This window comes from Paenibacillus terricola, from assembly GCF_014779765.1.
Taxonomy (GTDB): Bacteria; Bacillota; Bacilli; order Paenibacillales; family Paenibacillaceae; genus Paenibacillus_T; species Paenibacillus_T terricola.
In genome coordinates this window covers 346030-403419 of sequence record NZ_JACXZA010000006.1, presented here as the reverse complement: position 1 = coordinate 403419, position 57390 = coordinate 346030, and the positions used below count along the sequence as shown (strand labels likewise).

Sequence of the window (57390 nt, the reverse complement as noted above, 5' to 3'; positions counted from 1 at the left end):
TCATTGCTATCTCCTGAATCCCCGCACGTTAGAAGGCAGCTGGCATCCGATTCATCTTCATCCGCTCCTATCCGGACATAAGCTTGGCTGCTCGATTATGGATCTCGAGCTTAATCTCGGAGCTGATCATGAACCTGATACAGAGGAATGGTTTACTTGGTTCGGCAGCATGACCTCAGAGGTGTCGGGCATTTTCCACGTTTGGGGGGAAGGGGCATTGAACCAGCTCCCGTTGGCGCAGTGTCTCGTCCATCCTGATGACCCGCTATCTGAAGAAGCTTCGAGACTTCCGGCTATCGTATGCAGTGGTTTTACACATGTAGAGGCTCGGCGTGAGTCAGCGCTTGCAGGGCTTGAAGCTTACACGGCTCGCATGGTGCCGCTGCTAGTTCCTGAGCCGCTCTCGCGTCAGCAGGAAAACATCCATATCGGAGCAGGGCTCACCTTCGCCGAAGCCGTTAGACGCGGGCTGAGTGCTTATTTATCTCAAGAGTTGGGCAAACGAACTATTCAACAAGAACTGATTCTCACGCCCATGGAATGTGCCCGAATTGAAGATATCCAATGCCGGTTTTATAAAGAGGCTTTAAGTATCCTAGAGGGCGAACCCGTAATCGCATCCGGCGAATCGTTGCTCGGTTTTCCGGTCGTATGGGTTAACTCGGGTGATTCTTGGTATGGCGGCGTTAACCTTAATCGAACGCTTGCGCTTCGCCAATCGCTGCACAAAGCTTTGATGAAAACGGAGGCTGCCCCCGTTTCTTCTGTGTTATGGAATGAACACCAGCAGAGACCCGAGAGCATTACGATCTCCGCTGCTAGTCTTATCGATAATGCACTATGGGTTCGATCTGCTGTTCAGACTTTGAATGAGCATCGTATAGACCTGGAGGTCTTCGATCTAAGGTGTGAGTCAATCTGGAGAGACGGGTCGATTAAGGTGGTTGGCATTATGCTATGTGAGGAGGTTTCCTCATGCATACAGTAGCGGTTATTGGAGAAGGGCCGCTCGCGGATACGGTGTGCAAACATTTAACTTGGACCGACACCGTGCGAAGACCGGATTTCAGTGATATTCCGCCCTCTGCTGGATTGGCATTGGTGTTGGGAGGGAGCGCCTCCATTCATCTTGAAGCAGGAGAGATACTGCAGCCGCTTAGCATTCCTTGGATATGCTGTTATGTGTCTAGAGGAGAAGGAGTGGTGGGACCGCTAACCCGTCCCGGGAAACCCGGTTGTTCCCAATGTGCGGAAATCAGGCGTTCCAGAGCGGGACGCGACGGCGGGGAGATAGAGGATGAGCTAATGAATCTGGTCTTTCCCGATCTTACTCCGCCGCCTCTCGAAGAGCTGTCCCCTTCGGGATTACGACATTTGGCCTGCATTCTCTCTGAAGAAGTGGCGAGGGCACTACGAGGTGAAGAAGCGCATTCCGAGGGCGGCATTTATATCGTTAACCTTGATACGATGAGCACCACAATCCATCGCGTCTTGCCAGAGTCCAATTGTCCGGTGTGCAGCCAATTGCCGGAAGATTCGATGGAGTCAGCCCAAATTATACTAAGATCGAGCATGAAGTTGAGTCGGAATCAATATCGCAGCCGTTCGATGAGTGATCTGCAGAAGGTACTGGCTAAGGATTATTGGGATAACCGAACCGGACTATTAAACGGCAAGCAGTTTGACCTTCTATCTGCTTTTGCTAGCAGCGCTGTAAACCTTCCTACAAGCATGTTTAACGAGGTGACAGGCGGTCATTCCCACTGTTATGCAGATAGCGAGTTAGCTGCCATCTTGGAAGGATTAGAACGATATTGCGGCTTCGCTCCCCGGGGCAAACGAACGGTTGTATACGACAGCTATTCCAACCTGAAAGACACAGCGATGGATCCGTCACAGGTGGGGTTTCATGTACAGGAGCAGTTCGAGCAGCCGGAATTTCCCTTCGCCCCTTATGATCCTTCCGCTGCAATGTCATGGGTCTGGGGATATTCGTTTCTACAGGAACGTCCGATTCTAGTCCCTGAGCGGCTGGGCTATTACAGTTTCGGCTTTGAAGGGGGCTTTGTTTATGAGACCTCCAACGGTTGCGCGATTGGGGGTAGTCTGGAGGAAGCGATCTTGTACGGCTTATTAGAGGTCGTTGAACGAGATTCGTTCTTGATGACTTGGTACGCTAGACTGCCTGTACCTCGGCTCGATTATCGTTCCTCGGGAGACAAGGAACTCATGCTGATGATCGAGCGTTTAAGAGCAGTATCTGGATACGACGTGCAGCTATATAACACGACGATGGAGAACGGGATTCCAAGCATCTGGGCAGCAGCGAAGGGAGGAGCGGATCAGCGATTGAACCTTGTCTGCGCTGCGGGGGCTCATCTGGATCCGATTCGTGCTGCTAAGGGTGCTATACATGAGTTGGCTGTCACGATTACAAGGATGGAGGGACGTTGGCACGAGCGGCAGGAAGAGGCAGAGGCTATGTTTCATGACGCTTCCCTCGTTCAGAGCATGGAGGATCATGCCCTGCTATACAGCTTGCCGCAATCGGAGGAGCGGCTTGGATTTCTACTGGATGAACAGCGGCCGACGCGGACGTTCCAGGAAGAGTTCAGTTCAGTCTGGATGAATGATGATTTAACAGATGATCTGCTTCAAGTTCTACAGACGTTTCGCAGCTTGAAACTGGATGTCATCGTCATCGATCAGTCATCGAGCGAGACGCTCCGCAACGGCCTTCACTGCGTCAAAGTGCTGATACCGGGAATGCTGCCGATGACGTTCGGACACCAGTTTACCCGATTAGTCGGCCTCGACAGAGTATTAGAGGTACCGATGAAACTGGGATATACGGATCATCGGCTGTCGCCTGAGGAGCTTAACCCTTATCCGCATCCGTTTCCATAGAATAAGGATAGTCATTCGAGGGAGGGTACTCCATCAGTTACAATAGGTGACTGGGGATACCCTCCTTGTTTGTTTATCGCTAGTTATCCTGCTTAGAAAGTCGGTTCTTATAGTCTGTTGGCGTCATTCCTGTGCACTGCTTAAATATGCGACTAAAATAGAACGGATCCGGATAGCCGACGACCTCGCCTACCTCTTTCACGGAAAACTCGTTGTGCAGGGAAAGCAAATGCTTGGCATCGTTGATTCGCAGCGACATGATATATTTGGAGGGCGGCTCGCCGGTATATTTCAGAAAAATTTTGCTTAAATGCGATGCATTGATGTTGAATTGCCGAGCGATATCCTCAAGAAGAAGCTCTTGCGTGTAATTGGCCTTAATGAAGGCGGCCACTGCTTTCACGATCTCCTCCGGCGAGTATTGACGACTGGTTAGCAGCTTTGGGGATTTTAAAGCCGAGCGCTCGTTTTCGATCGTTAATTTCAGCTTCGCCAGCATATCCTCGAGCTCTTGCTTTTTAACCGGCTTGAGCAAATAATCGCTGACATTCAATTTGAGCGCCTGCTGCGCGTATTCAAATTCGCTGTAGCCGCTTATAATGATCTTTTTGACAATCGGATAATCTCGGTCTACCGTCTTGATTAAGTCGATGCCGTCCATCATGGGCATATGGATATCCGTAATAATGACATCGGGCACTTGCGTGTCTTTCATAAATTGAAGAACGCGCTCGCCGTCGATTGCGGCCAGAATGACCTGAAAGGAAGCGTCGGTCCGCTGGATTTGATGGACTAGCGTTCGAAGCAGCAAGGGCTCGTCTTCGGCTACGATGATGGAGATCGGTTTCATCGTTTCTCCCCCTATCTTTATCTCTTCATATGCAATGGACCGCCGATCGAGACGACGGCGCCTCGTTCAGGCAAGTTCCGAATATCGAAATACATAAGGTTTCGATAGTGCAGCTTCAAGCGGATGAATACGTTAAGCAATCCCATCCCATGCAATTGGAGGGCTGGAAGCACATTGTTCTGTTCAATCTCGTTAATTTGCTCATAGATGCGGGATATTTCCTTCTCATCGAAGCCCGGCCCGTTATCCGTTACGTCGATAATCCACCGATTATCGACGATTCTGCCGCTGACCGTGATCGCCCAAGGAGGACTTGTTCTCGTGCCGTATTTCAATGCATTTTCAACCAACGGCTGAATCATGATTTTCGGGATTTGAATGCGATTGATCGACGATTCCAAGTCAATGGCGCATGACAGCATATCTCCATAACGGAGCTTCATGCAAGTGATGTACATGTCGGTATATTGGATTTCCGTCTGCATATCGACCAGAGCCGATTCATCGGCGCCGATATACCTCATCATGTCGGACAAGTTATCGCACATGACAATGATCTCTTCGTTCATTTGTTCATAAGCCATGGCGCTAATCGTCGCAAGCGAATTGTACAGGAAATGCGGATTCATCTGCGATTGGAGCGCGGTCATTCGAGCTTGAAGCTCCTGCGATTGAGCAAGGAGCAACTGATCGAAGGACTCTTTGAGCCTGGCATTCATCTTCACGAAAGAAGCATTCAGCCGATCCCATTCGTTTAGGCCGCTGTTAAGCTCTATAACGGAACCGGATACAAGCGATTCGAGGCTCATTGCCTTAATTGTTTGATTCAGCTTGCTTAATGGACTTGTCATTCTCTTGGATGCGAAGTACGACATAATGATGAGTAGAGCTAAGATGAGAAGCGTAACCAAGACCGCCAATCGCGTAAATTTATTAAGCGGAGAGAGCAGAGACTGGTTCGAGATCATGACCGCGATATTCCAGTTCGTCAGGTCCGAATGCTTGATTGTAAGCAATACTTTATCCTTCGTCTCCGGGTTGGTAATATAGGTGCGCTGATCGGACGAGAAGAGATTGGCCGGATTGCGCATGATGCTATTGACGATTTGACGGTCCGACAGGGATGAATCGTAAGGGTATATGATTTCGCCGGCATCGGAATAAATGATGACCTGCTCGAGGGACGGATCATTCTGCGCAAGCTGGATAAAGCTGCTGAAAACCTTGTTATAGCTCTGCTTCACTTCCACGATGCCTTTGGGTTCATCGTATTTGTCCGAGAAGTAGCGGTACAAGGATAGCGATACATTATTTTTTAAATTAACGGAGCTGTAGCCTGATTGGGACAAGGCAAGCACTTTCTTCTTCTTGTTCTTTTCTACCGCCGCATACCAGGGTTGGCTCTTGACATCGACCTTCTTCTGGCTGTTATCGAAGCCGACTCCGATCGAGGTGCCGGAAAATAAGTGCAAATAGACCTGTTGAACGGGGTAGGAGGGACCGACCAAGGCAACCAGAATATCATAAATGTCCGTAATCGGTTTATTCATTCGATCGCCTGAATTCAATGGCGGCGCATTCAACATCTCGCTGCCGCTCGACGTATCGAAGGCCGAGATGCGGTCTGAAATGAGATTGGAGTATAAAATGCTGACAGAAACGGAATCCAGCTTCTGCACCTCCAGATCAAGCTGCGTCTGCAGCGATGACGAGAGCTCCGAGATGGAGTCGAACGCTTTTGTTTTCAATAGATTGGAAGACCATAAGTGGAAAAGCGAGAACAGTAAGGAAATGCCGATCACAATAATCGACGAGTAGGTAAGGAATAAGGTCATATGAATGGAGCGAGGCTTCCTTATCATATCGCAGCGGTCTCCCATAATCTTGAGTAGTTGTGTTTTACATTGTGCATGCAAGATGAAATCGTTGTCAACCCTCGGAAATATTGTGCAAAGAAACGCACAAACCTCTGCATGGAGAAGATGTAAGCGCATTTATATAATGATAGTGCAGCATGATGAATGCGTTTTCAATAATAACGATAGAAAAGGGGAGTTTCTATGAAGAAAGCACTTAGCATGTTTCTGGTTCTTGGTCTTGTAGGCGGAATGCTCAGCGCATGCGGCAATTCCGACAGCGGCGGCTCTGCATCCCAAGACACGAACTCCGAGACGAAGGAGCCCGCTGCACCAAGCGCGGAGAAGAAGAAGAATGTAACCTTGTCCTACCTGGCAAGCCAGGATTGGATTAAAGACCCGGAGATGAAGCTTGCGGAGAAGTTCGAAGAACAGACGGGCATTCATATTGATTATCAGATCGTTCCGTCGGATCAATATTCCAACGTGCTGAAGGCGAAGATGGCTGCCGGCGAAGCGCCTGATATTTTCGGCGGACAAAGCGGCAAATTCGATCTGGGCTCGCTATATGACGTCGAGAACAACGCAGTCGACCTGACGAACGAAGAATGGGTGAAAAGAGAAGATCCGCTCTTCATAGAGCAATCGACTTGGAAATCCAAGGTCTATGCGATGACGATCTGGGATCCTAGCGCCAGCTGGATCATCGTCTACAACAAGCCGATATTCGAGAAGCTTGGCTTAAGCGTTCCGAAGAGCTATGACGAGTTCCTCAAGGACTGCGAAGCGATTAAGGCTTCCGGCGTCACGCCGATCTATGAGCCGGTCTCGGATGGATGGCATCATGTGTTATGGTTCCCTGAACTCGGCGTCAGGTACGAGGAACAGGATCCGGGGCTTGCGAACAAGCTGATCAACAACGAGGAGAAATTTGAAAATGCGGCCGTTCTAGAGCAATCGCTCACGCAATTCAATGAACTTGTGCAAAAGGGCTATCTCGGCGACAACGCCTTCTCCAATACGTATGCGGATACAGAGAAGAACATGGCAAGCGGCAAATATGCAATGACCGTCTATAACATCGGCCTGCCTGCTCAAATAGAGAAAGCCGTCTCGGGCAGCAAAGCCTCGGACTACGGATTTTTCCCGATTCCGCTTAACGATAACCAAGACCTTAACGTTAACCCTGCCGCTCCGAGCAAGTTTATTTCAAGCAGCTCGAAGCATATCGAGGAAGCCAAGCAGTATTTCGCATTCTTGGCGCAGCAGGACAATCTCCAGTACTTGCTCGATAACGAGCCGAAATTCACGACGCTGAACTTCTCGGGTGTGAATGCCAAGTTCACCGAAGAACAGAAGACGTTCTTCGATGCCTACGGCAAAAAGTCGGGTACGGTATATCAAACGGCCATCAATTATTTGAATCCGCAATGGATGGATATCGGCAAGGACATGGCGGCTATGATGGGCAAACAAATGTCGGCCAAGGATGTGCTGAAGAACATCGACAAGAGGCGGGCGCAGCAAGCCAAAACGGCAAACGATCCGAACTGGAAATAAGATACGCCGCATAGGAGATGATGCAGGGCTCGATGATGAACGTTGATATCGGGCCCTGTTCGATCGAATGCTTGATGGGACGGGGAGTGGATCATGACTAGACGCATATATCCGTTTTATTTTATCGCTATCGCGTTGTTCTTCTACATTGTATTTGCGGTTGTTCCCAGCTTGATGGGGATTTACCTGTCCTTCACGGACTGGAACAGCTATTCGAGAGCGATTCATTATGTCGGGCTGGACAACTATCGTACGATTTTCTCGTCGGATGAAAACTTCATGCATGGCATTCGCAATACAGTCGTTTTTACAATTGCAACGATCGTTCTCAAAACCATCGTTGGTCTGCTCATAGCGGTCCTCGTGAATAAAGGGATCAAGCTGAAAAACGTTCATCGCGTCGTCATCTTTTTGCCTTCCGTCGTCCCGATGCTGGTGGTGGGTATTATATTCAAGTCCATCTTCAATCCGGAGACCGGTTTAGTGAACGGCGTGCTGCGCGCAGTTGGATTAAATCAGTGGACGCAGCACTGGTTGACGGACATAAATTGGGCTTTCAAGTCCATTATTGCGGTCGATGTATGGAAAGGCGCAGGGTACATTATGGTCATTCTGTTGGCTGGCATTCAGTCGATCTCGCACTCCTACTACGAAGCTGCGGATATCGATGGAGCGGGTCCTTGGCTGAAGTTCAAATATATTACCTTGCCGCTGCTTATGCCGGCTCTTACGGTTACGACCGTGCTGAATCTACTGTATGGCCTGAAAATATTCGATACGGTGTACGTTCTGACCAATGGCGGCCCGGGGTATGCCACGGAGGTCGTATACACGCAGGTATTCAATCAGTTTACTCTCGGAAGCTACGGCATCGGCACAGCATTGATTACCGTGCTGTTTGTCATTATGACCATACTGGGCTACTTCGCCATTAAGCTGATGTCAAGAGAGGAACAGAACGGATGATAACCAAACAATGGATAAGAGGCCCCATTCAGAATATCGTGATCGGCTTGGTAAGTCTTATTGCGATCATCCCGATCTTGCTCATAGTCGTCAATGCGCTGAAGGCGGCGCCCGAAGCCAGTTCCATGAGCTTCAGCCTTCCTCGCGAACTGCATTTCTCGAATTTCGCGACGGTTATCGAGAAGGGCAAGCTGGGCCGTTCCTTTGCGAACAGCTTGCTGTATTCGACCGTATCGTCTCTGCTCTGCATACTCTTCTCGTCGATGGCGGCCTATGTGCTTGGACGAAACAAGACGAAGTTCTATCGCTTTCTGTACTTGTTTATGATCATGGGAATCGCCTTGCCGCTCAACTATTTTACATTGATCGATGTGATGAAGTGGACGCATCTGATGAACACCCAAGCGGGCATCATCGTTCTGTACATGGTCACGCAAATTCCATTCAGCGTGTTCATCCTGTACGGGTTTATCGGAGGCGTGCCGAAGGAGCTGGACGAAGCGGGCGTCATCGATGGATGCGGTTCGCTTAGGTTGTTTTTCTCTGTTATTTTTCCGATGCTTCAGCCGGCCGCGGTGACGGTCTTCATCTTATCTTTCCTCAATACGTGGAACGAGTTTCTAATGCCGTTGTATTATTTGAACAGTGCTCAGAAGTGGCCGATGACGCTGGCTGTTTATAACTTTTTCGGGCAGTTTCAGCAGTCGTGGAATTTGGTGAGCGCAGATATTATTTTGACGATTTTGCCCGTTATTATCATCTACCTGCTCGGTCAGCGCTTCATTATTGCCGGCATGACGAGCGGATCCGTGAAAGGGTAAGAGAAGGAGGAAGCTATGCCAATCTTAAAGCATGATGCGGTGCCGGACGGACTTGTGCTGGAGACGACGGAGGGCAGGCTGCAGCTAACGGTTTGCGCAAGCCGCATCGTACGTATTCGTTATACGGTGGAGACTTCGTTCAGCGAGCAGGAAAGCCTGATGATCGTGCCGCGGGAGGCGAACACCTCCCCTTATGTCATTCAAGACGAGAATGACTATGTGAAATTAAGTACAACCGAGCTTTCTATCCATATCGATAAAAGAACATGCGCTTTGGCCTATTACGATGCCGGAGGAAAACTGCTGACGAGAGAGCCGAACCGAGGCGGTAAAACGCTTGTGCCCGTCGACGTCGTCAAATCGGTCTTCGACGAAGACGCCCTGCTCGAAACAGGACAAGGAGCGGATGGGCTGAGGGTCCGGGCGGGCAATATCAAGAAGGTCGTCGACCGGCAAGCCTACCGTACGAAGCTGGCGTTCGAATGGCAGGATGACGAGGCGTTATACGGGCTCGGATCGCATGAAGAAGGCATGTTCAACCTGCGGGGGCAGCATCAATATCTCTATCAGCAAAATATGAAGGCGGTTGTCCCCGTCCTTGTCTCGACTCTCGGGTATGGGATTCTGGTCGACAGCTATTCTCTTATGACCTTTCATGACGACGCGTTCGGCTCTTATCTATCGACCGACGTGGACGATGAGATGGACTACTATTTCATTTACGGTCCGGAATTGGATGGGGTCGTGCAAGGCGTCAGGTTCTTGACCGGCAAGGCGCCGATGCTGCCGAAGTGGGCATTCGGTTATGTACAATCCAAAGAGCGTTACACCTCTTCGCAGGAGCTGATCGATACCGTTCGCGAATTTCGGTCGCGACAGCTGCCGATCGATTGCATCGTTCTGGACTGGAAATCTTGGACAGGCGAGCTATGGGGACAGAAGACGCTTGATCCGGAGCGGTTTCCCGATCCGAAGAAGATGATGGAGGAGCTTCACCAATTGGATGCGCGCTTGATGGTATCCATCTGGCCGATCATGAATCCGAACAGCGACAATCATAGAGAGATGGCTGAACACGGAGGATTGCTAGGCAATCGAGCCAATTACGATGCGTTCTCGGAGAAAGCGAGAAGCCTTTACTGGAAACAAGCATACGAGGGTTTGTTCGCTCATGGCATCGATGCATGGTGGTGCGATTGCACGGAGCCGTTCGAGGCCGATTGGAAGGGAGCCGTGAAGCCCGAGCCGGAGGAGAGGCTGCGGATCAATACGGAGGAAGCGAAGCTCTATCTGGATCCAGCTTACATCAATGCCTATTCGCTGCTTCACTCTCGCGGCATTTACGAAGGTCAGCGTGCTGCGAGCGACAGCAAACGGGTAGTCAATTTGACCCGATCCGCTTATGCGGGACAGCATCGTTACGGCACGATCACTTGGTCGGGGGATATTGCCGCCAATTGGGAGACGCTGCGCAAACAAATTCCGGACGGATTGAATTTCTGTGCAACGGGCTCTCCTTATTGGACGTTGGATATAGGCGCCTTCTTCGTTCAGAACAAGCCCGACCTGTGGTTCTGGAACGGAGATTACGATGCTGGCGTCGAGGATTTGGGCTATCGCGAATTATACGTGCGATGGTTCCAATATGGTGCATTTCTGCCGATGTTCCGGTCTCATGGCACGGACACTCCCCGCGAAATATGGCGGTTCGGCGAGCCGGGCGAGCCTTTTTACGAGACGCTTGTCTTTTTCCTCCGGCTTCGCTATCGGCTTCTTCCGTATATTTACTCCTTGGCGGCTCGCGTCTTCCGGGAGGACTATACGCTAATGCGTGCGCTGCCGTTCGATTTCCGTCATGACAGCGGAACCTTCGATATCGACGATCAGTTCATGTTCGGTTCGGCTCTGATGGTCTGCCCGATTACGAAGCCTATGTACTATGATATCGGGTCGACGCCGATCGAAGGGGCGGATAAGACGAGAAACGTATATTTGCCAGCAGGCTCCACGTGGTACGACTATTGGGAGCATAGCGTTCATCAGGGCGGCCAGACCATTGCAGCGAATGCTCCTCTTGAGCGAATTCCTCTCTATGTTCGTTCCGGATCCATCCTGCCGATGGGCGACGACTTACAGCATGTTGAGGATCATTCCCACGAGTACTTGTACATCCGAGTGTATGCGGGTCAGAACGGCTCGTTCGACTACTATGAGGATGAGAACGACAATTACAGCTATGAGACGGGCAGCTGCGCAATTATGTCCATGCACTGGGACGAGGAACGAAGAGTGTTGGCGATCGGCGATAGGCAAGGCTCCTATCCCGGCATGATCAATCAACGCAAGCTGATCATTATGCTGTTCGATTCCCAGGTCTCGCAGCCGCCTCAGTCTCCGACGATTAAAGATGTGCATTATACGGGAAGCTTCATCGAAGTGTCGTTCTAGTGCGATTGATCAGAATAACGAATAGAGGATAGAGCTGAGATTGTGATATAGTAGGGGAAAAGTCGCGATGCGAGGAAAAGGTGAAGCACTCTGAAAGCGAATCGGATGGAAGCCTTCAGCGATGGTGTGTTGGCGATCATCATTACGATCATGGTGTTAGAATTTAAAGTGCCGGAAGGCCATGACTGGAACGCATTGATCGAACTGGGCCCCAAAATACTTAGCTACATTTTCAGTTTTGTTTATGTTGGCATCTACTGGAACAATCATCATCATCTCCTGCATATGGTTCGAACGATGAACGGGGGGTTGATGTGGCTTAACCTGCTGCTTCTTTTCTGGTTGTCCCTTATACCGTTCACGACAGCTTGGATGGGAGACAGCCATTTTGCTGCCACTCCAACAGCGCTGTACGGTATTATTCTACTGCTAGCGGCATCTGCGTATTGGCTGCTTCAGCGCGGGATTTTTAAGCAGCATGCCCACGATCCTAATTTCGTTCGATTGATCGGGAAAGACTGGAAGGGGAAACTATCTCCATTGCTTTACTTGACCGCAGTCTTGACTGCATATGCGAGTACATGGATATCCGGCTTCTTCTTTGTACTTGTTGCCGTGGTCTGGTTCGTGCCAGACAAGCGAATCGAGCACGCTCTGCACAATAAAGCAAGCTGAATAACAAGTGGTTTTAAAGGATGAGGCGAAGCCTTCATCCTTTTTTTTTGTATGGATTATACATTTTTTAATAAGGACTATTGACTGGACACCATTTGGTGTCTTATAATCAATTAGACACCAAATGGTGTCCGATAAGAAAGCAATTATTTCACTAATATGACAATCCGAAACTTGGAGGAGGAACAAACGAATGCGTACGATTAACGTTACTGGAAACACCGTAAGATCAGGGGCACAGTCACGCATACAAACGATTACCTATTGGACCGTCACTTTACTGCTCGCAGTATCGATTACGATGAGCGGCATTGGTCAACTGATGCGATATGGGGGCAATGTCGAGTTAGTAACGGATATCGGTTTCCCGTTATACATCACGAACATTCTCGGGACTTGGAAATTGCTTGGCGTCCTAGCGATCATTGCACCTGGCTTTCCGCGGCTCAAGGAATGGGCTCACGCTGGTATCTTCTTTCTAATGACTGGCGCGGCTTTCTCCCATGCACTCGCTGACGATTATGGTGATTACGGGTTCAATATGATCCTGCCGTTGTTCTATGCCGTTCTGAATATTGCCTCGTGGGCGCTGCGCCCGAACAATCGTAAACTTTAAACTAAGAGGAGAGATAAACAATGTCCTATATCGTTGATTTCAAGAATGTGTCCACAGTCGGTTTGGAAACTTCGCCAGTAACAGAAGCGCTTGCCGGTCTGCGCGCTAATGAAGCCCGTTATTTTATGAACAAATACAAACATGAATTTACGGTTGTACCGGCGAGCGAGAGCCAAGAGACGCTGGAGTACGTGAACCGGGTGTTGAAAGAAGAACGTAATATTGAGTTTGCGGCCAAACCTTTGGAAACGTCACTTTTTCAAGTAGAGAATATTAGATGGGCCTTCATCTTCTATGAGGATGGGCTTGGAATCAACGTCTTGTACACGGTCGATGATTCGAAGAAGCGTGCGGTCGGCTTTAAGCTTTCCGAGGGAATGGAAGTTCCAGCGGAGTTGGGGAAATTCAAATTTGCTAGACAGAAGTCTAAGCTTGCCGGAACGATTCGGGGTTCGTTCTTCGTCATTAAAGGAGAATATGAGGTAGGTTAAAAATACGGCCTCTCTGGAAGTAGGGCTGCTAATTATATATGGAATAATCGACGGGGCACTTTACTTTAAGTGCCTCGTTTTGATTAGGGTGCTTAACGTTTTTAACTGTTACAATATATAATAATTGGAAAAAGGATTATTCTTTGGCCTGTGCGATAAAATTCAGTGCAACGGTATCCATTGACCAAGGAAGAAAGAGTACAAACCGAAGAAAGATTGTCGGAACTCACCAGTAATAATGTGACAATTGATGATGAATTTATAAGTTCCATTTCCGATGGGGTTCTATGTAAACCGATTGAGGTAGACCTTAGAGATAAGGATGATGATGGGGTAGAGGAGATATGGATTACAAGCCATATTGAATCAGTAGGGGCAAGAACTCCTATACAGATCTATACGAATGCGGTATTTGAATTTGAGTTAATAGACAATGGGATTCAATTGTAAGATGTTACGTTTCAGAATACAAATAACTAGGCAAATAAGAGAAACTATTGGAATCAACGTTCCAAACGATAGGGAGAAGCTCATGCGAAGCGATTGCAAATTAATCTTGGTTGAAGGGCTGTGCGGTACGGGGAAATCGACGTTGGCTGAACGATTGCAGCGCCACCTCGTAGAGCAAGGCATACTGTCTCAATTTTATGATGAAGGTGCCAAGGAGCATCCCGCGAGCTTGAATTGGCATGCTTTCTATCGTGAAGAGGAGTATGACGATCTGCTCCATCGATATCCGAATATAGCGGAAGTAATCCGTTCGCGAGCTATTCATGATGGCGGCCATTTTTTGATTCCTTACCGTGATTTGGAGGGGAACAGCGAGTTGAATGCGCTCTACGCAGAGTTAAGGTCTCGTGAGCTTTGTTGGACTCAATCGCCTAGCGCCTCCATGGAGGAGTTCACCTTTTCAATTCAACGGCAATGGGCACGTTTCGCTGAGCTTGCCAGCACCTCGGAGACGGTGTATGTGTTTGAAGCGGTGTTCTTGCAGCATCAGATTCATGATCTGCTCAGACATTATGAAGCGACGGATGGCGAGATCGAGCAGCATATTCAAGGAATTGTCGAACAGATTGCTGCAATGAATCCGATGTTAATCTATTTGACTCAGCCAAGCGTGCGAGAGCAGCAGGTTTGGATTTCCTCAATCCGTTCCAAGCCCAGTTTTGCAACGGAGGATAATATTCGTTTTATGGAAAACCGCAAGCGGATCGAATTGGACTTGCTTGATCGGTTGCCTTGTCCAACGTATGTAATTGACAATGCGAATCGAGACTGGGAACAGGTTTTTCGTGCAATGGTAGGGGTAATTGAAACGCTTGAGCAGAAGAAGACCGATCGGGTTGCAAAGGTGCGAGAGTTTCTGGAGAAAGTCCTTCATACAACTGGGGACTCGGTGACAAATCAAGATAGGATGGCTTATCTATCTAGCGTTTCAAACTATGCTTCTAAGCTTGCTATGACAAGGGGACAAAATCCAGAAATCGCTGCGATCGCAGCATTAATGCACAATTATTATTGGATTAAAACCGGAATGACTAGTTTCCCAGGTCCCAATAGCGCAGATGCTGCCCGTCCAGTATTAAGACAAACCCAACTATTCAGTAACGAAGAGTTGTCTGTCATTCTTCGAGCTATCTTTTATCAAGATGACAGGCATCTTGTTCATGGGCCTTATGAGGAAATTATCAAGGATGCTATCGTATTGCAGAGGCACAGTCAGAAACCGGGCAATGCGGAAACGGAGAGCTGCATCGTCCACAAGGGAACGGAACACCAGAATGATGAAGATCGACGTCTTAAACTGGCTGATTATGCAGAGAAGCTTGCAGGGCAGCATATTGTGGGTGTTCCTGAGGACGAGCGTTACCGAGCGATCTGCAAGTATTGGCCGGACTCGGATGATATCCATAAAGTATTAGAGGGCAAATGGTGTGCGGCATTCGTGTACTACTGCTGTATGCAGGTTGGCATTGAACTGCCCATTCGGTATCCGAACAGGGAATACCGATTAGCTGGCGTTGGCGCTTGGCTTGATTGGGCTCGATTACCCGAAACAGGCTTCTTCTACCTTGATGGGCAGGCTGGATTCACACCGGAACGTGGTGATCTTGTCATTTACGATAAGCTGCTATCTGATGATTCTCACGATCATATCGGTGTCGTATTAGCCTGTGTTGATGATAAGCTTCTGGTGGCAGAAGGTAACAAAGATAATTTCAATTACTCTAGTCTTCTATACAGGGATAGAGCTCATTGTATTCTCGGATATATCCGCATAGCAGACAGCTATCGTTATCAATTCAGCGGGGAGTATCAACCGATTCCGGGAATTGTGGTTTGAAATTGCACCTGCGGCGGGCGAAAGCGCCGCCGCCAGTACCGACAGGTGAAAGGAAAAGCCGCATCTCGGATTGAACGAGATGGGTAAAAGCCGGACTTCCACATAGGATGTTCGGCTTTTTACCCTTGCACCAATCACCGCTCATAAAATACTGCGTCGAACGGAAACTCCAGCTCTTTCATTCGATATTCCTTAGGCGTCATGTTCATGTACGTTCGGAATACTTTGCCGAAATAGCTGGGACTGTCGAAGCCGCACTGCTGCCCGATCTCGTGCACGGACAATTAGTTGTTCGAAGCAAGCTAAGGGCGGCTTCTACCCTTCGATTCCGCAGGTAGGCGAGGGGAGAGGTATGCTCTGACTTCTGGAACAATCGGCAAAAATAATGCTTGTTAACCCCACATTGGTCCGCGATCATATCTAATGTTAGCGGCTCAGCATAATGCTCAATCATGAATCGTTTAGCCTTCGCTGAGCAGATTGCCTTGGTATAGGAAACGCTAAGCTGGTAAATCCGAACAATTGTTCTTCATTATATTGGTATATTCTAGTATAATAGGAAGGACAATTGAATCTTGGGTGGGCATGGTTTCCCTTCGAAAGGAGGTGAGGCCATGAAAGTAGAAGCAGCGTTGACGATTATGTTCTTATTTGGATCGTTTATCCTTGCACTACTCACATACATCTCGAATAACTACAAGAAGAAATAAGAACCCACCCCAAGGTTGAGCGCCGAAGGTGGGTTCTTACTCGTCTAGTGACACTAGAAGGGAATAATCCCATCCAAGCCAATTGTTAAGCCGAGTGTTAGCCGCACTCGGCTTCTTTACATGTATGATAACATAATTGGAAATAGAAGTGAACTATCTAATAACCTAAGAGGATGCTTGTTCATATTTGCTCCATGGTTGTACAACAACAAAATAGATATCGTGATGATCGGTAATATGCCATTTGGAACGACCAATAAGCTCATAAATGAGGTTAGCGAGATGAAATTTTCATTCGAGGTTGGGGTTAATGAGAGACATATCGTTGATTTTAGTTTCAACCAATTTTGGGGCAATTTGAGTATTCGTGCTGATGGGGAGCAAGTGATTAGTGACTTTAGGATGTTTTCGTTAAGTTTGACCAAATCATATGAATTTACAGTAGGTAAAGATGAGATACATCATGTTAAGATTGATAAGATACGGAAACTCGTTTTTGCCGGTTTAAGAAAAACAAAATATAAAGTGTTTATTGATGGGGTTTTAACAAGTGAATTTGAAGGAAGATAGTAAAAATCCCACCCAAAGAAGTTGTTGATTTTCTGATAACCAATCAGGGAGTATGATCCCTTGCCGTACAGCATATTCATGCATCAAGTCTTCAGCCCGCGGTCCGTTACCAGAAACCACAATTTGATCTATAACATGCAAGTCCATAAATTAAAGTCAGGGGGGATCTTCAATGGAACTTCAAGAAATCAATCAACAATTAGAAGAAACCAGAGTCGAACTGCTCGGAATTCTTGATGGATTAAGTGGGGATCAAATAAACAAACGGAAAGACTTTGAAAGTTGGAGTATCAGTCAGGTATGTCAGCACCTCTCTATAACAGAAGAGTTATATGTCATAGCCATAAGGAGGGGATTAAAGGGCACAGAAGATTCATTTGCAGCTAATAAACCAGTGAAGGTTCTACTCGATAGAAGCAGGAAGTTAGAAGCTCCTGAAATTGCAAAACCAACTAATGAGTTAGTAGAATATCAAGCGCTTATAGATAAACTAAACGATTCGAGACAGAAGTTACATGAACTTCTAAATACAATAGTCGACCCTTCAGTGCTGAGTAGAAGACATTATACACACCCCGTCTTTAAAGAGATGTTATTAATTGAATGGCTTGAATCCCTCTACTTACATGAGCAAAGACATATTAAGCAAATCATAGAGATTATAGATGAACTTAAGCAGGACTGAAAAAAGCTGTTGGAGCTATAGGCACACCGTAGACAGTGGCTACTACGATGCAGCGCATAAGCCGTAACACGCATCAACAAAGGGAGCCCGAAGGCTCCCTTTCCCGTTTAATAAGCGCCGCGAATATGTTCGTGGATCTGCTCGTCATAAAACTTCCGCAGCCGATCTTGTTCTTCCGCGCTGAACGGCTTCGCGTCTAGCACGCCGAGGTTGTCCTCGACCTGGCGAACGTTCTTGAAGCCTGGGATTACGCAGGTGATTTCCTTGAAATCCAGCAGCCAGCGGAGAGCGGCGCGCGTCATATTGCCGCGGCCTTCCGCGATCCAGCCAAGCTGGGAAGCAAGCTCAACGCCTTTGGCGAATGGAAGTCCCGCGAATGTCTCGCCCACGTTAAATGCAGCACCATCGCGGTTGAAGTTCCGGTGATCTTCCGATTCGAATGTCGAATCTGTCGTAAACTTGCCCGTCAACAGGCCGCTTGCGAGCGGCAGTCGAACGAGCAGCCCGACATTGCGCTCCGCCGCACGTGGAAGGAGTTCCGCGATTGGCTTCTGCCGGAAGATGTTGAAAATGATCTGCAATGCGTCCACACCGGACTGCTCCAGACAGAACAATCCTTCCTCGACTGTTTCTACACTGACGCCGTAGGCGCGGATTTTGCCTTCCTGCTTCAGCTTGTCCAGCACCTCGAAGACAGCGCCCTGCTTCAAAATCTCAAAAGGCGCGCAGTGTACCTGATACATATCAATCGTATCGCGCTCCAGCCGTTTCAAGCTGTCTTCGCACCACTGACGGACGCGCTGCTCCGAATAGGTTTCCGGGGCGAAGATATCCCCTTGGCGGCAAAACTTCGTCGCGATGTGAATTTGGTCTTCCTTGCCTTTGGTGGCGCGGGCAAGCAGCCGCTCGCTTCGGCCATCGCCATAAACGTCGGCTGTATCGAAAAAGTTAACGCCTTCATCCATCGCTTTGTCCAACGCTCGAAGCGATTCGGCTTCATTCGTCTGTCCCCATGAGCCCCCGATCGCCCATGTGCCAAAGCTGACTTCACTGACCTGCAGGCCCGTTCTGCCGAGCGGACGTTTGTTCATATGCGTTTCCTCCTATTGAGCAATCATTCTCCAACCCTTACATTGTAGCAAACGTAGGTTAGGGAGCGCCATGCATGAATTGGTAACGCTTAATCTGGAACAAATCAAGCAGATTGAGCGTTGGTATATTTATGAAGGGGGAGTATGTGGATGAAGATTATTATTTCATTGTTAATCACTTTATTGCTGCTTACGGGATGTAATCAATCGACAGTCGTTAATTCTGAGAATTCAATAACGGAGTCTACCCATAATCCGACAGCACAGGAAATGATCGCTCAAGATCCGAATGCAGACATTTTTCAATACAAAGGTGTTATTTACAACAATGCAAGCAACATTGGATGGGTACAACAAGAAGAATTAACAGCTGGAGAGAAGGTTGGAATGATTACACAACAATATAAAGATGGTCCGAAATTTGAAGACGAAATGGCGACGAAACTTCCTGTAGGAGTAGAAATTTTTGAGCCGATTAAGAAAAGCGGGCCAGTATTAATCGTAAAACTAAATGGCAAAGAAGTTAGATACTTGGGTTTAATCGAGGGTTGAGTCTTTGCCGTGGAGTTCGTTAACGGAGAAGTACACAAAAGCCGGTAACCTTAAACAGGTGACCGGCGTATCTCTATTACCGTTTTGGCATTTTGCTCTCATCCATGTACAGCAGGTTCCAGCGGTAACCATCCAAGTCGGCAAAGCCTGCGCCGTACATCCAGCCGTCCGTTTCGCTCGGCTTGCCGAAGATGCTTCCTCCGGCTAACTCTACTTTGCGAATAAAGGCGTCTACTTCTTCTCTGCTGTCGGCGCCAATGGAGAAAATGACTTCTGTGCTGCGGGAAGTATCTGCGATCTTGGAACCTGTGAATTTCTCGAATGCCGCATCCGGGAACAGCAGAATCGTTGTTTGACCTATCGTAAGCTTGGCTCTTTCGCTGCCAACGTTCGCCGCTTGGAATCCAATCGCATTGAAGAAGGAAGTCGACTTCTCAACATCTGTGACTGGCAGGTTAATCCAGATATCCTGTGCCATGGCTTTAGCCTCCTGGAACATATTTTCAACTACTCCTACTATACGATACTTCTCACAGCAGAAGCGAATCTTATAGACATTCCTAAGGAATAAGCTTCTCGCCCTTCTCCAGCATCTCCACGAACTGCACGATCTTCTTCTTGCGCGTTTCTTCTTTCTTCACATTATGAATGCGGAATAGGATCGCAAATTTGTTCTGTTTATTCAGCGTCTCGTAAAATGCTTTCGCCTTCGCATTCTGCTCCAATGCGGCCGCTAGATCCTCAGGCATCGTGGCATTGCTTTGCGACGCATAAGCTTTATCCCACAGCCCGTTCTGCTTGGCCTTCTCGATTGCCTCGAGGCCAGGCGGCTTCATTCTGCCATCCGCGATAAGCAGCTCGACCTTGTCCACGTTTACCTTCGACCAGATGCTCTTCGGCCCGCGCGGCGTAAATCGCTGAAGATACGATCCTTCATCCAGTGATTCTTTCTGGCTATCAATCCAGCCGTAGCATAATGCAACATCAAGTGCTTCAGCATAGGACGCAGAGGAAATACCCGAATTTTTCTTCGCAATCTGCATCCGAACACCCGGCGACTTATCGTGGTTTTCCGCAAGCCACTCTTCAAACACCTGTTGGTTCTCGAACAATACGATTGGCAATTCGCTCGCCTTTGCTTTCATCTTATTATCCCTCCTTATTATTTAACGAACCCCACTTCGTTTCTCATTCCGATAAGCCATCGGTGTCGCACCATACTGCTCGGCGAAGATGCGGTAGAAGAAGCCGAGGCTGCTATAGCCGACCGACTCCGCAATATCCTCGATCGCACGATTGGTATTAGCGAGCAATCCCGCTGCTTGGATAAGACGCTGCGTCTTGACCAGCTCGATGAACGTTTTGCCGGTCCGTTTCTTCAGCAGATTCCCGAGATAGTTGGCGTTAAAATTGAACGCCCGAGACAACGAAGTCAGCGTGCAATCCCGATAGTTACGCTCAATATAGTCCAGCACTTGAATGAGATCTGCCCGAGCCTCCGCATGGTCTCCAGCACTATTAGTACGTACCGTATACACACGCATCAACTCGGTGAAGATCAACATGATGTAGTTGTAGATCATTTCCTTCGAATAAGCTCGATCCCCGAATGCTTCGCACATGAGGCTCCTCATGAACCAATGCAGTTCTCCATGGTCCCCGCATTCAAACACAATATAGCGGTTATGATTCGTATTCTCGGTAATCGCATTGGCGAGAAAATCCGAGACGATCCCCTGTGAGCTGAATCGGCTCAAGAACGAAGAGGTGAACGTCTCTTTCTTCATAATGATGTTGATTAAGATATCGTTATCGCCCATGGCCACTATGCCATGTACCACATCCGAATCGAGCAGGCACACTTGACCTTCCCGCAGCACGACCTCCTCGCCATTAATCGTCTGCCTGCATGTTCCCGAGTAGATATAATTCAGCTCGATAAAATCATGATAGTGGAGCGGCATCGGCGCGAAACGATTATGTTTGCGGATATGGATCGGCCCGTCTGTGAAGAAGGGCGAGTCCGGCATGCGGAAGGGACCTTCCTCATGTCGGCGCGGGGCGGATGCAATATCGTTGACATTGTGTTTCAGCATAAGCTGCTTCGCTTCGGTCTCATTCATCGCTCTCAGATAGCGATCGAGCTCGCTGTGATTCATCGTAATGCTCCTCTGCACATCATCTGTAAATCGGAGAATGATACCCGTAAATACAGAATTGTTACGTCTTGTAGAAAGCGTCACAATAAGGATATCGCAATTCCGGCAGCTCATGCAAATGAAGAATGGCCAATAGAGGAAACACAGAGAGGATGAGCAGATGATGAAGCTTTGGATGAATCGATTGCTTACGACAGAACAGCGGGTGAAGGAGCTGCTTGCAGCGATGACGCTCGATGACAAGCTCGCCTTAATGAATGGCGGGACGCCAGACGAGAAGCTGGGTATCCCAACATTAAAGCTGAACGATGGACCAGGCGGCGTTACAGGTCCGCACGAGCAGGTTGGCACGCAGCTTCCGGCGCCAATCGCACTGGGTGCTTCATTCAATAGAGAAGCTGCCCACCTATATGGGGAGGTCATTGGCAAGGACGCACAGGAGAGGGGAACCTCGCTGCTGCTCGGGCCAACCGTCAATATGGCCCGAACGCCGCTGAACGGTCGGACCTTCGAAGGTTATGGCGAAGATCCGCTGCTGTCGGCAGCGACGGGAACGGCGGTCATACAAGGGATCCAGGAGCAAGGCGTGATGGCATGTGTGAAGCATTACGCAGCGAATAATCAGGAGATCGACCGACTCTCTCAGAACAGCATCATCGATGAACGGACGCTGAGAGAAATTTACCTGCCAGCTTTCGAGGCCGCTGTAAGAGAGGGCGATGTCGCCTCCATCATGTCGTCCTACAATCGAATTAATGGGACATACGGCTCCGAGAATGCTTCTTTGCTGCGTCAGGTGCTGAAAGACAATTGGCAGTTCGACGGCTTCGTCGTCTCGGACTTTCTAGCGACACAAAGCACAGTTCCGTCTATCTGCGCCGGTCTCGACTATGAACTGACGATTCCGCACAAACGGTTCTACGGCGAGCCGCTGAAGCAAGCTGTCGAAGATGGCCAAGTGCCGATGGTGATGATTGATGACAGTGCCGGGCGGATTCTTCGCCAAATGCTCAGCTTCGGTCTCTTCGACCGGGAGCAGCATGAGGCATTAGCATCAGTATCTACTCCAGCATCAACTGGTCGAGACCAACTCGACACCGTCTACACCAAGCATGATGAAGAATCGCTGCATCTTGCAGAGGAAACCATCGTCTTGTTGCAAAATAACAACAATATTCTGCCTCTATCACCAGTAGGCGGTTCAATCGCCGTCATCGGACAAGCTGCCGAGAACCTCATTGCATCCGGCGGCGGCAGCGCCCATGTCCCGAACGCTAGCGGCGTCACGCCGCTGGCGGCTATTGAGCACCGCGTCAGCGGTCTGAACGCGCAAGTGAACTATGCGCCAGGAACGGCGCCAATCCCTGTCGGGCCTTCCTTCATCTATCCATCGCCGAATGCAGGGCTAACGATCCCGCCCGAAGCGTTCCCAACTGGGCTGCTCATGTCGTCCTATGCATCATCGGACTTGAGTGGGGATCCTGTCCATACGCAATCGATGCCAAACCTCCGCTTGAACTGGCAGTTCGACGGTGTACCGCATACCGCATCAGCGAAGTGGACGGGTACACTTACGCCTACAGAAAGCGAGGAATACACATTCTATCTTCCGGCCTCTGGCGGAACGCGTCTCTACCTGGACGGCGAGCTGATTATCGACAACTGGGCGTTTCAGTCCCTCTATTCAATCGGAAGGAAGAGGCTGGAATCCGGTATAAGCGTTCCCATCGAAGTGCATTATAAGGCTGTTAATGGGGAAGCCGCATCTCTGCCGTCTATCGAGTTGGAATGGTATGCAGGAACCGATGCTCAACTAATAGAAGAGGCGGTTCAGACCGCAAGTGCTGCCGACACCGCTATTGTATTCGTGAACGACTATATGACGGAGAACTTTGACAAGCCGGATATGTCCCTGCCAGGGGTACAAAATCAGCTCATTGCCGCTGTTGCAGCAGTGAATCCGAATACGATCGTCGTGCTCAACACCGGCGGACCTGTTACGATGCCTTGGCTGGATCAAGTCGCGGCAGTAGTCCAAGCTTGGTACCCCGGCCAGCGGGGCGGGGAAGCCATTGCTAAGGTATTGTTCGGCGATACGAATCCGTCTGGCCGTTTGCCAATGACTTTCCCGAAGTCGCTAGAGCAAGGACCACTTAGCAGCAAGGGGCAATACCCGGGCATCGGGCTCGATACGGTCTATTCCGAGAAGCTGCAAGTCGGCTATCGCTGGTTCACAGCTAATGAGGAACAGCCACTGTTCCCATTCGGACACGGTTTAAGCTATACCGCATTCCGTTATGATGCTGTCGAGACCGAACAAGTGACAAACGATGAACTCCCTTGCTTCAAGGTTTCATTCAACATAACCAATGTCGGCGAACGCGATGGCCAAGCGGTTCCACAGCTGTACATCAGTTACCCGAGTGCGGCCAGCGAGCCTCCGCTTCAATTGAAGAACTATGCAAAGCTTGAAATCCCAGCTGGCAGCACCATAAGAGCGGTTATGCTGCTCACGCCGCGGTCATTCAGCATATGGAATACGGTTCGCAGCAGATGGGAGGTGCCAGAAGGAGCGTTCACCGTTGCTATAGGCGAATCGTCAACTCGAATCGTCTTAGAAGCGTCAGTGGTACCATCCCGAGAACTTACTGCAGCGGTCGAGCAATGCGAGAGCATACTGCACGGCTTAGCGAACACGTCAGCACTTCGCGTATAGCATGCGTCTATCCAGATCAAAGATCATCTCCTGCAGATGGTCTTTGATTTTTCATATTCACCTTGATCCAAAAAAAACAGACATCCTACCCAAAAAAAGTGCGCCGTGATAAACCTCATGTATTCGTTTACAATGGATGAAACAACCCTATTACGGGCTTAAACGGCCATAGGAGCTTAAGTTGGATGCGTCCATTTTCCTTACTATCGCTTCTCAAGCAGGCTCGTCCCCGCAGGCTTCGTACAAGAATCCTGCTCGCTGTTGTGCTGTTGTCTGTCCCGCCGCTTCTTATTCTCGGCGCGATTTCGGTCAATATTTCGAAGGATACGATCGTTCACAACCATCTGGACAACAACGAGCATAACTTGAAGACGGCCAGCGAGGTTGCCGACCTGTTATTCCGCAATGTCATTAATATGCATCGGTTAATATTAGCGAACGATCAACTCCGCGAGGAACTCAAGGCAAGCGCACTGCCTGGCGGGCATGTACTGGATCTACGGACGGCGAATCGTCTGCAGAATTTGGTCGTGCGCAATCTGATCGATACGCGCCATATCGACTCGATTTGTTTGTTCGATCGCGGCTATCACTCGGTCTGCTACGGCAGCATAGATGCCAATGCCGGCATCTATGAGGATGAGCCCAGCCGATCGATGATCGGGCAGACGGACTGGTACAAGCGCGCCGCATCTGCGAACGGCCGAGAGGTCTTTTTCAGCTATAATGTGCTTCAATCTGGTTCATCTCGTAACCCGAGCGGCTCCTTCTCCAGCGTGAAGCTGCTTCGCGATCCGACGAATTTCCGTCCGATCGGGTTGTTGGTCATCAATCTCAAGAGCACGATATTCAAGCAGGCGATGAACGATGAAGAGGACAGCGGGTTTATTGTGCTGGATACGACAAGCAATGTGACGCGCAGCGTCTATGCGCAGAACACATCGATCTCAAGTCTGATCAATTGGGATGATAACGAAGCGGCAGTGCTTAACAATCTTCATGAGCACGGCTATCTCACGGTCGGTTATCGTAATTCCACGACGGATTGGACGTTCCTTCATATCGTCAAGGCGAAGGTGCTGCTGCAGGACTCCAACCGGATTACGACGGTTACGATGCTTATTGCCGCTTTTATCGCTTTGGTTGCAATCGTGTTGTCGCTGTTTGTATCAGGCAGTATTACAAGGCCGCTTCTTCAATTGAAGAAAATGATGGTCGACTGGTCCAAAGGCTCCGGCACCTCTACGCAGGGGACTTCGTTCGAGGAAGACGAGGTTGGCGCGATTGGCGAGACTTTCCGCAAAATCTCGTCCGAGAATAAGCTGCTGAACGAGCGGCTGATTCACTCGCAGCTGAAGGAGCGGGAGGCGGAGCTTCGAACGCTGCAGGCGCAGATTAAGCCGCATTTTCTATACAACACATTGGATTCGATCTATTGGATGGCTATTTTGCAAAATAACGCCGATATCGCGAAGATGACCGTCGCTTTATCCGAAAGCTTCAAAATCAGCCTGAACAAAGGCAAGGAAACGATTCCTGTGTTCCGAGAGCTGGAGCATATCGAGCATTATATGACGATCCAGAACCTGCGCTATAAGTCTCGGTTCCGCTATATCGTCGATGTCGATCAGGAGCTGATGAGCCTTGAAATCTTGAAGCTCATTCTTCAGCCGCTGGTAGAGAACGCGATCTACCACGGCTTGGAGCCGAAGCTTGGCGAAGGCACGATCCGACTAACGGGCAGAATGGAAGACGGCACCGCGATCTTCACCGTTGAAGATGACGGTGTCGGCATGGCGGATACAAGCGTAACGGAGAAGGGATACGGCCTAACGAATGTGAAGGACCGTATCATGCTTTATTACGGACATCGAAGCTCGCTTCTCGTAAGTAGTAGGCTGGGCAGAGGGACAACGGTCGAGATACGTTTCCGGCCGAATGAAATCAGAGAGGTTTGAGTGCCATGCTAAAGGCCGTTATATTCGACGATGAATATATAGTGACGCAAGGTCTTCAAATGATGGTGGATTGGTCCAAGTACGGCATCCAGCTTGTTGGCACCGCCGCGGATGGCCTGACGGCCAGACAGATGGTGCGCGAACTGCAGCCGGATATCGTCATGACGGACATTCGAATGCCTGGTTTGACCGGGCTGGAACTGATTGAACAGATCATGAAGGAGAAGCCGGATACCGCATGCATCGTATTCAGCGGCTTCAATGAATTCGAATATATCCGCACGGCGCTGAAGCTGGGCGTGATCGATTATTTGGACAAGCCGATTACGCTTGAGAAAATCGACGAAGCGCTCCAGCGGACGATCGCGCGGATCGGCCATCAGCAGGAGCATGTCCAGATGCGGACTCAGCTGGAAGCGAATAAGGATGCGCTGCTCGAGAAGGCGACGCTTGATTTGCTGCTGCTTGGGGCGGATGCCGTCCCCGCATGGCGGGCTGCTTTCGGGGAGGCCGATGCGGACCGATTGGCCGGTGTGACGGTACTTGCAGCGACGGGCCGCGGCGAACGGCTGGATGAGCATCCATCGTACCGGATCATCTCCTTTCCTTACGGCAAAGAATGGATCACGTTCGCTGTGCATTTCGAGCTGCCGGCCGATGAACTGTGGGAGTATCTGACGCTCTTCTCCTTGCAGACACATCTGACAATTGGTTCGGGGCAGACCTATACCAGTGCCGCGGAAGCGGGGCTTAGCTACAAGGAAGCGATTCGTGCGCTGCGTTATGCGGTTTTCCTCGAGGAGAAAGGCTGGACAAGGTTCGTGCCTGTCGAAGAGCATCTGCCTAGCGGGCTGACCGACAAGGAAGAAGAGATTGTTTTCTGTATGCGGACAGGGAACAAGGAGGGGCTGCTGCGGCAGCTGGATCAGTACAAGCATGAGATGGAGGTTCAGCGGCTTAGCCCCGAACAGGTCGAGCAGGAAGTGCTGAAGCTGGCTTACATCGGCTATCAGGTGGCGAAGGAATCCGGCTGGGACGCGAAGCAGCAGGCGAACGTCTCGTATCGCGAGCTTGGCGAGATGTCGTCGCGGGATCGGATGTTTGAATGGCTGCAGGAGCAGATGGAGATGCTGCACAATTTTATGCGGGAAGAGAAGCATGCCACGAGCCACAATGCGGTGGAGAAGGCGCTCGCCTTCATCGATCAGAACTATTCGCTGTCCTGCACGCTGCAGGAGGTGGCGGAGCATGTGGGCATGAACGCCACTTATCTAAGCCTTCTTTTCAAAGAAAGAGTCGGCATCTCCTATATCAAATACGTGACCAAGCTGCGCATGGAACAAGCGAAGATGCTGCTGCTTAAGGGCATGTTGGTCAATGATGTGAGCAAGAAGGTCGGGTATTTTAACTATCGGCATTTTACCGAGCAATTCAAGAAATATACGGGCGTCACACCAAGTCAATACCGTGAAGGTCATGGCATGACGAAGCTTCATGATACCCAAGATCCATCAAGCAGCGAACAATAGGAGGTGATCCGCCATGCTGAGACGCGCTGCGGCATTATGCCTGACGATGGCTTGCTGTCTGCTACTCGCATCCTGCGGCGGCGGCAGCTCTTATATGTCGGACGAGCAGAATATGATTTCGAATCCGGAGCGTACGATTCATTATGTGTCATCGGATCTAGAGGAGCAGCAGCCGAGAATTATCAGTGTGCAGGCGCGCGCCTACGAGAAGCAGCATCCAACGGTGAAGTATGAGTTCGAGAACGTGAATACATCGGATCTTGTGCAAAAGATACAGCTGCTAGCCGCCAGCAACGATCTCCCGGAAATCTTCTCCTACGAATCGGGCAGACCGCTCGAACAGCTGGCCGATAATGATCTCATTCTCGACATTGAGAAGCTGTTCAACGAGATCGGGCTTCAGAATGAACTGAATCCGGCTGCCGTTAAACTGCTCAAGTCGATGGTGCGGGGCAAAGGGCTGTACGCGCTGCCGCTCGAGATTAATATTGAAGGCTTCTGGTACAACAAGGACCTGTTCGCTCGGTACGGATTATCGGAGCCCGAGACATGGGACGATCTCATGCATGCCGCTGAAGTGTTCCAGAGCAATGGCATTCAGCCGTTCGCGCTGTCAGGCGCGCAGAAATGGCCGATTACCCGTCTCATTAACGGTTATGTCATCCGCAAATACGGCTACGATGTCATGCAGAAGGTCGATCGCAAGGAGATCAAAGTGACCGATCAAGGCTTTGTTGAAGCGGCTGCGATTGTACAGCGGATGGCGCTGCAAGGCTACTTCGGGAAGAACGTGAACCGGATCGAGATGGATGAAGCGTCGGCGTTGTTCCTGAAAGGGAAAGCAGCCATGTTCTACACGGGCAGCTGGAGTGTTCGGGATTTCAATAATCCGGACAAGAACCACATCGGCACCGATGCGATTGGATTGTTTAACATACCGCTTGTTCCTGAAGGGAAAGGAACTCGAGACGATTGGCTTATGAATGCGGGTTTGACGACTTCCCTATCGGCTGCTGCATACGACGATACGATGAAGGAATGGCTACAGGCGGTATTCACCGGCTATGGGGACAAAGCAATGGCGGAGAACGGTGTCATCACCGGCTTTAATGTGCAGCACATGCCATCCGATATTCCGATGCTGACGCAGATGGCGCAGCAGACGATCGACCATGTCCGCAACGGCGCGTTATGGTTTGAAGCGTTGTTCGATGCGGAGACGCAGACGGTCGCTTGGAACAATGCGCAGCTGCTCATCTCCAGCAGCGATTATACACCGCAGATGTATATGCAAGATTTGCAGGCTGCGCTGGATAAACAGCAGTAACAGATAGTGAGAACGCGCAGAAGTTTATGGAAGGACATCGTGTTAGCCGCGCAAATCCCGTCTTAATATATGAGGCGGGATTTTTTTACTAACTGAAGAGAGGTTGTAACATATACCAAATACCAAGGGGAAGATTCCTATGGAAAAACCGGAACTATGGTAACGCGGCTTGACATCGCAATCCCTGTTTCAGATCAGCAGCAAGCCGTCGACTGGTACGTAAAGTATCTCGATTGTGAGATTGTATGGTGGTTGGGACCGGTACTGCTAAGGCTTCCGAATAAACAAGAGATTCTAATTGTCTCAGATAACGACCCAGATAAGGACAGCATTTGGTATGCGGGCGAGCCTGGCTTTCGTAAAAATCCTTCTATGAAAATGACGCAGGGAAGACATTCATGTTCTTCGATCCACAGATCGATTTATTTCAGCCGCAAGCCGCCGTCCGCTTCGAGAACCGTTCCGGTTACAAAGGTATTGTCGACCAGATAGGCGATGGCCTTGGCAATATCATCGGGTGCCCTACCCGACCGACCACATTTCCTCCTATATATACCGTTTTATGTCCAATGCTGTAAATTGCCATGAGGGTGCTACTGTGACTGCGATTAGCCTGCTACTTTCTTCGCACGAAGCCACATTTCGCCGTAGAATGTACCGTATTCAGCTGCTTTGACGAAGGTGGAGTTACCAGGTCCAACGTATTTATAGTCTGAGATTTCTTGGAGCAGGCCACCGAACACTTTCCCTGTTATTTCGTCAGCAAGGCAGTCTTGGTCAGCGCTTGTACCAGGCACCACGATGTAGTCCCCAGCGAGGAAGTCGAGGACGAGCGCGCCTTCCGCGTCATAGGCACCCATCACGCCAAAGCCGCGCCACGCCTTGCCGTCGAGGACGTAATTGATTTGATATTCTTGCCCGTCAGCGAGCGCGAGAAGTTCGGCGAGCTTGCCGTTTTCAGTGATTTCAGCTTTTTTCGCTGCAGTTTTTGCAGCATTGCCTGCCCAGCTAAATGCGAATAGAGAGCCGCTAGATCAGCTTAAAATTACTGGCGCCCTTTTGTGAGAATCCGGAACGTAACGCCGAATTTGTCCGTTACATTGCCGTAAGCGGGGCTGAAGAAACTTGCTTGCAGCGGCTCGTTTACTTGACCGCCTTCTTTTAGTGCCTCGAAATATTGTACAGCTTTGTCTTTATCGGGGGTTTGAACAACTAGGGTTATTTGTGTTCCCTTATGGTAGTTGCTACCGGTAACAAGGTCGGAAATTTGAAGCTCTGCATCTCCGATTTTCAAGACAGCATAAGAAATCAAATCTTCTTTCTCTGGCGGCAACGGGGATTCCGGATTTTTCGGCACATCTCCAAGTCTCAGCTTATAAACAACCTTTGCATCCAGTGCTTTCTCATATAAAGCAATGGCCTCATTAGCGCTTCCGTTCATTTCAAGAAAAGGGATCAAATTCGTACTCATAATAATCGCTCCTTAGTTTAAAAGTTTTTTTGGGAACACTTGGTCTCCATACATATTGACCGTTTCCCCTTGTCACTAACTATGTCGTAAGTGCGCACGGAAACGTGACCAAATCGATGAAAATTTTTTAGGGATGAGAACTCAAGATAAAAATTGTTGAACATTCCCGTCACATTTACTTAGTTTCGTACGACATATAAGTAAAAAATAGAGGAAGGAATGTAGCGCATGAACAATCAAAACTGGCTTGCGGAACAATTTGAGACGCATCGGAATCACTTGCAAGCGGTGGCTTACCGGATGCTCGGATCTCTGGGTGAAGCGGATGATGCTGTACAAGAGTCGTGGATACGTCTTAGCCGCACAGATACAAGTGGAGTCGAAAATATGGATGGATGAATGACAACGATTATCTCGAGGGAGGGAATGAATGTTGCCCATTCATTTTTTCTATAAACTAAAACTGGCACTGGATGACAAACCGAAAAGACACGAAAAAAATGCTTGATCACGAAGTTTTGCAAAATGAGGGTTTAGCAGAAAGCGGAGGAGGAAAATCCATGTACATTCCTAAAGCTTTTGAGGTTGATGATAAAACAAAAATTGTGAATTTTATCAAGGATAATAGTTTTGGGATTCTATTTTCTCATCATAAGAACAATCCTTTTGCAACACATTTACCTTTTTTAATTGATGAGAAAAAATACGATAAAGGTGTTCTGATTAGCCATATGGCGAGAGCTAATCCTCATTGGAGGGATCTAGACAATAAAGAAGTCCTTGTTGTTTTTTCTGGTCCGCATGCTTATATTTCTCCATCATGGTATGAGGAACCCCGAATTGCACCTACGTGGAACTATGTAGCTGTTCATGCGTACGGGGAATTTAAGGTAATTGATGACAGAGATGAAGTCGAAAAAATAATAAGCAATACCGTTAACTTTTTTGAATCGCCGCTGCCAAATCCTTGGTTAGTCAGCTTTGATGATAAGTTTATTGATGGATTGATGAACGGATTGGTTGCTTTTGAGATTAAATTGAACAGGCTAGAAGGTAAATGGAAGTTGAGTCAGAATCATTCGATACAAAGACAGCAGAATCTTGTTAAAGGTTTAGCTTCTAGTGATAAATATCATTCTTTGGAAATAGCGAAATTAATAGAAGAGAATATATTAAAGGTTGAGGAAAAGCCGAATTAGATCATTGTGGGTTCGCATTATCTTAGAAACGACCCACGATACCAGGAGAGATTTTCGGCGTATTGCTCGAAGTTATAACTTAAGGACAGGCGCATCTTGAGAGAAAGACCTCGTGTCTCGCTAAGTTCTTTCTTTGTTAATAGGGCGTAGATCCAGTGTAGAAGCTTGTTTATACAGGCTGCAATGGCTACTCGGTACGGTTTTCCTTCTTCACGCTTTTTATTCCGGGAATTCCTCAACCTGCATTAAACCGCAAGATACAGGATATGCCTCAGTTGCTTAGAGCCACGCTTTGTGATCCGGTTAGTAGTCGCTGTAAACTTCCAGATGAAAATACACCTGGATCAACACCCGCAAAAGCGACTAACTTCTTGGCGTGATTAAACCGTCCGTGGTCTCCTTGTCGGTCTTAACGGAATTCCCAGCGTCCAAAACTGCACATAAAGCTGGATTAACGAAACTTACGGACACAGAATCGCATACCTCCGCCCTAAACGTTCCGAGAACTGAGCCAGCGAAAAGGCCAAAGCTATTGTAGCTGCAGCCGCGAATAGGAACAATATCTCCCGCGGGTACGATTGCTCTATCCCGGCTACCCGTACTAAACTCCTTAAAGAAAAAGAGTTCAACCAGTAAAAACTGGCTGAACTCATAATACGACGGATACGATAGTTCAAAACCCAAACACCAACAGAAAGGGGAATTTTTCCGCCATGGATCAACTTACCCTCCCAATGGTCCTTTCGGAAGACATTGCGAATAGAAAGCCACTAGATCAGCTTAAAATTACTGGCGCCCTTTTGTGAGAATCCGGAACGTAACGCCGAATTTGTCCGTTACATTGCCGTAAGCGGGGCTGAAGAAACTTGCTTGCAGCGGCTCGTTTACTTGACCGCCTTCTTTTAGTGCCTCGAAATATTGTACAGCTTTGTCTTTATCGGGGGTTTGAACAACTAGGGTTATTTGTGTTCCCTTATGGTAGTTGCTACCGGTAACAAGGTCGGAAATTTGAAGCTCTGCATCTCCGATTTTCAAGATAGCATAAGAAATCAAATCTTCTTTCTCTGGCGGCAACGGGGATTCCGGATTTTTCGGCACATCTCCAAGTCTCAGCTTATAAACAACCTTTGCATCCAGTGCTTTCTCATATAAAGCAATGGCCTCATTAGCGCTTCCGTTCATTTCAAGAAAAGGGATCAAATTCGTACTCATAATAATCGCTCCTTAGTTTAAAAGTTTTTTTGGGAACACTTGGTCTCCATACATATTGACCGTTTTCCCTTGTCACTAACTATGTCGTAAGTGCGCACGGAAACGTGACCAAATCGATGAAAATTTTTTAGGGATGAGAACTCAAGATAAAAATTGTTGAACATTCCCGTCACATTTACTTAGTTTCGTACGACATATAAGTAAAAAATAAAGGAAGGAATGTAGCGCATGAACAATCAAAACTGGCTTGCGGAACAATTTGAGACGCATCGGAATCACTTGCAAGCGGTGGCTTACCGGATGCTCGGATCTCTGGGTGAAGCGGATGATGCTGTACAAGAGTCATGGATACGTCTTAGCCGCACAGATACAAGTGGAGTCGAAAATATAGGCGGATGGATGACAACGATTACCTCGAGGGTTTGTCTTGATATGCTTCGATCCCGCAAAACGCGGCGCGAAGACCTGACGATCGAGAGTGTACCTGAGCCGGCGAATAGCAGCCAAGACAGGAGCGATCCTGAGCACGAAGCGCTGTTGGCTGATTCTGTCGGTATTGCAATGCTTGTAGTGCTTGGGAATTTAAATCCAGCTGAACGAATTGCATTTGTGCTGCATGATGTATTCGCTTTGTCTTTTTCGGAGATAGCACCAATTATAGAGCGTAACGAGGCCGCAACAAGACAGCTTGCGAGCCGCGCACGTCGCCGGGTTCAAGGTGCCGAGTCGACTTCGGAAAAAGCGGATCTCAAACCTAAACGAGAGCTTGTTGAGGCGTTCCTTGCTGCATCACGCAACGGGGATTTTGAACAACTTCTCAGGGTCTTAGATCCCAATGTCATACTACGAAACGACACTGCATTTGCACCGGTTGCCCATTCGCCGATTGTTCACGGTTCGCAAGCCGTGGCCAAGCAATTCGCTGGTCGTGCTCAAGGTGCGCGCCCGGTGCTCGTGAACGGATCTGTAGGCGTCGTCGTAGCTCCCCGCGGTCTACCTCTCTTCGTACTCGAAATTACAGCTGTAGATGGCAAAATTACTGAGATCGAAATGATCGCTGATCAGGCGCGCATTCGCGAGCTCAACTTGGCAGTCTTGAACAACGAATAGGCAGAAAACTATAACTGGAGGTAGCTGTACAATGAACTCATCCTATGCAATCGGAAAAAAATTATTTCAAGAAACGGATGAAGCAGGCATCCAGAGCGTCATTGATCATTTAAGTGATGTATCCCCTCACATCAGTAGATATATTATTGAAGTTTTCGGGCAACTTTTCAGTCGTCCCGTATTAACCTATCAACAGAGGGAAATGATCGTGATCGCTGCGTTAATTTCGTTAGGTGATACGCCAAATCAACTCAAATGGCATATGAACTTCGGCTTGAAAGTTGGGATTACGCCAAACGAAATGATAGAAATTTCCACCCATTGCATTCCGTTTTGTGGTTTTCCGCGTGCTTTAAATGCTATTAACGTCGCAAAACAACTTTTTGCTGAACAACATATCGAAGTAAACATCGAGGACGAGCTATTACAAAATGTTGGAGAAAGACAACAAAGGGGTTTGGCAAAACTTCAGGAAATTGACGGGAAACACGGCGAAGATGTTGCTGATTCACTTGCTGATATTGCCCCTCTATTAGCTGAACAAATCATCGAATTTACATTCGGTGAAATCTACAGCCGCTCAGGATTAAGTCCCAAACTACGTCAACTTGTAACATTAGGAGCCTTAACTGCTCAAGGTGGATGCGAGCCTCAGTTGCACGTACATCTCAATGCTGCAATTCATGTAGGTTTAACGAGACAAGAAGTCATTGAGGCCTTGTTACAATGCTCCCCGTACACGGGATTCCCAAAAGTATTGAATGCGATAAAAGTTGCAAAAGAGATCTTCTTATCGCATTAACCCACCGAGCCATGAATAGTCATGGAAACGAGTCCTGAACTCATGATCCGAGCAGACCGGAAAGTGGCCGGGTACAACACTATAAGATGGTATGAGCATGTTTTTACTCATGCATTATTCTAAATATAGTGTCTGATTGAAATTAATCGAACAATCAACACAAAATGCAAACATCGTATCGTGTCCATAACGTCAAAAGTTCGATAATACCGATCTACAAGAACCTTGATATATTGGATGATCGGGAGAAGGAGGTCGTCGTCGGCCGGTTCGGGCTGATCGACGGCGGGGAGGAACGGACGCAGTGGGAGATCGCGAAGGAATTGGGGAATAATAATATTGGGTAAATGTTGCGAATTTCATAAAGGCAGGGGGAATCAATCATGAGTGATAAGGTTGATAGAGCTGTATTAAATAATATCGTTTGGTGTGGAATCGTATGCGAGACGCACGGTATTACTGCAACCTCAAGAAAACATATTTGGAGGACAACTTCGAAAGCGCCGACGTATTACCCGGACATGATTACATCAAGCAGGCATGTAACTGTTGATGAGGTAATTGACATCATGGGCAATAAAGAAGTAGTATCCTCCATCAAAGATAGTTTTGCTAATCTCGATATGTCACCGTTTGATTTTGAAATGTTATTTACAGCCGAATGGATTTATCATGCACCTGTGGCTAACTTGGAGTCCGTTCAAACGGAATGGTGCCATGTCACAACAGAAAATGACTTAGCAGATTGGACTTCCGTCCATGGTTCCGAAAATGTGATTAGACCTGAACTTTTAGAGTGCCGTGATGTAAAAATCTATTCAAATAAGAAAAAGGGTGAAGTGGCAGGATTTATAGCTAACTTAGGTGCAAATGCCGTAGGGATATCCAACGTATTTTCAAGTGGTAACAGCGATAATCTGTGGTCTGACATTTATAAGATAGTCTCATTGGATTTTCCAGGATTACCTATGGTGGGATACGAACGAGGTACTGATCTTACCGCAGCACTTCAATCGGGATGGACAACTGTAGGTCCGCTTCGTGTATGGGTGAGATCGAATGATTGATTGAACTAGCGGGAGACTATAGATCAATCCAGAAAACGGCAGCCGGCCAACGATCGGCTGCCGTTTTCTCAACGGACCGTTTAGCGCAACTTCAACTAATTTATAACGTTTAATAGGTTAGGAAACATTTGACAATTTTATACACCATGAGAGTCTTGTACAGAGGAATAATTGGGAGGGATTTCATGGAGATCGTTATTATCATCGGCTTTGTAGTAATCGTTCTAGCTATACTCAATATCGATGGGAAGCTGAAGAGGAATTTGGAAAGCAATGAACGTATTATTGCAAGGCTTGATATTTTGATTAAAAATCAAAAAGATAAGGAATAGGAGCGTATATACGGGTGAATGATCGATTATTGTTTTATGAAGGGTTAAAGCAGATGGTCGAGCGAACCGAGGAAAGGAATCGCGAAGATCTGAACGAAGGATATCCAATCGACAACCACTTTGATTTCGGACTTTATGAGTTTCGAGGATTACTAGGTCCGTTATATGAGAATGGCGAACTCGGTAAACTGGCAGATTATTTTGAGCTGCTTGGGACGGCCAATCGTAATTTATATCGCGACCATAATTAATATTTTTGGTGGATTTATCCACCCCTAGTCTGGTTGCTGTGCAGTTCATTCTACAACTATCGTACGGACAGGGTTTCTTATGCTGCAAACTTAGCTCGTTTCAACTACTCCTATATGGAAGAGGTAAAGCCGGGCATAACACATGGTTTTACCAGAATAGAAATTGGTCTCACGGAGCGAGGAATGTTCGAAGAGTTAATGGGTTATTTTTCATTATTATTTGATCCGACTAGATTCGTTTCTCATATGAACGAAGCAAAGAAATTATTTGAACAACACATTCAGCTCCGTGATGAAGCATTTGCAAACTGGGAGATCAATGAAGACGAGGAACTTAGAGATCCGGGAGGAATCAACGAAGAAACAATCGTGAGCGAATTTTCATATCATGAGGCACATCAGCCATTAGATATTGCGCTCCTCCTCTGCTTTGAGATTAAAGAGCGTACTTATAGGTTCAAAGAGCGAGAACGAATCTTCGATCGACTTAAGACTTTCTTTACTGCTCCGCCAGATTGGGGCGCAATGGAGAAACCATCATTAAAAATATCACCACTTCACTTGAATCCTGATCAATAAAGTCGTTAGGTCAACTTACTAGAGGAATATGCTAACGAGGAGACGATTGATGAAGAATTATGCAGTCAATCATATTGGTGACTATGTTTACCTATTTTAAATGGTTAGACGACTAAAATAAGGTCCAAGCCAGTCTTTTTCATGCGTCACAACAAATGTCCAACTAAAATCCACTGATACGACATAAACATCTGATTGGTCATGTAAATCCTGAATGGTCAATTTGTCTGCGTTTTCAAGTCGTAGAGCATAGTTCGAATGTTGATAAAATAGAAAACAAGTACCTTTAGGTTGTTTAACGAATGCATGTATTGCAGCACTTTTTTCAAGATACTCTTTCCTGTTATAACTAAATAAATGCCACAGATAGCCACCCCAAATTGGAATCTCCAGCACACACATTTTTTTCTTAAGACGTTCAGATATCACCATTACGATTTCTCCCCCAGAAATTACTCTTAAATAGAAATATAACTTAAACGGTACTCACTGATGCCTAGGAGTTGTTCTTATCATGCCAACAGGCAGGATGGTTCCGATTACTTCTTGATCACTTCTCGAATACTTCAACTAAGGAGCGGGGGAATGCATATGAACGCGAGAGTGAACCTTGTTATCTTGGTAGCTGTTTCAACTATGATAGTGACGTTGTTTCTAACGGGTTGCTCCGAAACAATTAAAGATACAGCCACAGAAATGACAATAAAACCGATTCCGTCTCCGGATCCATCCCTAACTAAAGTAAAAGTTCAAACGGACGGAATGTTGGCAGACCTTGGTTATGACAATGGACGCCACCCCTTCAGCATCGGTCATGAAGTATTGGTTGATAAGAATTACTATAAGACCAACATGATTTCCCGAGGCGATATTGTATGGTTTAGAATCAAAGAAACGACGGAGCATCAAGATACGGATATCGCAAGAGTTGTAGGTCTCCCTGGTGAAACGGTTAATGTAAAGAAGGGTCAGGTCTACATCAATGGGAAAAGCTTAGATGCGTTTTATGGCAATGATACTTCAATGGATAAGAATGATTCGTTGGAGAAACCATTGACGTTACATGATAATGAATTTTTTATTTTGGCGGATATTCGTTGGAGGGGTTTCAACGACAGCCAGCAATATGGACCTTATTCTAGAGACGAAATCTTGGGTAAAGTAATCGGTTATTAGGAGCACGAGCCGTCATTAAACTGTATATTTGTATGCCAAGTATCCCGTCTCATTATGAGGCGGGATTTTTTGCTTGCCCGAAGGCTGCATCCCTTTGTACGCTGCGGCTCGTCTAGAGCCTTGAAGAGAATATTTTTATCAAAAAAATTTGCACTTGTGAAAAATAATCGGGCACTCAGTTGTATTGAAGGTGAAAGGAGGTGCTGAGGTGTACAATTCATTCGAGCTCAATGAATCTGTGCGACGGGCCTTGGATCTTTATTCGCAAAGCTTGATCAGGGTTGCCTTCACGTACTTGAAGAACACGGCGGACGCGGAAGAAGTCGCGCAGGATGTCTTTCTCGCCTATCTGCAGAGACACCCCGTATTCGATAATGACGAACATGAGAAAGCTTGGCTTATCCGAGCGACAATTAATAAAAGCAAAAATATGCTGAAGACCGGTTGGTTCCGCAGCCGCAACCCGGTTCCCGAAGACCTGAGCTACCTTCCTAAGGAAGAGAGCGACGTTCTGCAGGCCGTGCTGGCCTTAGACAAGAAATATCGGATTCCGATTCATCTGCACTATTATGAAGGGTATTCCATCCAGGAGATCGCGACGATCCTTGACGCCAAACCAGCTACGGTGGGGACATGGATGGCGAGAGGGCGCGCAATTCTGAAGGAGAAGATTGGAGGCATGGAGGATGAAGAAGTCTGTTTATAAGTCCGCAATGTCCCATTTGAAGACGAGCGAGGATTTTCAAGAAGCGACCTATAACAAATTGATCAATCATAAGGGGACGATGAATATGGAATTGGCGAAGAAGAGAAAAGTAATGGGTTGGACGGTTGGCGTTGCAGCGTGCGCGGTGTTAGCGGTGGGTCTTATCACACTCAATCAGGACTCCCCGGCGTCGACGCCTTCGTCTCCGCCTGGGGTTACCGAGACGACGAAGCCGCCGACCATGGGCAAGGTGGCGGTCAACATTGACGGCATCATCTCCGAAGTGAGTGCGGACGGCAAGAGCTTCAAGGTTGGCGATCTATGGGTCACCGTGACGCCAGAGACGAAGATGGGCATCGACGGCGCGACGGCAGCCGCTCCATCCGAAGAGCTGCTGCAGAAGGAATTCAAGGTCGGGAACATCGTATCCGGCTTCACGACCGACGACCTCAGCACGGGTAAGGTCAACGCGACGAACATTTACAACAACATGGCTCCGCAGCAATAAAAACAAGCATATCGGTTGGAGACATGATGGAGGATTCATTCCTTCAAGAGCGGAGTTCAGAGATGAACTCCGCTCTTTTTCAATTAATGGGCAATTATAACGAAATTTGAAACAAATTCACTATACGACACGTCGATGATGGAAACGACTGCAAGAAGATCAAGGGGGCTTGGAATGAGTCTTAAAAAGGGATTGTTTATAGCTTTCATGGCATTGATAGCTTTACTAGTGGGCATCGTTTATTTAACCCCTACTGTGGGAGATGTGCTATCCAATACAAGGTTTGAAGGCTATGCAAAGAAAGCTGGCATACCTATTAGCAAAAAAGCCCCGCCGCTTCCCAAGGTCACTTCGGAGCAAATACAAATCCCGGTTATACAAAGCAGTTATTGCTGGAGCAACTTGGGGTGTGCAGATTATGCAGGCGGAAAATCTCAGCTGCAAGGGGTTTCTCCCACCCCGGTTAACCCTGGAGCAGCCATCAAAGTTTCGTTTTCTTACAAGCCGAAACCTAATACGTTGAGCATTCAGCAATTTGGTGATGAATATAAGTCGACTCAAATTCCTTTTAACAATGGTTCATTTATTGCTCCGAAGGAACAAGGTATTTACTACTACGGTATTTCGGCATACTGGACAACTGCTGATGGTAAATATTCTAAAGGGGATACATCGTCCGTATTTGTTATAGAAGTTAAATGAGCTCGAACGAATGGAGACGATAATTTGCTGAATAGTCTATTAGCAATCCTATTTTTCGTAATCCCTTTATTAACATGGCGATATATAAAAATAGTCCAAGGGTTAATGGGCATCATATGGATTGTTGTGGTTGGCTTCATCCCTGCAGTTAATCCACCTAGCGACTTTGAGAATGATCTGAAGGTTATATGCTTTTATTCATTACCTGCGTGGATATTCGGGTCCTTATTAGCGTTCTCGATACACTTAAAGAGTGATCGCAATAAAGATATAAAGATGCACGAAAACGAATATCACCAGAACAAATAAGATAATGGAATTTACTTTGGAGGCCAGTAGCTGTGGAAATACCAATCTGGAAATATTTTGGTATCCTTTCATCACTAGGAACAGTAGCGTTATGGTTCATTTTAATTTTCCATAATCCATATCATTCTGCTGCGCCGAGCAATGATGTCCTGATAAGAACGGGAGCATTTCTTGCAGCACCGGCATTTGTTGCAGGAATAGGCACGATTATTAAGAAACGTTTCATCCTTTTCCTCGCATTTATTTGGTCGTTGCCTCTAAGCCTCTACATGGCTATGACGCCTAGTATATTCAAGCTGTTTATAGCTGCTTCATTATGTTATCTGTTGGCGGGAATTCTTATGGGGAAAGAGCAACGGGAGGTCGAATAATTTATTGGGAAGCAAAAGGGGAGAGGAAGGAGGCTGGACGCCTCCTCCTGCTTAATTACGTTTAAACCAACTAAATGATCTGATAATTGGCCGATTTGCCAACGTAGACCATACTGAAGCTAGCTGTAATTTCGATGACTGTCCATCCCGAAGGCAGTGTATTGGATGTATACACATATAGTCCTTGACTCGGATTAGAGGACGTTAATGTAAGATAGACCGTTTGATATACATAATAACCTGGCGTCCCGCTCATCAAAGTCGCTTTGACAACAGTCGGAGCCTCGGATGAAGGCTGGTGGGTTTCATCGTATGCATATAGGCTGAGTGTCAGCTTCTTGCCGTCGAATGAATCGTATAAATTAACATCGACCGTAGCAGCGAACACGGAGGCAGGAAGCACCAATATAAGAGTCAAACACATTGCAAATAGAAATCCCAATTTCTTCTTCATCATAAATCCTCCTCTTGTAAATTGTTTAAACAATAGAACATCGTACCTGCTGTTAGTGCTCCATTGCGTAGTTAATTTCTTTAAATAAACCTCCATTCCTTACGTTTTATGAATACGCTTTCATTTTAGTTCATATAGCCATTGTTCCAAAAGATGCATTTATTTACATAACAACCATTTGATTTCTAAATCTAAAATGGCAAAGACAGCTGGAATAAGATCGATTGTTTCTACTGTTCCTCTAAAGCTGCCAAATGGCAGCCTTAGTTGTGTAGAATTAGCTTAAAGCTTTCAATATTCAATAGCTTCAACAAAAAGATTAATAAACAAAGACGGTTTCTTCTACCTTCTTCCGTCTATGTAATGAGATTGATCGAAAGGAGGGCAAATGTGACTAGCTCGGATTCAGAATTGCTGGCTAGGGTGAGAAACGGCGACATCGAAGCGTTCAGCGAACTCATCGAGAAGTATGCCAATGCAGTGTACGGAGTGGCATACAGCAAGCTTGGCGATTATCACACGGCGCAGGATGTTGCGCAGGAGGTCTTCGTTAAGACCTTTAGGAAATTGAACCATTTGCAAGAAGCTGAGAAATTAGGAAGCTGGCTATATGCTGTGACCGCCAGGGAATGCATCGATTGGTTCCGATCGAACAAACGTTACGAACTCGCAGAAACAATCGATGCACCTCTATTAGAGACAGCCGAAGATGCGTTGTTGAGGAAAGAGTTCCGCAATGAGGTTTGGAGTGCGCTAAACACCTTATCCGAGAGAAACCGTATCGTCACAGTTCTTTATTACATCGATGATTACAAGGCAAGGGAAATTGGCGATTTCCTTGGCATTTCAGTCGATGCAGTGGAGAGCAGACTCCGCAGGTCAAGAACGCTATTAAAGAAGGAGATGCTGAGCATGGTGAATGAAAATCTCAACCAAAACAAATTAAATGAAGAATTTAAGAAGAAGGTCTTTCAAGACGAAAGAATGTCCGAATCTCAATTCCGTCGCGTCATAATGGGAGAAAGCGGTTTTGACGACATCGACATGTCCAAAGCAAACTTCAATAACATCAATCTGGAAAGCTCTAAATTTGATAATATCAACATGAGCAAAGCCGTCTTCCATGATATCAACATGCACCTAGCGAAATTCGACGAGGTTGGTTTATGGGAAATCGAGGTATCCAACTGTGAAATGGGAGGCGCTCATTTCCACGATATTACTTTGCAAGGCAAGGCTAATACGTTTGAACGTTGCGACCTAAGCGGTACAGTCTTCCTGAATTGCAACCTCTCCAATGTAGACATACGGGATTGCGAAATTGCTGGCTTGACAATCAATGGGGTCTCAATAGACGTGCTGCTGGAAAGCTATAATAAAGGCGGTAATCAACCGCAATAATAAATGCGATAAGGTGGCAGCTGTTTCCATCTTATCTTTTAGAAGCCCAGGCCGGCCATGACCGTTTGTTGAAAACGCGGAAGAGAAAGAGCCTGTCACCGCGAAAGGTGGCAGGCTCTTTCTGTGCTTGCATCAACCTTGGCCGAGATACGATAGCATGGCGGGAATGGGGGATATGAAGTTTTGATGCTGGATGAGCGAAGCTCAATGTTCAGGGATTATTATGAAGATTCTTTAATCGGCTTGTATCTACCCACTGAAAATTTCCGAGCTCCTCGAACTCTTATGTAAGTGTTTTCAACTACAACGATACAAGCAGAGGAGACCATTGATGAAACCAACTAGAAAGCTGAACAAGGTAATGTTGAACGGAGTATTGTCCTGCGTATTGGCGATGGGCATTGGAACAACGGCGGTTTACGCAGATGGGAATGACACTTCCGTCACAACGTCGGCAACCACGGATACCGTTGCAATACAGCCAGTTTCGGATAACGGACAAACACTCACATGGACGGGGTATGCGCCTGAGGGGCTGATCCGGGCAATTATTTCGCTAGCGGAAAAAATCCAAATTGTCTTTACGGTAGACGGCACGGAAAGAGGGAAACTGCTGGATTCGCTCACCCAAGATAAGATCAAGGATGCGAATGAACAACTGGAAGCAGGGCAGACCGATCTTGCAGCAAGTACGCTGAATAACGCCATTTCGAACCAGTCGCTGGCCATCCTGCTCACGGCGCTAATCAGCCCAACAACGGATGTTGAAGCAGATAAAGAAGATAAATCAGACAAAGCAGACAAAACAGATAAAGAAGATTCCAAGGACAAGAACGAAGCAAAGAAGAAAGCAGTCATCGCGAAGCAAATTCGTCATAACATCGAACAATTGACGCATGTTTTAAATAAAGTGCAGAATCCCACTGCAAAAGCTGAATTGGAACAAAAGATTAACAATAAATTGGACGAGTTGTCAAAGAAGTTAGAAGCATTGCAAGCATCGATCGATCAGCAGCCTCAAGCTCAAGCGACGGTAGTGACCCAGCCCGCCACAACTGTGAAAGCTGAGACCAAGCTAGCCCAAACCAAAATTAAAGCGAATAATGATAAAGACGATGAGGATGAAGACGACGACGCGGATGACAACGATGCAAAACAGGAGGCTCACGAGAAGTCGAAGGAATTGATAAAAGCAGAGCACGAGAAGGAGAAGGCTGCTAAGAAGGAAGCACATGCGAAATGGAAAGCGATTCATAAACAACTTAAGGAAGACAACCAAGGTGAAGATGACGACCATGATGACGATAACGATGACTAAAATTGACTAGCTGGTAAAATTATAGATAGGACTGAGCCTTGCCAATCACAGTGTGAAGGGCAAGGCTTTTTTGGTGCTTAATAACTTTATAATAAATTTGTTAAAATAAAGAAAAAACTAAAAAGGCGGGCGTACATATGATCATCGTTACGACAGAAAACATTCCGGGATATAAAGTCAAAGAAGTCAAAGGGATGTGCTTTGGACTGATTGTCAGGAGTCGCGGGATTGGAGCTGACATCAAAGCTGCTTTCAAAGGTTTGGTGGGGGGCGAAATCAAACAGTTTACTTCGTTGCTGGAAGATCTCCGCAAAGAATCCATGGATCGATTGGTACAAAATGCTCAGGCAATGGGCGCGAACGGCATCGTGATGGTTCGTTTTGATTCAGGGGAGATTGGAAAAACGATGGGTGAAATCGTAGCATACGGCACCGCCGTAGTGGTTGAGAAAGAATAAGAATGAAATGGATTGTTAGCTACTATGGTGTTCAGTTCGTTATTTTAGTGGTTATCATTATTTTATCGGTGCTTGTCTATGACAAACGATACAAGAAAAGGAAGTCTAGCGTTATTCCCAACGGGTTTATCCGCACAGAGGAAGTTAGCGTAGATCCCGTTACGAGTGAGAAGCAGAGAGTGTATTACAACCCGGATACGGGTGAGCGAATCTACATTCCTGAATAGAGCGAGCTATAGTCGAATGAACTTGAAACGGCACAGACAAGCCGTAGTTGGAGTATAAACTACAACGAAACAGCCAGCAACCGGGAAACCGTGGACTGGCTGTTTTTTCGTGAGAGGTGGAAGAAAGATTGAGGTGGATGTTATAATTTTCAAAATAAGAGATCGCGTCCCAACTTAGAGAAGCTATATATACAAGGGGAGAGAAGTTTACTATGAGGAAATTCAATTTATTTTTAACCATTTTGGTTACTTTGTTGTTGTCAGCTTGTCAGTCATCCGAACAAATAAAGCCTATAAAAGAAGAGACCATTGATTTCGACATGAATACCGCAACCGCTATGGTTAAGAAGAAAGAACAAATGATCATCGATGTAGCGTCGAAAGAAAAGGTGTCACAATTGGAGTACCAGCAATTAGAGAAATCTTTTACCGTAGAGTTTGGAGACCATGCTAGGGATATTCTATCCATATTATTTATTAACAATATGGATGCCGATCCCGAGTCAGACTTGTATGTAAACAAGAACATGTTTTATCCAACTGTCTTTCATAAAGGAATAACCATAACGAATGCTTCTGTTTATAAGAGTTACTACGAGAATGAGTTTTTTAATCAAACCAGCTTAACCATTAAGGAACAATATGACGGTGATGATGCGAAGCTGAAGGGCTGGGCAAGAGAGTATATCTTCACTCCAGGCACAGATGGAGAGTGGAAGTTAAACGGATTTTCCGGAACGATGAATTTCTTGGGCGAAGAATACAGTATGAATTATTTGGAGTTAAAGAGGTAAATAGATGAAGAAGGAATGGATAGATGCAGCAGAACTTTTAGCTGAAGACGTAGAGAGGAACTATAGATAAATAAAGGAGAGAGCATTATAAAGAACAAGTTTAAAGTTCTTCTCCAATGTAATATAGTTGACCACCATCCATATAAGCAGTTCAGTCATGAATGTTACTACGCCGAAACACTGGACGTAGATGAGAAAACACTCTCACTGATCATGACTGATTCCTATCCTTTAATTTGCAAAATATGTGGTAACAGTCCAATATCGGCACAACTACTAGATGAGGATATAGATTTGAATTCATTATTTGAAAAGTGGAATTCAGATCCCGATTGGTGGAATTAGTCTTGATTATTGCATATGAGGAGTGAACAATTTGCAATATAGAGCTTGTTCTCTTTGCATTATTAGAAGAAGAGATTCCATATTACTTGAACAATTCCCGGAAGAAGATGGCGTCATCACATTTCGCCCGGTTGGCGGCACGATTGAGTATGGAGAAGATAGCAGATCAGCCGTAATACGAGAAGTGAAAGAGGAAATTAATATTGATATTATTGAACCCCACTTGCTAGGAGTTATCGAGCACATCTTCTCTTGGTACGGAGAAATTGGGCATGAATATGATTTTATTTATGAAGCGAGCTTCAGCCGATCGGATGACTATAACAGGAATGAATTTGAAGGGATTGAAGGAGACAAAAGGTTTCTAGCTGTCTGGAAAAACCTAGATGATTTTAAAGATAACCCTCAGTACAAACTTGTTCCTGACGGTCTTTATGAGATGCTTACGAGCGGTCAAATTTCTGATATAAAACACATTAACACAAAAGAATTATCGACTTTTAAAGAGTCTTCATTAACTTAGCGGGGATGTGCTCTATGGGGTGGATAGTTCGTCCAGCCGTAAAAACTGACGAGCATGAAGTACTTGAGGCGATACGCTCGCTGTGTGCGGAATTAAGGGAGAAACCGGATGTAAAGTTGCCTGCCTCGGCATCAGACGTATTTCAAAGAATTATAAATAACACGATTACTGGAGCTGTTTTCATTGCCGAGACTACTGAAGGTAACCTCGTAGGTTGTGCAACTGTTTCTGTCCAAGAAGTTATATTCAGAGGAGGACCCTATGCACTCATTCAAGAACTATGGGTTCATCCATCGTATCGAAGTCTTTCGGTAGGCGCTGCTCTTGTTCGCTCTGTTGAAGGGTACTGTCGAAAGCATTCTCTTAAACGTTTGGAAGTATGTCTGCCAGACGAGAGTTTTGTTACCTTTGATAAGACACTCAAGTTTTATGGTCGTGTTGGCTTTGCAGAGAACGGACCTTATATGGCGAAAGTGGTATTCTAGCACTGACTAACCCAAATTTAACTTGATCACGATTATGTAGAGCATCCAGGAGCAGTTTGTCAACGCGGCAACTGATCCTTGTGTCATTAAGCTAATGGGCAGGATACTTCCAATATGTGGTTGAATATATTTAAAGACGTTTTTAAAAATTATGACGAAATTGATGAGGTGTATATCACATGCAAGCTTTTGTTAGGAATGGAAACATTCTTGGAGACCTGTTTTACCCGAACGCGATAGAGCCAATGGTGTAGGAATCGTTTGGTGTCCTGGCTTGCCGAATACACCAACCGCAGAGGATATGTCTATTCCACTTTCAAACGCGGGATTTACAGTATTACAGGCAAGGTATCCTGGAAGTTGGCAAAGCTACGGAAAGTTCGGACCTTCTTCTTCAATTGAAGGTGCCATACAATGCTTAGAACTTCTTACGAAGGGAAGTACTATAGATTTGTCGACAGAAGAAATAGTTGAATGGTCACTTAATCGTCTTGTATTAGTAGGGAATAGTTATCGCGGTGCAGTAGCTGCCTGTACTCTTGCTGTATCAGACTTAGCCGATTCTGCTGTTTTATTTTGTCCTTTGCTTGAACCAGCACAACAAAATGCAGAACTGACCGAACCTGAAAGTGACTTAACGACATTATTGTCCTATTTAAAGCGGTGCCAAGAAAATGTGTTTCGTGATATAGACGAAACTGAATGGAATGAGTTTTTAGTTGGCAATTCTCTTCTTAATCCACCATCACATATCTCGAAACTGGTTAACCGTAAAATGCTATTAATACACGGGAAAGAAGACGATACTATACGTTCTTTTCACACTGAGCGATTCTACAACTCATTAATTGCTGAAAGCAATGATGTTAAGGCACAGCTTTTGGTTGTTGATGGTGTTGGGCATGGGAAACAATTACGTGCTAAGACATGGGATTATTGGGTTAACTGGATACTGAGCTAACTGGAACTTTAGTTGAATATTCCCAAGTCGAGGCTGCCGGCATGAATGGCGGCTTCTCGTTCAGCCAACGGGAAAATGTCGAAATATTAAATGTCGAGATTGACACCAACTATTCCCATAATAACAGTCTGCCTCCTAACATAGCTATCGCCTTAATTCCAACAGGCAATTGATAAATTTTTTTGGGTAATAGTCAGTCTCTTTATAAAGTTCTAAAAGAGCTTGGATTACATCCGATTCGGTTCTAAATTTAAATTGGGATTTCAACAATTCTAGGGATTCCTTAACTTGTGCCTGTACTTTTACGTTTCTACGTGTATCCCCTTCACTTTCCCAATTTTCCAGCCCGTGTTTCTCTTTCCATGCATTTGTCCATTTCTTCATCAGTGAAGGTTCTGTTAAAACTTCTTGATCACTGTAATCCCATTTGATGCGGTATTGCACAAGATCTCTTTTTTCCAGCAATTCAAATTTGCTTTCGACTCCAGCCTTTATCCCATGATACTCTTTACCTACTGTTAAAGTATTCTCGTCATCATTTGCTGACCCATTTCTCAATCTCCATTGTTCTGTCCACTTTTCTACAATTGATGGTTCAGCGAGTGTTTCATCCTCATCGTCAGTCCATTTGACAACGTACATTACAGCTTTTCTTTTTTCAAGCACTGTAAATGAACTTTCTTGTTCGTACTCTATTGCATTGTACATTTTGCCTACTTGGAATTCGTTCACAGTCTATTCCTCCATCCAAAACTTTATTTGAACTCAATAACCATTTTATAGGTCTGTATATCCAAATTCAAGATATATGGATAGAGAAATGGTAAAATCGTATCCATGATCACGGCGATTCGTAAGCCGCCTAATTAATGATGAACATGTACGACGGAGAACGATAGCGCAAAAGAGACACGAGGGCTGCCGGTCGGTAAGTGATCGACTGCCTTTGTTCAACTCCCTCCAGTAAGACTTCTTACCCGTAAAGTTTAACAAAACAAGATGAAGCCCTCTTCTGTCCACGGTTCAGTAGAGGGCTACTCCTAAAGGTTGGGTAGTTACTGGACCTAGTCTATGACTCGATAGGGCTATAATCTTCACAAGTTCAGCTACTTCACAACATATGCTCCAACGCAAGCAGATCCCGCTCATAAGAGCGGGATCCTATCATTGTTTCTCAGCCTTTCACGGCTCCGGCTGTCATGCCGGCCACGATCCGTTTGTTGAAGAAGATGAACAGAATAAGCGGTGGAATCGAGATGAGCATGATGTCCGCGAACAGCAGGTTCCACGACGTGTTGTACATGCTTGTGAAGTTGTACAGCGTAAGCTGAATCGTTGCGTTCTTCGCGCCCGGGAAGAAGTAGAGCGGGTTGACGAAGTCGTTGTAGATACCGACGGACGACAGGACGACAACGGTGGACGTAACCGGCATGAGCAGCGGGAAGATGATCTGGAAGAACATCCGCAGGCTGCCGCAGCCGTCGACGACAGCAGCCTCATCAATTTCTCTAGGGATCGTCGCCATGAAGCTTCGGAACAGCATGACGGCGAAGGAGATGCCGAGTGCGACCTCGACGAGCACGATACCCGTCATTGTTTTGAACAGATGGATCGAATCCAGCACCCAGATCGTAGGCACGACAGCAGGCGGAATCATCAGTCCGGCCATGACTAGGAATTGAATGATGCCTGACCAGCGGTCGTTGCGACGCTGAAGCACGTAGCCGGTCATCGCGCTGACGATAATGAGTACGACGATGGACAGCAGCGTAATCAGCGTACTATTAATGAACGACCGGATCACCATATGATCCTGCGCCGTAAGCACTTCCTTGTAGTTCGACCATTGAATCGACGATGGCCAGCTTAGATCAAGCAGCGCTGCATCCGTCTTGCTCTTCAGCGAGTTAATGATGACGAAGAAGAAGGGGACCCAGAATATAACGACCGATAAGATGACCGCAACCGTCTCGAGGATAATCCGTTTGGTTCCTTTGAGTCTCATTACAGATCAACCTCTCTTTTCGATAGAAGCTTAAGCAGTGGGAATGCCAGCAGCGATACGCCGATGAACAGAATAACGTTGCCCGCTGTCGAGAGGCCGTAGAAGCCGCCTTGATATTGTTTGTAGATGATCGAAGCGATCAAGTCCGTGCTGAAGCCCGGTCCGCCTTTGGTCATCGCCCAGACGAGGTCGAACGAACGAAGGCCGCCGATGAAGGACAGGATAATAACGGAGTTCATCGCAGGCGCTACGAGCGGATTCGTAATATGCCAGAACCGGTCCCACGCGTTGCCGCCGTCGATCTGAAGCGCCTCGTAATAGTCTTCGGGAATGGACATAATGCCCGCGATAAAAATAACGGTAGCCATGCCGACGCCCTTCCACACATCAACGAATGCAACGGACAGCAGCGCGATGCTCGTATCGCCGAGCCAGTCAGGACCGACAATACCGGCCAGAGCCAAGCTTTTATTAATTAAGCCTTGCGATGGATGCATCATGCTGCTGAATGCAATGCCAACCGCAATCGTAGATAGCAAAGTTGGGAAGAACACGACGGAACGCAAGTATCCTTTGATTCGAAGGCCGGATGTGAGCGCGACCCCAAGCAGCAAGCCAAGAATAACTTTGAGACTACAGGTTACTACAGCGTAAATGAGAGTGTTGCGGAAGCCGATATTGAGCGATGATTCCGAGAAAAACGTCTTATAGTTGTCGAACCCGATGAAGTTCCATTCGACCAGATCCCATCTCGTCATACTGAAGAAGAAGGACATAATGGTCGGCAGCAGGAACAATACGAAATAGATGATGCCTGCGGGCAGCAGAAACTTATACGTATACAAACGTTTGGAAGCCTTGGTTAGGGAAGCCTTCTGCATGATGAATCTCTCCCATCTTACTTTCTTTAGCAAGCAAAAGCCCTGTCCCGCCTCGATGAAGCAGGGCAGGGCTTGCTTAGTTGTTGCTATCGGCTGTGCTTACCAGCCTTGAATGCCTAATTGCTTCGCTTGCTTCTCGACGTCCTTGTCATACGCCTTCGCGTTGTCCTCAGCCGATTTCATGCCTGCGCCAACTTCAACGGTCAACTGCGGCAGGTTTGGTCCCTTCAGCGGGGAGAGGAACTCGAGCGCTGGCGCATTGTTGCCGTTATCGAAGTAAGGCATCATTTCTTTAACGCCTGCGTATGCATCGTCCGGGAGCTGCGCGCCTTTGATGACATATGGACCTTCCGGCTTCGCCTTCGTTGCTTGGATGGCCATGCCTTCAGGCGATGCGAAGAAGTTGAGCCATTTTTTCGCTGCTTCTACGTTTTTACCGTCTTTGTAGATCGAGATTGCGGCTGGCATCCATACGGTTAGGGCTGTTTTGTCTGCATTGTCAGCAGGCTGAGCGAATACGCCGATGTTGTCGATTTGGTCTGGATACGTCGCGAAGATGTTGGACAGTGCGAACGTAAGCATCGGGTATTGCACGCCTGTGCCGTCCACGAGCATTTTGATCGCTTGGTCATAAGTCGTTGCTAGGTAGTCTTTGTTCATGTAAGGCTGCATCTCGCCAAGCTTCTGGAAGCTGCGAAGTGCGGCCGGCGTGTCAGCGAATTTCGCTTTATTGTTCGTAAAATCATCCGCAAACGTAGGCGCATCCGCCTGCACGTTCGCATAATCCGCGAGCACGATCAGCTGGGACGTCCAGCTGTCCTTGTAGGAGCCGATGACTGCCGTTTTGCCGGCTGCCTTAATCTTCTCGTTGTTCGCTTTCAGTTCGTCCCAAGTCTTCGGTACGGACAAGCCGAGGTCCGCGTACACCTTCTTGTTATAGAGCCAAGCGCCAGCTTGGGAAGCGCCGCTTGGTGCAGCGTATACCTTGCCGTCTACGCTAACGGTTGGCAGGAAGGAGTCCATCACATTTTGCATAAAAGGCTCATTCGTCACATCAAGGAAGTACTTCTCTGGCTTCAGCGCCTTGAACAGCGAGCCGGAGTTATAGAAGCTCAGGTCGTCCATCTCGCCAGTCGCGAGTCTCGTCTTCACGAGGTTGTCGCCTTCGTCGCCGCCTGGACGGAGATCGAATTCGGTCTTAATGTTGTAGCGCTTCTCGATCTCGTCGGCTACCGCTTTAATGCCCTCGGTCGAAGTCTGGTTGTCGATCATCAGCTTCAATGTAACGGGTTCTGCGTAACGCTCTGAAGTCGTACCATCCGTTGCAGTCGTCGACGGTTCTGTTGTTGTCGTCGTCTTCGTGTCGTCATCTTTGCTGCCGCATGCCGTCAGGGCGGATGTAACCAACAGTGCGCCTGTCAGTGCGAGAATCGTCTTCTTCGTTTTCTTTGTCTGTTGAGCCATTGATATAACCCTCCTTGTGATGTTCGAGCGTAATCAAAGCCAGCGTGTCGTTCGGTTGTCGGTAGGGGTCCGGAGCCCTGTGGTCCTCAGTGTAAGGGTTTTCATGGCGAGCTGATAAGCGCCGCTTTTTTCTGGCTGTGTCTGATTTTTTTGGACGGTCCAATAGTGGTGCGGGATTTCGGCATGCGATCCAAAATAATCGTACGCCGCGTCCAAAAATTGCTGACGCCCCTGATTCGGCATCCAAAAAAAGCGGATATCCACCTAAAAAACGAGACCTTGTATGTACAGTTGAAAACGCATACAGTCAATGCAGAGGCATAATTAGAAAGGGGATTTCAACATGTTAATCGATCCATTGATCGTCCAGAAGGCGGAGAACTTAATCCCTGAATTGCTGACGGTACCCGTGCAGCCGAAGGCGGTTGTTGAGATAGCAGCAGATGAAGAGGCGTTTCAAGGCTGGCGCGTAGACAGAGCGGAGCAGCAGGATTGGAAGGGGCGGGTGCTGGGCAAAGGCGACAGCTTCGTGCTCGATTTCGAGGATCACATGGTTGGCTATTTGAGCTTGGCAGTTAAGTCGGTCGGCAGCCCGCCGGATGCACCGCTTAAGCTGAAGTTGACTTTTGGCGAGATGCCATGCGAGATAGCTGAGCCATTCGAGAGCTATAAGGGATGGCTCAGCAGCTCATGGCTGCAAGAAGAGACGATGTTCGTTGATGTGCTGCCAGCGGAGATCAAGCTGCCGAGACGCTACACGTTCCGTTTTCTTAAGGTAGAGGTGCTGGACACGTCGGTGAAATATAAGGTTTCGTTCGAGGATATTGCATGTTCGACTGTTACATCGGGCGATGTGTGCATGGTGAAGCCGCTGCCGAGCGAAGTGTCCGAGGAATTGGCGCTTATGGATCGCATCGCGATCAAGACGCTGCAGGACTGCATGCAGACGGTATTCGAGGATGGACCGAAGCGCGACCGCCGGCTGTGGATTGGGGATCTAAGGCTGCAAGCACAGGCGAACTACTTAACGTTTAACAATCATGATCTGGTGGGGCGCTGCCTGTACCTGTTCGCGGGCATGCGCCTGCCGGACGGCGCAGTAGGAGCATGCGTCTTTGAGAAACCGCACGCTCATGTCGATGACACGCGATTGTACGATTATGCGCTCTTCTTCGTTGCTTGCCTCTACGACTATTACGAAGCATCCAAGGATCGGGAGACGCTGCAGGAGCTGTGGCCGATTGCGATGCAGCAGATCGAGATTGGCGTGCAGCGTTTGAACGAGAAGGGCATTGTGGCCGATGACGAGACGTGGTGGAGCTTTATTGACTGGCATTCGGGCCTGAATAAGCAAGCACCGACGCAGGGCGTTCTCATCTACTGTTTGAGACAGGGATTGGAGCTGGCTCGTATCGTTGGAGATGCGGCGCAAGTGCAATACATCGAAGGGCAGATCGAGTGGACGGTAAGCGGGGCGATCGCGCAGCTGTGGGATGAGCAGCAGGGCTTCTTCATAAGCGGCTCGGACGAGCAGATTTCGTGGGCTTCGCAAGTATGGATGGTACTCGCAGAGGTGCTGCCTGTGGATGAAAGTGCTGCGCTGCTGGACCGTTTATTCGAATCACCGCCTGCAATTGGTATGACGACGCCATACATGTATCATCACCTGATCGAGGCATTATTCTCTGTCGGCAAGCGGGATAAGGCCGTCGAGCAAATGAAGGCGTATTGGGGCGAGATGATCAAGGACGGGGCGGATACATTCTGGGAGCTGTACAATCCAGAGGACAAGAAACTGTCGCCGTACGGCAGCAATCTCATCAACAGCTACTGTCATGCATGGAGCTGCACGCCGACGTATTTCATACGGAAGTATTTGATTTAGGAGGAGCCACGCTTCGCCAGCTGCCCGAAGGTGCAATTCTGCACCTACGCAGACAAGAACAACTAAACTCGCTGTCCGAAGGTGCAATTCTGCACCTACGCAGACAAGAACGGCCAAACTTGCTGCCCGAAGGTGCAATTCTGCACCTACGCAGACAAGAACGGCCAAACTCGCTGCCCGAAGGTGAAATTCTGCACCAACGCAGACAAGAACGGCCAAACTTGCTGCCCGAAGGTGCAATTCTGCACCTACGCAGACAAAAACGGCCAAACACGCTGTCTGAAGGTGCAATTCTGCACCTACGCAGACAAAAACGGCCAAACACGCTGACTGAAGGTGCAATTCTGCACCTACGCAGACAAAAACGGCCAAACTTGCTGCCCGAAGGTGTAATTCTGCACCTACGCAGACAAAAACGGCCAAACACGCTGCCCGAAGGTGCAATTCTGCACCAACGCAGACAAAAACGACCAAACTCGCTGTCTGAAGGTGCAATTCTGCACCTACGCAGACAAAAACGGCCAAACACGCTGTCTGAAGGTGCAATTCTGCACCTACGCATTCTTGACAGGCTCATGCATTCGCAGTGGTAGCTGGCCTGCTTGCATTCTTCGAACAATAAGAGCCGACTTAGCGTCATGCATCATGACGCGGAGTCGGCTCTTTTTTATATACCAACTACTCACCTGACTTCCCATCTCTCGGCGACTTCCCCGTCAGCTTGCGATACGAGCGGTAGAAGTTCGAGTAGCTGTTGAAGCCGGCCAGGAAGCAGGCCTTCGTCATGGGGTGGCCTTGGCGCATGAGCTCATCAGCCTTATGAACGCGTTTATACGTGATGTACTGGTTGATCGAGAATCCCGTTGCCTCGCGGAATACGCGGCACAGATGGTATTTGGTCACGAAGAAGCGGTGCGACAGCTCATCGAGACCAAGCGGCTGGTCGAGGTTGGCGTTAATATATTCAATCATGTCATGGATCTTCGTCGTCTTCGGCGATGGATCGGTTAGTTCGATTTTACTCTCGGCGAGCGTGTTAATCGTGTGAAGCATCTGAACCATGACGCATTTGGCAACAAATTCATTCTCTGCACTCGGTTGCTTCAACAGTTCCATATATTTGTTCATCAGATCGAGCAGGCCGCTGACGCGCACTTGTTCTGCAGAAATTTGATTGTTCTGCCCGAGCTTACGGTATTTGAACGAACGGAACAGGTCGACACCGCTTAGCATTATGGGAGGCATGATGCTTTCGTTGAAAGATATAACGATGCGCTCGTAGGGCAGATTCTCATCGATGTTAAGCGCATGCAGCTCATTGGAATTGATCATAAGGATCGAGTAAGGCTCAAGCTCATAGAGATTGCCTTCGATCGAGAAGCTGCCTGCTCCGCTGATGAACATATAGAGCTCGTAGCATTGCTCGTAATGAAGGAAGAAATGCTGCTGATTCGGCCGTTCATCCCTCGCATGGTGCAGCCGAAACGATTGATCTTTGGCATGATAATGAAGACTCACAATGGATCAACTCCTCGCTCCTAACATACAGCAAGATATGCAAACTAACAAGCACAATCGGCAAGGAATATGGACAATATTAATGTTACATTGAGGATGATTCCAATCAAATATAGGCGGTGTTGGATTTGTCTCCATTTATCATTTCAGGCTTCGCAGACGAGATTGATGCAGACTTCAGAACGCAGTTAAACGGACTTAATGAGCTAGGGATTGGTTACATCGAAGTGCGGGGCGTCAATGGCAGCAACATCTCGACGCTTACTGCAGCACAGATTACCGAGGTGAAGCATCAGCTGGAGGCGCATGGCGTGAAGGTCTCCTCGATCGGATCACCTGTTGGCAAAATACAAATCACTGACGATTTCGCACCGCATCTCGATATGTTCAAGCGAATTTTAGATACGGCGCACACGCTCCACAGCCCATTCATCCGAGTGTTCAGCTTCTATATGCCTGAGGGAGAGGACCCGTCCCTCTATCGGGACGAAGTTATCGATCGGATGGGTGCCATCGTGGAGACGGCGAAGGGCAGCGGCATTACGCTTGTCCACGAGAATGAGAAGCATATTTATGGCGATACAGCAGAGCGCTGCTTCGACCTGATGACGACGTTGAAGGCGGATCATTGGGCGAGCGCTTTTGACCCTGCTAACTTCATTCAATGTGAAGAAGAAGTGTTTCCGAAGGCGTTCAACCTATTGAAGCCTTATATCAAATATGTACACATCAAGGACGCGCAGGCGGATGGTCAAGTCGTGCCGGCAGGCTACGGGATCGGACGAGTCGAGGACGTGCTTCGCGCCTTGAAGACGGATGGCTACGAAGGCTACTTGTCGCTGGAGCCGCATCTAGGCAGCTTCAAAGGACTTGCTCAGCTTGAACATACCGATTGGGTCGATTCGTTGGAAGAGGGCGGCCTGCATACATTCCGCGTTGCGCATCGTGCGTTGCAAGCGATTTTGAACCGAATCTAAGGGAGGAATAGCGAGATGGAACAAGTGAGAATCGGCATTGTTGGACTAGGTAACATGGGTTCGGCGCATGCAGGGAGCATCTTCGGCGGCAAAATACCCGGCATGGTGCTCGGTGCTGTGTGCGACGTAAGCGAGGCACGCCGGGAGTGGGCGCGTGAACAAGTTCCTGGTGTCGCTGTATTCGATAACGTCGATGCGATGTATAAGAGCGGTACGATTGACGCGGTGCTTATCGCCGGACTTCATTACGATCATCCCGAGCAGGCGATTGCAGCATTCGCGCATGGCCTGCATGTTCTCGTTGAGAAGCCGGCAGGCGTCTACACGAAGCAGGTGCTCGAGATGAACGAAGCGGCGGCGAAGTCTGGCAAGGTATTTGGTATTATGTACAATCAACGTACGAATCCGGTCTACCAGAAAGTTCGAGAGCTGTTCCAGAGCGGGGAACTGGGCAGCTTGAAGCGGGTCGTCTGGGTCGTCACCGACTGGTATCGTCCGCAGGCGTACCATGACTCGGGCTCATGGCGTTCGACTTGGAAAGGCGAGGGCGGCGGTACGCTTATTAATCAGAATCCGCATAACCTCGATCTGCTGCAGTGGATTCTCGGCATGCCGACGCGCATTCGCTCGTTCTGCAGCTTCGGCAAGTATTACAACATTGAGGTGGAGGATGACGTAACCGCTTACCTCGAATACGCTAACGGCGCGACCGGCGTCTATATCACGTCGACTGGCGAAGCGCCGGGAACGAACCGTCTGGAAATTTCGGGCGACATGGGCAAGTTGACCATCGAGAACAACAAGCTTACCTTCCTACGAAACCGCATCTCGGAGCGGGAGCACAACCGCGTGAACACGCAGCCTTTTGCCAAGCCGGAGAGCTGGCAGTGTGATGTTCCGGTTTCTTCGAGCGGCGGGGAGCAGCACAATGGGATTTTGAAAAATTTTGCGCAAGCCGTGTTGAACGGTGCGCCGCTGCTGGCTCCAGGCGAGGAGGGCATCAACGGCCTTCTGATCTCGAATGCGATTCACTATTCGACTTGGGTTGACGGCTGGGCCGAACTG

At 47.7% G+C, this 57390-nt stretch carries 63 protein-coding genes and 2 pseudogenes (2 of these 65 cut by a window edge); 45 read left to right on the top strand and 20 right to left on the bottom strand.

The features are described 5' to 3' along the window. Both H8B09_RS23585 and H8B09_RS23580 read left to right on the top strand, forming a co-directional pair. A protein-coding gene (locus H8B09_RS23585; RefSeq protein ID WP_191206027.1) for a hypothetical protein crosses the window boundary here: on the top strand, nt 1–988 show its 3' portion. Its footprint begins 548 nt before the window's first position; the window shows 988 of its 1536 coding nt (coding positions 549–1536); the start codon falls outside the window, past its left edge; it ends in the stop codon at nt 986–988. Then, nucleotides 976–2907: a TOMM precursor leader peptide-binding protein gene (locus H8B09_RS23580; protein WP_191206026.1), complete on the top strand. Its 1932-nt coding sequence runs from the start codon at nt 976–978 to the stop codon at nt 2905–2907. Before H8B09_RS23585 ends, H8B09_RS23580 begins: the two co-directional genes overlap by 13 nt. A gap of 79 nt (nt 2908–2986) precedes the next feature. Here the strand turns inward: H8B09_RS23580 and H8B09_RS23575 are convergent, their stop codons facing one another. Continuing rightward, complete coding sequence (locus H8B09_RS23575) at nt 2987–3757, bottom strand: response regulator transcription factor (protein ID WP_191206025.1); 771 nt, start codon at nt 3755–3757, stop codon at nt 2987–2989. Between the two features lie 17 nt (nt 3758–3774). Next, nucleotides 3775–5619 (bottom strand): sensor histidine kinase, encoded by a 1845-nt coding sequence (locus H8B09_RS23570; protein WP_191206024.1) that lies wholly within the window; start codon nt 5617–5619, stop codon nt 3775–3777. 198 nt (nt 5620–5817) lie between these two features. Between H8B09_RS23570 and H8B09_RS23565 the strand changes: the two genes are divergently transcribed. From H8B09_RS23565 to H8B09_RS30715, 9 genes are all read left to right on the top strand, one after another. Then, nucleotides 5818–7173: an ABC transporter substrate-binding protein gene (locus H8B09_RS23565; protein WP_191206023.1), complete on the top strand. Its 1356-nt coding sequence runs from the start codon at nt 5818–5820 to the stop codon at nt 7171–7173. 93 nt (nt 7174–7266) lie between these two features. Continuing rightward, nucleotides 7267–8139 carry a carbohydrate ABC transporter permease gene (locus H8B09_RS23560; RefSeq protein ID WP_224753914.1) on the top strand — a complete coding sequence of 291 codons (873 nt, stop codon included), beginning with the start codon at nt 7267–7269 and terminating at the stop codon, nt 8137–8139. Then, on the top strand, nt 8136–8960 hold the full coding sequence (locus H8B09_RS23555; protein WP_191206022.1) for a carbohydrate ABC transporter permease: 825 nt from the start codon (nt 8136–8138) through the stop codon (nt 8958–8960). Before H8B09_RS23560 ends, H8B09_RS23555 begins: the two co-directional genes overlap by 4 nt. 15 nt (nt 8961–8975) lie before the next feature. Continuing rightward, entirely contained in the window at nt 8976–11408 is a 2433-nt protein-coding gene (locus tag H8B09_RS23550; RefSeq protein ID WP_191206021.1) for a glycoside hydrolase family 31 protein, read from the top strand. 90 nt (nt 11409–11498) lie between these two features. Next, nucleotides 11499–12083, top strand: coding sequence for a TMEM175 family protein (locus H8B09_RS23545; protein ID WP_191206098.1), 585 nt, complete (start codon nt 11499–11501; stop codon nt 12081–12083). Nucleotides 12084–12276: 193 nt separating this feature from the next. Then, nucleotides 12277–12699, top strand: a complete 423-nt coding sequence (locus tag H8B09_RS23540; RefSeq protein WP_191206020.1) for a DoxX family protein — start codon at nt 12277–12279, stop codon at nt 12697–12699. 20 nt (nt 12700–12719) lie between these two features. Next, entirely contained in the window at nt 12720–13190 is a 471-nt protein-coding gene (locus H8B09_RS23535; RefSeq protein WP_191206019.1) for a DUF8821 family protein, read from the top strand. 180 nt (nt 13191–13370) lie between these two features. Next, complete coding sequence (locus tag H8B09_RS23530) at nt 13371–13640, top strand: hypothetical protein (protein ID WP_191206018.1); 270 nt, start codon at nt 13371–13373, stop codon at nt 13638–13640. An 82-nt stretch (nt 13641–13722) separates the two neighbouring features. Further along, a complete protein-coding gene (locus H8B09_RS30715; protein WP_224753913.1) occupies nt 13723–15537 on the top strand; it encodes a CHAP domain-containing protein in 1815 nt (604 codons plus the stop codon). 134 nt (nt 15538–15671) lie between these two features. Here the strand turns inward: H8B09_RS30715 and H8B09_RS30710 are convergent, their stop codons facing one another. After that, entirely contained in the window at nt 15672–15806 is a 135-nt protein-coding gene (locus H8B09_RS30710; RefSeq protein ID WP_318152731.1) for an AraC family transcriptional regulator, read from the bottom strand. Beyond that, the gene (locus H8B09_RS31090; protein WP_318152730.1) at nt 15743–15955 is read right to left on the bottom strand and encodes a helix-turn-helix domain-containing protein; all 213 of its coding nucleotides are present in this window, start codon (nt 15953–15955) and stop codon (nt 15743–15745) included. The genes H8B09_RS30710 and H8B09_RS31090 overlap by 64 nt, the downstream gene beginning before the upstream one ends. A 196-nt stretch (nt 15956–16151) precedes the next feature. Here H8B09_RS31090 and H8B09_RS30700 point away from each other — a divergent pair, with 196 nt between their 5' ends. From H8B09_RS30700 to H8B09_RS23510, 3 genes are all read left to right on the top strand, one after another. After that, on the top strand, nt 16152–16247 hold the full coding sequence (locus H8B09_RS30700; protein ID WP_219993704.1) for a putative holin-like toxin: 96 nt from the start codon (nt 16152–16154) through the stop codon (nt 16245–16247). Between the two features lie 282 nt (nt 16248–16529). Then, nucleotides 16530–16817, top strand: coding sequence for a hypothetical protein (locus H8B09_RS30695; protein WP_224753911.1), 288 nt, complete (start codon nt 16530–16532; stop codon nt 16815–16817). Nucleotides 16818–16989: 172 nt separating this feature from the next. Further along, nucleotides 16990–17502, top strand: a complete 513-nt coding sequence (locus H8B09_RS23510) for a DinB family protein (protein WP_191206016.1) — start codon at nt 16990–16992, stop codon at nt 17500–17502. 107 nt (nt 17503–17609) lie between these two features. Here H8B09_RS23510 and H8B09_RS23505 read toward each other — a convergent pair whose 3' ends face one another. Then, nucleotides 17610–18593 carry an aldo/keto reductase gene (locus H8B09_RS23505; protein WP_191206015.1) on the bottom strand — a complete coding sequence of 328 codons (984 nt, stop codon included), beginning with the start codon at nt 18591–18593 and terminating at the stop codon, nt 17610–17612. Nucleotides 18594–18743: 150 nt separating this feature from the next. Here H8B09_RS23505 and H8B09_RS23500 point away from each other — a divergent pair, with 150 nt between their 5' ends. Beyond that, the gene (locus H8B09_RS23500) at nt 18744–19145 is read left to right on the top strand and encodes a hypothetical protein (protein WP_191206014.1); all 402 of its coding nucleotides are present in this window, start codon (nt 18744–18746) and stop codon (nt 19143–19145) included. 76 nt (nt 19146–19221) lie between these two features. Here the strand turns inward: H8B09_RS23500 and H8B09_RS23495 are convergent, their stop codons facing one another. The 3 genes from H8B09_RS23495 to H8B09_RS23485 form a co-directional block, all read right to left on the bottom strand. Further along, nucleotides 19222–19623, bottom strand: a complete 402-nt coding sequence (locus H8B09_RS23495) for a VOC family protein (protein WP_191206013.1) — start codon at nt 19621–19623, stop codon at nt 19222–19224. Between the two features lie 82 nt (nt 19624–19705). Beyond that, complete coding sequence (locus H8B09_RS23490; protein WP_191206012.1) at nt 19706–20290, bottom strand: YdeI/OmpD-associated family protein; 585 nt, start codon at nt 20288–20290, stop codon at nt 19706–19708. Between the two features lie 21 nt (nt 20291–20311). Then, nucleotides 20312–21304: an AraC family transcriptional regulator gene (locus tag H8B09_RS23485; protein WP_191206011.1), complete on the bottom strand. Its 993-nt coding sequence runs from the start codon at nt 21302–21304 to the stop codon at nt 20312–20314. 160 nt (nt 21305–21464) lie between these two features. On the opposite strand from H8B09_RS23485, the gene H8B09_RS23480 reads away from it, so the two are divergent. The 4 genes from H8B09_RS23480 (at nt 21465) to H8B09_RS23465 (ending at nt 28834) form a co-directional block, all read left to right on the top strand. Then, nucleotides 21465–24020 (top strand): beta-glucosidase, encoded by a 2556-nt coding sequence (locus H8B09_RS23480; RefSeq protein ID WP_191206010.1) that lies wholly within the window; start codon nt 21465–21467, stop codon nt 24018–24020. Between the two features lie 185 nt (nt 24021–24205). Continuing rightward, nucleotides 24206–25978, top strand: coding sequence for a sensor histidine kinase (locus tag H8B09_RS23475; protein ID WP_191206009.1), 1773 nt, complete (start codon nt 24206–24208; stop codon nt 25976–25978). A 5-nt stretch (nt 25979–25983) separates the two neighbouring features. Continuing rightward, nucleotides 25984–27507, top strand: coding sequence for a response regulator transcription factor (locus H8B09_RS23470; RefSeq protein ID WP_191206008.1), 1524 nt, complete (start codon nt 25984–25986; stop codon nt 27505–27507). A gap of 13 nt (nt 27508–27520) precedes the next feature. Then, nucleotides 27521–28834: an ABC transporter substrate-binding protein gene (locus tag H8B09_RS23465; protein WP_191206007.1), complete on the top strand. Its 1314-nt coding sequence runs from the start codon at nt 27521–27523 to the stop codon at nt 28832–28834. Between the two features lie 608 nt (nt 28835–29442). On the opposite strand, the gene H8B09_RS30690 is transcribed toward H8B09_RS23465, so the two are convergent. Genes H8B09_RS30690 through H8B09_RS23455 form a run of 3 tightly spaced genes read right to left on the bottom strand, consistent with a single transcriptional unit; the run spans nt 29443 to nt 30305 of the window. Next, nucleotides 29443–29697 (bottom strand): hypothetical protein, encoded by a 255-nt coding sequence (locus tag H8B09_RS30690; RefSeq protein ID WP_224753910.1) that lies wholly within the window; start codon nt 29695–29697, stop codon nt 29443–29445. After that, on the bottom strand, nt 29694–29831 hold the full coding sequence (locus H8B09_RS30685) for a hypothetical protein (RefSeq protein WP_224753909.1): 138 nt from the start codon (nt 29829–29831) through the stop codon (nt 29694–29696). The genes H8B09_RS30690 and H8B09_RS30685 overlap by 4 nt, the downstream gene beginning before the upstream one ends. A gap of 48 nt (nt 29832–29879) precedes the next feature. Then, a complete protein-coding gene (locus tag H8B09_RS23455; RefSeq protein WP_191206006.1) occupies nt 29880–30305 on the bottom strand; it encodes a VOC family protein in 426 nt (141 codons plus the stop codon). A 228-nt stretch (nt 30306–30533) separates the two neighbouring features. Here H8B09_RS23455 and H8B09_RS23450 point away from each other — a divergent pair, with 228 nt between their 5' ends. Then, a complete protein-coding gene (locus H8B09_RS23450; protein WP_397376091.1) occupies nt 30534–30704 on the top strand; it encodes a sigma factor in 171 nt (56 codons plus the stop codon). 161 nt (nt 30705–30865) lie between these two features. After that, nucleotides 30866–31504, top strand: a complete 639-nt coding sequence (locus tag H8B09_RS23445) for an FMN-binding negative transcriptional regulator (RefSeq protein WP_191206005.1) — start codon at nt 30866–30868, stop codon at nt 31502–31504. Between the two features lie 128 nt (nt 31505–31632). Here H8B09_RS23445 and H8B09_RS23440 read toward each other — a convergent pair. Further along, a pseudogene (locus H8B09_RS23440) lies at nt 31633–31904 on the bottom strand (transposase); the annotation flags it as partial. Between the two features lie 386 nt (nt 31905–32290). After that, nucleotides 32291–32716, bottom strand: coding sequence for a VOC family protein (locus H8B09_RS23435; RefSeq protein ID WP_191206004.1), 426 nt, complete (start codon nt 32714–32716; stop codon nt 32291–32293). A gap of 228 nt (nt 32717–32944) precedes the next feature. On the opposite strand from H8B09_RS23435, the gene H8B09_RS23430 reads away from it, so the two are divergent. From H8B09_RS23430 to H8B09_RS23400, 7 genes and pseudogenes are all read left to right on the top strand, one after another. Continuing rightward, complete coding sequence (locus H8B09_RS23430; RefSeq protein WP_191206003.1) at nt 32945–33826, top strand: sigma-70 family RNA polymerase sigma factor; 882 nt, start codon at nt 32945–32947, stop codon at nt 33824–33826. Between the two features lie 31 nt (nt 33827–33857). Next, nucleotides 33858–34628, top strand: coding sequence for a carboxymuconolactone decarboxylase family protein (locus H8B09_RS31085; protein WP_191206002.1), 771 nt, complete (start codon nt 33858–33860; stop codon nt 34626–34628). Nucleotides 34629–34840: 212 nt separating this feature from the next. Beyond that, nucleotides 34841–34957: pseudogene (locus H8B09_RS30670) on the top strand (sigma factor-like helix-turn-helix DNA-binding protein); the annotation flags it as partial. A 54-nt stretch (nt 34958–35011) separates the two neighbouring features. Next, the gene (locus H8B09_RS23415) at nt 35012–35695 is read left to right on the top strand and encodes a hypothetical protein (RefSeq protein WP_191206000.1); all 684 of its coding nucleotides are present in this window, start codon (nt 35012–35014) and stop codon (nt 35693–35695) included. Nucleotides 35696–35880: 185 nt separating this feature from the next. Further along, the gene (locus H8B09_RS23410) at nt 35881–36027 is read left to right on the top strand and encodes a hypothetical protein (RefSeq protein WP_191205999.1); all 147 of its coding nucleotides are present in this window, start codon (nt 35881–35883) and stop codon (nt 36025–36027) included. Between the two features lie 14 nt (nt 36028–36041). Further along, on the top strand, nt 36042–36278 hold the full coding sequence (locus H8B09_RS23405; protein WP_191205998.1) for a hypothetical protein: 237 nt from the start codon (nt 36042–36044) through the stop codon (nt 36276–36278). 183 nt (nt 36279–36461) lie between these two features. Next, entirely contained in the window at nt 36462–36857 is a 396-nt protein-coding gene (locus H8B09_RS23400) for a hypothetical protein (protein WP_191205997.1), read from the top strand. A 96-nt stretch (nt 36858–36953) separates the two neighbouring features. Here H8B09_RS23400 and H8B09_RS23395 read toward each other — a convergent pair whose 3' ends face one another. After that, complete coding sequence (locus tag H8B09_RS23395; RefSeq protein ID WP_191205996.1) at nt 36954–37289, bottom strand: DUF4275 family protein; 336 nt, start codon at nt 37287–37289, stop codon at nt 36954–36956. Between the two features lie 159 nt (nt 37290–37448). Here H8B09_RS23395 and lepB point away from each other — a divergent pair, with 159 nt between their 5' ends. The 5 genes from lepB to H8B09_RS23370 all read left to right on the top strand — a co-directional run bounded on the left by lepB (nt 37449) and on the right by H8B09_RS23370 (nt 40629). Further along, a complete protein-coding gene (gene lepB / locus H8B09_RS23390; RefSeq protein WP_191205995.1) occupies nt 37449–38033 on the top strand; it encodes a signal peptidase I in 585 nt (194 codons plus the stop codon). 208 nt (nt 38034–38241) lie between these two features. Continuing rightward, a complete protein-coding gene (locus tag H8B09_RS23385; protein WP_191205994.1) occupies nt 38242–38739 on the top strand; it encodes an RNA polymerase sigma factor in 498 nt (165 codons plus the stop codon). Then, the gene (locus tag H8B09_RS23380) at nt 38720–39247 is read left to right on the top strand and encodes a hypothetical protein (RefSeq protein WP_191205993.1); all 528 of its coding nucleotides are present in this window, start codon (nt 38720–38722) and stop codon (nt 39245–39247) included. The genes H8B09_RS23385 and H8B09_RS23380 overlap by 20 nt, the downstream gene beginning before the upstream one ends. A 174-nt stretch (nt 39248–39421) precedes the next feature. Continuing rightward, nucleotides 39422–39949, top strand: coding sequence for a hypothetical protein (locus tag H8B09_RS23375; protein ID WP_191205992.1), 528 nt, complete (start codon nt 39422–39424; stop codon nt 39947–39949). A 341-nt stretch (nt 39950–40290) separates the two neighbouring features. After that, entirely contained in the window at nt 40291–40629 is a 339-nt protein-coding gene (locus H8B09_RS23370; RefSeq protein ID WP_191205991.1) for a hypothetical protein, read from the top strand. A 70-nt stretch (nt 40630–40699) separates the two neighbouring features. Here the strand turns inward: H8B09_RS23370 and H8B09_RS23365 are convergent, their stop codons facing one another. Then, entirely contained in the window at nt 40700–41083 is a 384-nt protein-coding gene (locus H8B09_RS23365) for a hypothetical protein (protein WP_191205990.1), read from the bottom strand. Between the two features lie 390 nt (nt 41084–41473). Here H8B09_RS23365 and H8B09_RS23360 point away from each other — a divergent pair, with 390 nt between their 5' ends. The 8 genes from H8B09_RS23360 (at nt 41474) to H8B09_RS23325 (ending at nt 47595) form a co-directional block, all read left to right on the top strand. Then, entirely contained in the window at nt 41474–42484 is a 1011-nt protein-coding gene (locus tag H8B09_RS23360; protein WP_191205989.1) for a sigma-70 family RNA polymerase sigma factor, read from the top strand. 328 nt (nt 42485–42812) lie between these two features. Beyond that, nucleotides 42813–43802 carry a hypothetical protein gene (locus H8B09_RS23355; protein ID WP_191205988.1) on the top strand — a complete coding sequence of 330 codons (990 nt, stop codon included), beginning with the start codon at nt 42813–42815 and terminating at the stop codon, nt 43800–43802. Nucleotides 43803–43939: 137 nt separating this feature from the next. Next, nucleotides 43940–44260 (top strand): YbjQ family protein, encoded by a 321-nt coding sequence (locus H8B09_RS23350; RefSeq protein WP_191205987.1) that lies wholly within the window; start codon nt 43940–43942, stop codon nt 44258–44260. A 2-nt stretch (nt 44261–44262) separates the two neighbouring features. Then, nucleotides 44263–44487: a hypothetical protein gene (locus tag H8B09_RS23345; RefSeq protein WP_191205986.1), complete on the top strand. Its 225-nt coding sequence runs from the start codon at nt 44263–44265 to the stop codon at nt 44485–44487. Nucleotides 44488–44699: 212 nt separating this feature from the next. After that, nucleotides 44700–45281, top strand: a complete 582-nt coding sequence (locus H8B09_RS23340; protein ID WP_191205985.1) for a hypothetical protein — start codon at nt 44700–44702, stop codon at nt 45279–45281. A 376-nt stretch (nt 45282–45657) separates the two neighbouring features. Continuing rightward, entirely contained in the window at nt 45658–46149 is a 492-nt protein-coding gene (locus H8B09_RS23335; protein WP_224753907.1) for an NUDIX hydrolase, read from the top strand. A gap of 14 nt (nt 46150–46163) precedes the next feature. Next, nucleotides 46164–46634, top strand: a complete 471-nt coding sequence (locus tag H8B09_RS23330) for a GNAT family N-acetyltransferase (RefSeq protein WP_191205983.1) — start codon at nt 46164–46166, stop codon at nt 46632–46634. 274 nt (nt 46635–46908) lie between these two features. Beyond that, a complete protein-coding gene (locus H8B09_RS23325; protein WP_191205982.1) occupies nt 46909–47595 on the top strand; it encodes an alpha/beta hydrolase family protein in 687 nt (228 codons plus the stop codon). 144 nt (nt 47596–47739) lie between these two features. On the opposite strand, the gene H8B09_RS23320 is transcribed toward H8B09_RS23325, so the two are convergent. From H8B09_RS23320 to H8B09_RS23305, 4 genes are all read right to left on the bottom strand, one after another. Continuing rightward, a complete protein-coding gene (locus H8B09_RS23320) occupies nt 47740–48327 on the bottom strand; it encodes a hypothetical protein (protein WP_191205981.1) in 588 nt (195 codons plus the stop codon). A 442-nt stretch (nt 48328–48769) separates the two neighbouring features. Then, nucleotides 48770–49600 carry a carbohydrate ABC transporter permease gene (locus H8B09_RS23315; RefSeq protein WP_191205980.1) on the bottom strand — a complete coding sequence of 277 codons (831 nt, stop codon included), beginning with the start codon at nt 49598–49600 and terminating at the stop codon, nt 48770–48772. Beyond that, nucleotides 49600–50481, bottom strand: a complete 882-nt coding sequence (locus H8B09_RS23310) for a carbohydrate ABC transporter permease (RefSeq protein ID WP_191205979.1) — start codon at nt 50479–50481, stop codon at nt 49600–49602. Before H8B09_RS23310 ends, H8B09_RS23315 begins: the two co-directional genes overlap by 1 nt. 99 nt (nt 50482–50580) lie before the next feature. Next, nucleotides 50581–51945, bottom strand: a complete 1365-nt coding sequence (locus H8B09_RS23305) for an ABC transporter substrate-binding protein (RefSeq protein ID WP_191205978.1) — start codon at nt 51943–51945, stop codon at nt 50581–50583. Nucleotides 51946–52288: 343 nt separating this feature from the next. On the opposite strand from H8B09_RS23305, the gene H8B09_RS23300 reads away from it, so the two are divergent. Both H8B09_RS23300 and H8B09_RS23295 read left to right on the top strand, forming a co-directional pair. Continuing rightward, complete coding sequence (locus H8B09_RS23300) at nt 52289–53830, top strand: alpha-L-rhamnosidase-related protein (RefSeq protein ID WP_191205977.1); 1542 nt, start codon at nt 52289–52291, stop codon at nt 53828–53830. Beyond that, nucleotides 53785–54423 carry a hypothetical protein gene (locus tag H8B09_RS23295; RefSeq protein WP_191205976.1) on the top strand — a complete coding sequence of 213 codons (639 nt, stop codon included), beginning with the start codon at nt 53785–53787 and terminating at the stop codon, nt 54421–54423. The genes H8B09_RS23300 and H8B09_RS23295 overlap by 46 nt, the downstream gene beginning before the upstream one ends. An 85-nt stretch (nt 54424–54508) precedes the next feature. On the opposite strand, the gene H8B09_RS23290 is transcribed toward H8B09_RS23295, so the two are convergent. Continuing rightward, on the bottom strand, nt 54509–55348 hold the full coding sequence (locus H8B09_RS23290) for a helix-turn-helix domain-containing protein (RefSeq protein WP_318152721.1): 840 nt from the start codon (nt 55346–55348) through the stop codon (nt 54509–54511). Nucleotides 55349–55467: 119 nt separating this feature from the next. Here H8B09_RS23290 and H8B09_RS23285 point away from each other — a divergent pair, with 119 nt between their 5' ends. Further along, complete coding sequence (locus H8B09_RS23285; RefSeq protein WP_318152718.1) at nt 55468–56325, top strand: sugar phosphate isomerase/epimerase family protein; 858 nt, start codon at nt 55468–55470, stop codon at nt 56323–56325. Between the two features lie 15 nt (nt 56326–56340). Further along, a protein-coding gene (locus H8B09_RS23280; RefSeq protein ID WP_191205974.1) for a Gfo/Idh/MocA family protein crosses the window boundary here: on the top strand, nt 56341–57390 show its 5' portion. It continues 114 nt past the right edge of the window; only the first 1050 of its 1164 coding nucleotides appear in the window; the start codon lies at nt 56341–56343; its stop codon lies beyond the right edge, outside the window.

Coding starts and splice junctions, on each gene's coding strand:
- H8B09_RS23395 (WP_191205996.1), bottom strand. CDS start 37,289: ATGGTGATATCTGAACGTCTTAAGAAAAAAATGTGTGTGCTGGAGATT.
- H8B09_RS23300 (WP_191205977.1), top strand. CDS start 52,289: ATGTTAATCGATCCATTGATCGTCCAGAAGGCGGAGAACTTAATCCCT.
- H8B09_RS23365 (WP_191205990.1), bottom strand. CDS start 41,083: ATGAAGAAGAAATTGGGATTTCTATTTGCAATGTGTTTGACTCTTATA.
- H8B09_RS23490 (WP_191206012.1), bottom strand. CDS start 20,290: ATGAAAGCAAAGGCGAGCGAATTGCCAATCGTATTGTTCGAGAACCAA.
- H8B09_RS30685 (WP_224753909.1), bottom strand. CDS start 29,831: ATGCTGCAAAAACTGCAGCGAAAAAAGCTGAAATCACTGAAAACGGCA.
- H8B09_RS23330 (WP_191205983.1), top strand. CDS start 46,164: ATGGGGTGGATAGTTCGTCCAGCCGTAAAAACTGACGAGCATGAAGTA.
- H8B09_RS23340 (WP_191205985.1), top strand. CDS start 44,700: ATGAGGAAATTCAATTTATTTTTAACCATTTTGGTTACTTTGTTGTTG.
- H8B09_RS23555 (WP_191206022.1), top strand. CDS start 8,136: ATGATAACCAAACAATGGATAAGAGGCCCCATTCAGAATATCGTGATC.
- H8B09_RS23485 (WP_191206011.1), bottom strand. CDS start 21,304: ATGAATCACAGCGAGCTCGATCGCTATCTGAGAGCGATGAATGAGACC.
- H8B09_RS31085 (WP_191206002.1), top strand. CDS start 33,858: ATGAACTCATCCTATGCAATCGGAAAAAAATTATTTCAAGAAACGGAT.
- H8B09_RS23495 (WP_191206013.1), bottom strand. CDS start 19,623: ATGGCACAGGATATCTGGATTAACCTGCCAGTCACAGATGTTGAGAAG.
- H8B09_RS23550 (WP_191206021.1), top strand. CDS start 8,976: ATGCCAATCTTAAAGCATGATGCGGTGCCGGACGGACTTGTGCTGGAG.
- H8B09_RS23455 (WP_191206006.1), bottom strand. CDS start 30,305: ATGAGTACGAATTTGATCCCTTTTCTTGAAATGAACGGAAGCGCTAAT.
- H8B09_RS23380 (WP_191205993.1), top strand. CDS start 38,720: ATGAAGAAGTCTGTTTATAAGTCCGCAATGTCCCATTTGAAGACGAGC.
- H8B09_RS23295 (WP_191205976.1), top strand. CDS start 53,785: ATGGAGCTGCACGCCGACGTATTTCATACGGAAGTATTTGATTTAGGA.
- H8B09_RS23575 (WP_191206025.1), bottom strand. CDS start 3,757: ATGAAACCGATCTCCATCATCGTAGCCGAAGACGAGCCCTTGCTGCTT.
- H8B09_RS31090 (WP_318152730.1), bottom strand. CDS start 15,955: ATGATCGCGGACCAATGTGGGGTTAACAAGCATTATTTTTGCCGATTG.
- H8B09_RS23535 (WP_191206019.1), top strand. CDS start 12,720: ATGTCCTATATCGTTGATTTCAAGAATGTGTCCACAGTCGGTTTGGAA.
- H8B09_RS23375 (WP_191205992.1), top strand. CDS start 39,422: ATGAGTCTTAAAAAGGGATTGTTTATAGCTTTCATGGCATTGATAGCT.
- H8B09_RS30715 (WP_224753913.1), top strand. CDS start 13,723: ATGCGAAGCGATTGCAAATTAATCTTGGTTGAAGGGCTGTGCGGTACG.
- H8B09_RS23580 (WP_191206026.1), top strand. CDS start 976: ATGCATACAGTAGCGGTTATTGGAGAAGGGCCGCTCGCGGATACGGTG.
- H8B09_RS23565 (WP_191206023.1), top strand. CDS start 5,818: ATGAAGAAAGCACTTAGCATGTTTCTGGTTCTTGGTCTTGTAGGCGGA.
- H8B09_RS23345 (WP_191205986.1), top strand. CDS start 44,263: ATGAAATGGATTGTTAGCTACTATGGTGTTCAGTTCGTTATTTTAGTG.
- H8B09_RS23400 (WP_191205997.1), top strand. CDS start 36,462: ATGTTCGAAGAGTTAATGGGTTATTTTTCATTATTATTTGATCCGACT.
- H8B09_RS23435 (WP_191206004.1), bottom strand. CDS start 32,716: ATGAGTACGAATTTGATCCCTTTTCTTGAAATGAACGGAAGCGCTAAT.
- H8B09_RS23465 (WP_191206007.1), top strand. CDS start 27,521: ATGCTGAGACGCGCTGCGGCATTATGCCTGACGATGGCTTGCTGTCTG.
- H8B09_RS30695 (WP_224753911.1), top strand. CDS start 16,530: ATGAAATTTTCATTCGAGGTTGGGGTTAATGAGAGACATATCGTTGAT.
- lepB (WP_191205995.1), top strand. CDS start 37,449: ATGAACGCGAGAGTGAACCTTGTTATCTTGGTAGCTGTTTCAACTATG.
- H8B09_RS23310 (WP_191205979.1), bottom strand. CDS start 50,481: ATGCAGAAGGCTTCCCTAACCAAGGCTTCCAAACGTTTGTATACGTAT.
- H8B09_RS23480 (WP_191206010.1), top strand. CDS start 21,465: ATGATGAAGCTTTGGATGAATCGATTGCTTACGACAGAACAGCGGGTG.
- H8B09_RS23505 (WP_191206015.1), bottom strand. CDS start 18,593: ATGAACAAACGTCCGCTCGGCAGAACGGGCCTGCAGGTCAGTGAAGTC.
- H8B09_RS23510 (WP_191206016.1), top strand. CDS start 16,990: ATGGAACTTCAAGAAATCAATCAACAATTAGAAGAAACCAGAGTCGAA.
- H8B09_RS23560 (WP_224753914.1), top strand. CDS start 7,267: ATGACTAGACGCATATATCCGTTTTATTTTATCGCTATCGCGTTGTTC.
- H8B09_RS23410 (WP_191205999.1), top strand. CDS start 35,881: ATGGAGATCGTTATTATCATCGGCTTTGTAGTAATCGTTCTAGCTATA.
- H8B09_RS23430 (WP_191206003.1), top strand. CDS start 32,945: ATGAACAATCAAAACTGGCTTGCGGAACAATTTGAGACGCATCGGAAT.
- H8B09_RS23500 (WP_191206014.1), top strand. CDS start 18,744: ATGAAGATTATTATTTCATTGTTAATCACTTTATTGCTGCTTACGGGA.
- H8B09_RS23570 (WP_191206024.1), bottom strand. CDS start 5,619: ATGATAAGGAAGCCTCGCTCCATTCATATGACCTTATTCCTTACCTAC.
- H8B09_RS23315 (WP_191205980.1), bottom strand. CDS start 49,600: ATGAGACTCAAAGGAACCAAACGGATTATCCTCGAGACGGTTGCGGTC.
- H8B09_RS23450 (WP_397376091.1), top strand. CDS start 30,534: ATGAACAATCAAAACTGGCTTGCGGAACAATTTGAGACGCATCGGAAT.
- H8B09_RS30700 (WP_219993704.1), top strand. CDS start 16,152: ATGAAAGTAGAAGCAGCGTTGACGATTATGTTCTTATTTGGATCGTTT.
- H8B09_RS23540 (WP_191206020.1), top strand. CDS start 12,277: ATGCGTACGATTAACGTTACTGGAAACACCGTAAGATCAGGGGCACAG.
- H8B09_RS23470 (WP_191206008.1), top strand. CDS start 25,984: ATGCTAAAGGCCGTTATATTCGACGATGAATATATAGTGACGCAAGGT.
- H8B09_RS23415 (WP_191206000.1), top strand. CDS start 35,012: ATGAGTGATAAGGTTGATAGAGCTGTATTAAATAATATCGTTTGGTGT.
- H8B09_RS23350 (WP_191205987.1), top strand. CDS start 43,940: ATGATCATCGTTACGACAGAAAACATTCCGGGATATAAAGTCAAAGAA.
- H8B09_RS23305 (WP_191205978.1), bottom strand. CDS start 51,945: ATGGCTCAACAGACAAAGAAAACGAAGAAGACGATTCTCGCACTGACA.
- H8B09_RS23475 (WP_191206009.1), top strand. CDS start 24,206: ATGCGTCCATTTTCCTTACTATCGCTTCTCAAGCAGGCTCGTCCCCGC.
- H8B09_RS23445 (WP_191206005.1), top strand. CDS start 30,866: ATGTACATTCCTAAAGCTTTTGAGGTTGATGATAAAACAAAAATTGTG.